General features: G+C 66.1%; 57 protein-coding genes (2 of these 57 cut by a window edge). 37 read left to right on the top strand and 20 right to left on the bottom strand.

Going from position 1 to position 56130, the window contains the following annotated elements:
• A protein-coding gene (locus H7J93_RS12200) for a TetR/AcrR family transcriptional regulator (RefSeq protein WP_267306543.1) crosses the window boundary here: on the bottom strand, window positions 1–572 show its 5' portion. It extends 76 nt beyond the left edge of the window; the window shows 572 of its 648 coding nt (coding positions 1–572); it begins with the start codon at window positions 570–572; the stop codon falls past the left edge of the window.
• A 122-nt stretch (window positions 573–694) separates the two neighbouring features.
• On the opposite strand from H7J93_RS12200, the gene H7J93_RS12195 reads away from it, so the two are divergent.
• From H7J93_RS12195 to H7J93_RS12185, 3 genes are read left to right on the top strand one after another with little or no spacing between them, the layout of a single operon-like run.
• The gene (locus H7J93_RS12195) at window positions 695–838 is read left to right on the top strand and encodes a hypothetical protein (protein WP_267306542.1); all 144 of its coding nucleotides are present in this window, start codon (window positions 695–697) and stop codon (window positions 836–838) included.
• Window positions 835–1620, top strand: a complete 786-nt coding sequence (locus tag H7J93_RS12190) for a spirocyclase AveC family protein (protein WP_267306541.1) — start codon at window positions 835–837, stop codon at window positions 1618–1620. The genes H7J93_RS12195 and H7J93_RS12190 overlap by 4 nt, the downstream gene beginning before the upstream one ends.
• Before the next feature lie 28 nt (window positions 1621–1648).
• Window positions 1649–2272 (top strand): TetR/AcrR family transcriptional regulator, encoded by a 624-nt coding sequence (locus H7J93_RS12185; RefSeq protein ID WP_267306540.1) that lies wholly within the window; start codon window positions 1649–1651, stop codon window positions 2270–2272.
• Window positions 2273–2278: 6 nt separating this feature from the next.
• Here the strand turns inward: H7J93_RS12185 and H7J93_RS12180 are convergent, their stop codons facing one another.
• Window positions 2279–2983: an SDR family NAD(P)-dependent oxidoreductase gene (locus H7J93_RS12180; protein WP_267306539.1), complete on the bottom strand. Its 705-nt coding sequence runs from the start codon at window positions 2981–2983 to the stop codon at window positions 2279–2281.
• A gap of 58 nt (window positions 2984–3041) precedes the next feature.
• Here H7J93_RS12180 and H7J93_RS12175 point away from each other — a divergent pair, with 58 nt between their 5' ends.
• From H7J93_RS12175 to H7J93_RS12160, 4 genes are read left to right on the top strand one after another with little or no spacing between them, the layout of a single operon-like run.
• Window positions 3042–4007, top strand: a complete 966-nt coding sequence (locus H7J93_RS12175; protein WP_267306538.1) for a TIGR03621 family F420-dependent LLM class oxidoreductase — start codon at window positions 3042–3044, stop codon at window positions 4005–4007.
• 24 nt (window positions 4008–4031) lie between these two features.
• Window positions 4032–5318 (top strand): aromatic ring-hydroxylating oxygenase subunit alpha, encoded by a 1287-nt coding sequence (locus H7J93_RS12170; protein ID WP_267306537.1) that lies wholly within the window; start codon window positions 4032–4034, stop codon window positions 5316–5318.
• Window positions 5315–5650 carry a hypothetical protein gene (locus H7J93_RS12165; protein ID WP_267306536.1) on the top strand — a complete coding sequence of 112 codons (336 nt, stop codon included), beginning with the start codon at window positions 5315–5317 and terminating at the stop codon, window positions 5648–5650. The genes H7J93_RS12170 and H7J93_RS12165 overlap by 4 nt, the downstream gene beginning before the upstream one ends.
• 40 nt (window positions 5651–5690) lie before the next feature.
• On the top strand, window positions 5691–5996 hold the full coding sequence (locus H7J93_RS12160) for an aldolase/citrate lyase/malate synthase family protein (RefSeq protein WP_308204914.1): 306 nt from the start codon (window positions 5691–5693) through the stop codon (window positions 5994–5996).
• 4 nt (window positions 5997–6000) lie between these two features.
• On the opposite strand, the gene H7J93_RS12155 is transcribed toward H7J93_RS12160, so the two are convergent.
• Genes H7J93_RS12155 through H7J93_RS12135 form a run of 5 tightly spaced genes read right to left on the bottom strand, consistent with a single transcriptional unit; the run spans window position 6001 to window position 11828 of the window.
• Entirely contained in the window at window positions 6001–7200 is a 1200-nt protein-coding gene (locus tag H7J93_RS12155) for a serine hydrolase domain-containing protein (protein WP_267306534.1), read from the bottom strand.
• Between the two features lie 21 nt (window positions 7201–7221).
• Window positions 7222–8877: a biotin carboxylase gene (locus H7J93_RS12150; protein WP_267306533.1), complete on the bottom strand. Its 1656-nt coding sequence runs from the start codon at window positions 8875–8877 to the stop codon at window positions 7222–7224.
• Window positions 8878–8937: 60 nt separating this feature from the next.
• A complete protein-coding gene (locus tag H7J93_RS12145) occupies window positions 8938–9939 on the bottom strand; it encodes a hypothetical protein (RefSeq protein WP_267306532.1) in 1002 nt (333 codons plus the stop codon).
• Window positions 9940–9949: 10 nt separating this feature from the next.
• On the bottom strand, window positions 9950–11269 hold the full coding sequence (locus H7J93_RS12140; RefSeq protein ID WP_267306531.1) for a Dyp-type peroxidase: 1320 nt from the start codon (window positions 11267–11269) through the stop codon (window positions 9950–9952).
• Between the two features lie 4 nt (window positions 11270–11273).
• On the bottom strand, window positions 11274–11828 hold the full coding sequence (locus tag H7J93_RS12135; RefSeq protein WP_267306530.1) for a hypothetical protein: 555 nt from the start codon (window positions 11826–11828) through the stop codon (window positions 11274–11276).
• Window positions 11829–12569: 741 nt separating this feature from the next.
• Between H7J93_RS12135 and H7J93_RS12125 the strand changes: the two genes are divergently transcribed.
• From H7J93_RS12125 to H7J93_RS12095, 7 genes are all read left to right on the top strand, one after another.
• Window positions 12570–12914: a heme-binding protein gene (locus tag H7J93_RS12125; protein ID WP_267306528.1), complete on the top strand. Its 345-nt coding sequence runs from the start codon at window positions 12570–12572 to the stop codon at window positions 12912–12914.
• A 46-nt stretch (window positions 12915–12960) separates the two neighbouring features.
• Entirely contained in the window at window positions 12961–13734 is a 774-nt protein-coding gene (locus H7J93_RS12120; RefSeq protein ID WP_267306527.1) for an HAD-IIA family hydrolase, read from the top strand.
• A complete protein-coding gene (locus H7J93_RS12115) occupies window positions 13731–14396 on the top strand; it encodes a hypothetical protein (protein WP_267306526.1) in 666 nt (221 codons plus the stop codon). Before H7J93_RS12120 ends, H7J93_RS12115 begins: the two co-directional genes overlap by 4 nt.
• Window positions 14397–14401: 5 nt before the next feature.
• Window positions 14402–15319 (top strand): arginase family protein, encoded by a 918-nt coding sequence (locus tag H7J93_RS12110; RefSeq protein ID WP_267306525.1) that lies wholly within the window; start codon window positions 14402–14404, stop codon window positions 15317–15319.
• Between the two features lie 12 nt (window positions 15320–15331).
• Window positions 15332–17500: a thiamine pyrophosphate-dependent enzyme gene (locus tag H7J93_RS12105; protein ID WP_372507862.1), complete on the top strand. Its 2169-nt coding sequence runs from the start codon at window positions 15332–15334 to the stop codon at window positions 17498–17500.
• 113 nt (window positions 17501–17613) lie between these two features.
• Entirely contained in the window at window positions 17614–18813 is a 1200-nt protein-coding gene (locus tag H7J93_RS12100; protein ID WP_267306524.1) for a CoA transferase, read from the top strand.
• Window positions 18810–19613, top strand: coding sequence for an acyl-CoA thioesterase (locus H7J93_RS12095; RefSeq protein WP_267306523.1), 804 nt, complete (start codon window positions 18810–18812; stop codon window positions 19611–19613). Before H7J93_RS12100 ends, H7J93_RS12095 begins: the two co-directional genes overlap by 4 nt.
• A gap of 16 nt (window positions 19614–19629) precedes the next feature.
• On the opposite strand, the gene H7J93_RS12090 is transcribed toward H7J93_RS12095, so the two are convergent.
• The 4 genes from H7J93_RS12090 to H7J93_RS12075 are packed head-to-tail and all read right to left on the bottom strand — an operon-like array spanning window position 19630 to window position 25756.
• A complete protein-coding gene (locus H7J93_RS12090) occupies window positions 19630–22125 on the bottom strand; it encodes an AMP-binding protein (protein WP_267306522.1) in 2496 nt (831 codons plus the stop codon).
• Window positions 22122–23165: an ABC transporter ATP-binding protein gene (locus H7J93_RS12085; RefSeq protein WP_267306521.1), complete on the bottom strand. Its 1044-nt coding sequence runs from the start codon at window positions 23163–23165 to the stop codon at window positions 22122–22124. Before H7J93_RS12085 ends, H7J93_RS12090 begins: the two co-directional genes overlap by 4 nt.
• Complete coding sequence (locus H7J93_RS12080; protein WP_267306520.1) at window positions 23162–24739, bottom strand: ABC transporter permease; 1578 nt, start codon at window positions 24737–24739, stop codon at window positions 23162–23164. Before H7J93_RS12080 ends, H7J93_RS12085 begins: the two co-directional genes overlap by 4 nt.
• A complete protein-coding gene (locus H7J93_RS12075) occupies window positions 24740–25756 on the bottom strand; it encodes an iron ABC transporter substrate-binding protein (protein ID WP_267306519.1) in 1017 nt (338 codons plus the stop codon). It lies immediately after the preceding gene.
• 213 nt (window positions 25757–25969) lie between these two features.
• On the opposite strand from H7J93_RS12075, the gene H7J93_RS12070 reads away from it, so the two are divergent.
• Window positions 25970–26320, top strand: a complete 351-nt coding sequence (locus H7J93_RS12070; RefSeq protein ID WP_267306518.1) for a heme-binding protein — start codon at window positions 25970–25972, stop codon at window positions 26318–26320.
• An 87-nt stretch (window positions 26321–26407) separates the two neighbouring features.
• Window positions 26408–27187 carry a DUF899 domain-containing protein gene (locus H7J93_RS12065; protein WP_267306517.1) on the top strand — a complete coding sequence of 260 codons (780 nt, stop codon included), beginning with the start codon at window positions 26408–26410 and terminating at the stop codon, window positions 27185–27187.
• Here H7J93_RS12065 and H7J93_RS12060 read toward each other — a convergent pair.
• Complete coding sequence (locus tag H7J93_RS12060) at window positions 27110–27928, bottom strand: DUF1206 domain-containing protein (RefSeq protein ID WP_267306516.1); 819 nt, start codon at window positions 27926–27928, stop codon at window positions 27110–27112. The two genes, H7J93_RS12065 and H7J93_RS12060, sit on opposite strands and share 78 nt — an antisense overlap.
• Window positions 27929–28059: 131 nt before the next feature.
• On the opposite strand from H7J93_RS12060, the gene H7J93_RS12055 reads away from it, so the two are divergent.
• The 6 genes from H7J93_RS12055 (at window position 28060) to H7J93_RS12030 (ending at window position 34167) form a co-directional block, all read left to right on the top strand.
• Window positions 28060–28482, top strand: a complete 423-nt coding sequence (locus H7J93_RS12055) for a YraN family protein (protein ID WP_267306515.1) — start codon at window positions 28060–28062, stop codon at window positions 28480–28482.
• Complete coding sequence (locus H7J93_RS12050) at window positions 28482–29993, top strand: YifB family Mg chelatase-like AAA ATPase (RefSeq protein WP_267306514.1); 1512 nt, start codon at window positions 28482–28484, stop codon at window positions 29991–29993. Before H7J93_RS12055 ends, H7J93_RS12050 begins: the two co-directional genes overlap by 1 nt.
• Window positions 29990–31129: a DNA-processing protein DprA gene (gene dprA / locus H7J93_RS12045; protein WP_267306513.1), complete on the top strand. Its 1140-nt coding sequence runs from the start codon at window positions 29990–29992 to the stop codon at window positions 31127–31129. Before H7J93_RS12050 ends, dprA begins: the two co-directional genes overlap by 4 nt.
• Before the next feature lie 66 nt (window positions 31130–31195).
• Window positions 31196–32047, top strand: coding sequence for a siderophore-interacting protein (locus H7J93_RS12040; RefSeq protein ID WP_267306512.1), 852 nt, complete (start codon window positions 31196–31198; stop codon window positions 32045–32047).
• Window positions 32048–32070: 23 nt separating this feature from the next.
• Entirely contained in the window at window positions 32071–33231 is a 1161-nt protein-coding gene (locus H7J93_RS12035; RefSeq protein ID WP_267306511.1) for a lactate 2-monooxygenase, read from the top strand.
• Window positions 33232–33264: 33 nt separating this feature from the next.
• Window positions 33265–34167, top strand: a complete 903-nt coding sequence (locus H7J93_RS12030; protein WP_267306510.1) for a tyrosine recombinase XerC — start codon at window positions 33265–33267, stop codon at window positions 34165–34167.
• Window positions 34168–34225: 58 nt separating this feature from the next.
• Here the strand turns inward: H7J93_RS12030 and H7J93_RS12025 are convergent, their stop codons facing one another.
• Window positions 34226–34714, bottom strand: coding sequence for a M23 family metallopeptidase (locus H7J93_RS12025; RefSeq protein ID WP_267306509.1), 489 nt, complete (start codon window positions 34712–34714; stop codon window positions 34226–34228).
• Between the two features lie 283 nt (window positions 34715–34997).
• On the opposite strand from H7J93_RS12025, the gene rpsB reads away from it, so the two are divergent.
• The 9 genes from rpsB to H7J93_RS11980 all read left to right on the top strand — a co-directional run bounded on the left by rpsB (window position 34998) and on the right by H7J93_RS11980 (window position 45025).
• Window positions 34998–35846, top strand: coding sequence for a 30S ribosomal protein S2 (gene rpsB / locus H7J93_RS12020; RefSeq protein WP_267306508.1), 849 nt, complete (start codon window positions 34998–35000; stop codon window positions 35844–35846).
• A gap of 12 nt (window positions 35847–35858) precedes the next feature.
• Entirely contained in the window at window positions 35859–36686 is an 828-nt protein-coding gene (tsf, locus tag H7J93_RS12015; RefSeq protein ID WP_267306507.1) for a translation elongation factor Ts, read from the top strand.
• Between the two features lie 90 nt (window positions 36687–36776).
• Window positions 36777–38183: an amidase gene (locus tag H7J93_RS12010; RefSeq protein ID WP_267306506.1), complete on the top strand. Its 1407-nt coding sequence runs from the start codon at window positions 36777–36779 to the stop codon at window positions 38181–38183.
• A complete protein-coding gene (locus H7J93_RS12005; protein WP_267306505.1) occupies window positions 38162–38986 on the top strand; it encodes a class I SAM-dependent methyltransferase in 825 nt (274 codons plus the stop codon). The genes H7J93_RS12010 and H7J93_RS12005 overlap by 22 nt, the downstream gene beginning before the upstream one ends.
• Window positions 38987–39048: 62 nt before the next feature.
• Window positions 39049–40212, top strand: coding sequence for an FtsX-like permease family protein (locus H7J93_RS12000; protein ID WP_267306504.1), 1164 nt, complete (start codon window positions 39049–39051; stop codon window positions 40210–40212).
• Window positions 40212–40778: an FtsX-like permease family protein gene (locus tag H7J93_RS11995; protein ID WP_267306503.1), complete on the top strand. Its 567-nt coding sequence runs from the start codon at window positions 40212–40214 to the stop codon at window positions 40776–40778. The genes H7J93_RS12000 and H7J93_RS11995 overlap by 1 nt, the downstream gene beginning before the upstream one ends.
• Window positions 40779–40782: 4 nt before the next feature.
• Window positions 40783–41505 carry an ABC transporter ATP-binding protein gene (locus tag H7J93_RS11990; RefSeq protein WP_267306502.1) on the top strand — a complete coding sequence of 241 codons (723 nt, stop codon included), beginning with the start codon at window positions 40783–40785 and terminating at the stop codon, window positions 41503–41505.
• Between the two features lie 23 nt (window positions 41506–41528).
• A complete protein-coding gene (locus H7J93_RS11985) occupies window positions 41529–43052 on the top strand; it encodes an APC family permease (RefSeq protein WP_267306501.1) in 1524 nt (507 codons plus the stop codon).
• Complete coding sequence (locus H7J93_RS11980; RefSeq protein WP_267306500.1) at window positions 43049–45025, top strand: primary-amine oxidase; 1977 nt, start codon at window positions 43049–43051, stop codon at window positions 45023–45025. Before H7J93_RS11985 ends, H7J93_RS11980 begins: the two co-directional genes overlap by 4 nt.
• Here the strand turns inward: H7J93_RS11980 and H7J93_RS11975 are convergent.
• From H7J93_RS11975 to H7J93_RS11965, 3 genes are all read right to left on the bottom strand, one after another.
• A complete protein-coding gene (locus tag H7J93_RS11975; RefSeq protein WP_267306499.1) occupies window positions 45022–46149 on the bottom strand; it encodes a glycerate kinase in 1128 nt (375 codons plus the stop codon). The genes H7J93_RS11980 and H7J93_RS11975 overlap by 4 nt on opposite strands.
• Before the next feature lie 72 nt (window positions 46150–46221).
• Window positions 46222–47199 carry an arginase family protein gene (locus H7J93_RS11970; RefSeq protein WP_267306498.1) on the bottom strand — a complete coding sequence of 326 codons (978 nt, stop codon included), beginning with the start codon at window positions 47197–47199 and terminating at the stop codon, window positions 46222–46224.
• Window positions 47200–47309: 110 nt separating this feature from the next.
• Window positions 47310–47744, bottom strand: coding sequence for a MarR family winged helix-turn-helix transcriptional regulator (locus tag H7J93_RS11965; RefSeq protein ID WP_267306497.1), 435 nt, complete (start codon window positions 47742–47744; stop codon window positions 47310–47312).
• A 36-nt stretch (window positions 47745–47780) separates the two neighbouring features.
• On the opposite strand from H7J93_RS11965, the gene H7J93_RS11960 reads away from it, so the two are divergent.
• From H7J93_RS11960 to H7J93_RS11940, 5 genes are all read left to right on the top strand, one after another.
• Window positions 47781–48458, top strand: coding sequence for a class I SAM-dependent methyltransferase (locus H7J93_RS11960; RefSeq protein WP_267306496.1), 678 nt, complete (start codon window positions 47781–47783; stop codon window positions 48456–48458).
• An 86-nt stretch (window positions 48459–48544) separates the two neighbouring features.
• Window positions 48545–49354 (top strand): UMP kinase, encoded by an 810-nt coding sequence (pyrH, locus tag H7J93_RS11955; protein ID WP_267306495.1) that lies wholly within the window; start codon window positions 48545–48547, stop codon window positions 49352–49354.
• A 41-nt stretch (window positions 49355–49395) separates the two neighbouring features.
• Entirely contained in the window at window positions 49396–49953 is a 558-nt protein-coding gene (gene frr, locus H7J93_RS11950) for a ribosome recycling factor (protein WP_267306494.1), read from the top strand.
• Entirely contained in the window at window positions 49953–50831 is an 879-nt protein-coding gene (locus H7J93_RS11945; RefSeq protein WP_267306493.1) for a phosphatidate cytidylyltransferase, read from the top strand. The genes frr and H7J93_RS11945 overlap by 1 nt, the downstream gene beginning before the upstream one ends.
• Window positions 50832–50888: 57 nt before the next feature.
• Entirely contained in the window at window positions 50889–51884 is a 996-nt protein-coding gene (locus H7J93_RS11940; RefSeq protein WP_267306492.1) for an LLM class flavin-dependent oxidoreductase, read from the top strand.
• Here H7J93_RS11940 and H7J93_RS11935 read toward each other — a convergent pair.
• The gene (locus H7J93_RS11935) at window positions 51809–52756 is read right to left on the bottom strand and encodes a DMT family transporter (RefSeq protein ID WP_372507860.1); all 948 of its coding nucleotides are present in this window, start codon (window positions 52754–52756) and stop codon (window positions 51809–51811) included. The genes H7J93_RS11940 and H7J93_RS11935 overlap by 76 nt on opposite strands.
• A 69-nt stretch (window positions 52757–52825) precedes the next feature.
• On the opposite strand from H7J93_RS11935, the gene rlmN reads away from it, so the two are divergent.
• Window positions 52826–53950 carry a dual-specificity RNA methyltransferase RlmN gene (rlmN, locus tag H7J93_RS11930; protein WP_267306491.1) on the top strand — a complete coding sequence of 375 codons (1125 nt, stop codon included), beginning with the start codon at window positions 52826–52828 and terminating at the stop codon, window positions 53948–53950.
• 140 nt (window positions 53951–54090) lie between these two features.
• Here rlmN and H7J93_RS11925 read toward each other — a convergent pair whose 3' ends face one another.
• The 3 genes in view from H7J93_RS11925 to H7J93_RS11915 are tightly spaced (at most 56 nt apart) and all read right to left on the bottom strand, a layout consistent with a single transcriptional unit that may run on beyond the window.
• A complete protein-coding gene (locus H7J93_RS11925) occupies window positions 54091–54501 on the bottom strand; it encodes a nuclear transport factor 2 family protein (RefSeq protein ID WP_267306490.1) in 411 nt (136 codons plus the stop codon).
• The gene (locus tag H7J93_RS11920) at window positions 54498–55982 is read right to left on the bottom strand and encodes an aldehyde dehydrogenase family protein (RefSeq protein ID WP_267306489.1); all 1485 of its coding nucleotides are present in this window, start codon (window positions 55980–55982) and stop codon (window positions 54498–54500) included. Before H7J93_RS11920 ends, H7J93_RS11925 begins: the two co-directional genes overlap by 4 nt.
• Window positions 55983–56038: 56 nt before the next feature.
• On the bottom strand, window positions 56039–56130 hold the 3' portion of the coding sequence (locus H7J93_RS11915) for a TetR/AcrR family transcriptional regulator (protein WP_267306488.1). 457 nt of this gene lie beyond the right edge of the window; the window shows 92 of its 549 coding nt (coding positions 458–549); its start codon lies beyond the right edge, outside the window; it ends in the stop codon at window positions 56039–56041.

Below are 56130 nucleotides of genomic sequence, written 5' to 3'. Positions count from 1 at the left end.
TTCCCGAAGAACGTCGAACGCAGTGCGACCATGCCGACGATCATCGCCACCGTGGAGTGTGCGGGCAGATCCGGTTGGCCCGAATGCAATCCGCGCAGTTGCATGCCCTCGGTGCTGATCTGCCCGAGCAGCGTGAGTGCACGCCGGATATCGGCGATGCCGGCGCTTTCGATCTCCTCGTCGCTGAGGCCATCCGATGCGACGAGGGTCAAGACCAGGCCGCGGTGCTCGACAAGGACGTCGTAGAGGCGGCCGACGAACTGCCGCGCGAGTTCCTCTTCGTCGGTCGCTTCGTGATCGACGGACTGCCAGGTCTTGCCGAAGTCGTCGATGAAGTTCGTGAACGGTAGGACGAGGGCTTCGCGGAACAAGCCGGCCTTCGAGCCGAAGTGGCGGAAGAGCAGATATTCGGTGACCCCGGCGGCCTCGGCGATCTCACGGGTGGTCGTGGCACGGTAGTCCTGGCGCGCGAAGAGTTCGCGTGCGGCGTCGAGGAGCAGCCTGCGCGCCTCCCCGCGCGGCCGACGCGTTGGCGCCGAGGTCTGCTTCCCCGGTGAACGTCGCTGCGGCACGGCTTTCCACTCCTTAGACCGCGCTGCGCGGCCGATGGCCGTCAACGATAGCGGTCCTTGACCTGACTATTTTAATAGTGTGCACTATTACCGATCGATCGACCGCTTGAAGGGACGCGTTCGTGGGCCAACTCATCATCCTCGGAACTCTGTTCGGGCTGATCATCCTGATATTCGGGCTGGTGATCTACTTCGACCCCGAGGCGCGCGGTAAGGCCCCGAGCGAGCCTGAGACACAGACGGCGAGCGACGAGGCCGGCCGATGAGCACCGAGATGACGCCGCTGTTGATTGCGTCCAACGCGTTCGGCTGGCTCAGTGGCATTCTGTTCGTCATCGCCGGGATCTACCTGAGTGTCCGACGTGGCCGCCTGCATCCACTGCTCCTGCTGTGCATCTCCGCGATCTCGTTCTCCTGGATCGAGGCGCCGTATGACTGGGCGATGTACGCCCAGTTCCCGCCGGCGCTGCCACGCATGCCGTCGTGGTGGCCGTTGAACATGACGTGGGGCGGCCTGCCCTCCTCGGTCCCGCTGGGATACATCGGCTACTTCTGTATTCCGGCCGTCACGGGCGCCGCGATCGGGCGTCGGCTGTCCGCGCGGTTCAACTGGCGCAGACCGCAGACATTGTTGATCGTCGGCCTCCTCGTGGGCTTCTGCTGGGCCTTGATGTTCAACGCGGGTCTGGGCGCCCGCCTTGGAGTCTTTTACTACGCCTACGTGATTCCCGGGCTGGGACTGTTCGAGGGGACCCTGCACCAGTACCCGATCTACGACGCCATCGCGATGGGCATTCAGATGATGGTCTTCACCTACCTGCTGGGGCGGACGGATTCACAGGGCCGCAATGTCATCGAAATGTGGTCGGACAAGCTGTCGAAGACCAAGGTGCAATCGGCGATCGTGTCCATCGTCACCGTGATCGTTGTCGGAAACGTGCTCTACGCATCCGTTTTCGCGCCGCATCTGGTGACCAAACAGATGGGGTACGTGACCTCCGGCCCGGATGTGCAGCTGTTCCCCGGCGTTCCGAACCAGCCGAGGTAGCGCGGGGGCAGGCAGTACAATTCGGCTGGTGGCGACTCGGCGCGGACGGCCCACTCAAGCGGAGGCGAAAAAACTCGACCTCGCGGTACGTGAGGCGGCCGTCGCGACCTTCCTCGAAATGGGTTATGCCGGAGCCAGTATGGAGGCCATCGCGAAGGCCGCCGGAATCACCAAACGCTCCCTCTACGCCCGCTACGCCGACAAGCGGGCGGTGTTCGCGGACGTGATTCCCTGGGCGCTGGCGCGCTACGTCGACGACGGTTCCATCGACGATATCGATGACGAGGATGTGGAGACGGCGCTTCTCGCGGTCGGACGGATCGCGCTGGCGCGCGCGACGCATCCGGAGAACGTGCGCCTGAAGCGCATCGCGTTCAACGAGGCGCCGCAGTTTCCCGAATTCAACATCTCGGCGGAATCGATGATGTGGGCGGGCCGTCTGCGTGCGGTCACCGAATTACTGCGCCGCCACGAGGAACTCGGCACCATCAAGGTCGGCGATCTGGAGCTCGCGGCCGAGACCTTCCTGGCGATGGTCGAGGCCGTCCCGGCGCGGATGGCGGACTTCGGCGTGTTCCGGTCGACAGAACAGCAGGAGAGGCACCTTCGGTACGCGGTACGGCTGTTCCTGCGCGGCGTGCTACCCCGCTGACACGAGCTAGGTGCAGCGGCCGCCGTTCACGCCGACGATCTGACCGGTGATGTAGCCGGCCTCCTCGGTGACCAAGAAGGCGCATGTCGCGGCGATGTCCGCGGGCGTGCCGATACGGCGGACGGGGATACGCGCGGCGATGTCCTCGACCGTTCCGCCGAGTAGACCCTTCTTCTCGGCATCGCGCAGCATGGGCGTGTCAATCGATCCCGGGGGAATCACATTGGCGGTGATACCGCGTGGGCCATATTCCAGCGCAAGGGTTTTCGTCAGCCCGTTGACGGCGGACTTCGCCGCGACGTACGCCGACTGGTAGGGCGACCCCGAGTGGGTGCTCGACGATGAGATGTTGACGATGCGGCCCCAGCCGGCCTCCAGCATGTCGGGCAACACGGCCTGGGTCACGTGGAAGACGCCGTTGAGGTTGACGTCGACGACCTTCGCCCACTCTTCAAAGGTCAGATTGGCGAATCGCCGGAACGACGTCATGCCGGCGGCATTCACGAGGATCGTGATAGGGCCGAGCGTCGCGCGAATGGCGTTGAGCGCGGTGTCGATCTGGCCGCGGTCGGTGACGTCGGCGACGTAGCTGAAGTCGGTATCCGACTCGGCGAGGTCGATGCTGGCGACGTGGTTGCCGTCGGCGCGCAGACGATCGGCGATGGCTCGACCGATCCCTGATGCCCCGCCGGTGACCAGGGCTGTCTTCACGAACCAAAATATACAAACCCGTATACTTAGATGTCAAAAGCGAGTAATCTCATCGAGCGTGGACAGGCAGCCTTTCCGCTTCGCGGTCCAGGCGACGAATGCTGCGAGCGCGCGGGAGTGGCGCGAATTCGTCCGCAGAGTCGAACAACTCGGCTACTCCACCCTTCACCTGGCCGACCATTACCTCGGCCCGGGTCCCGCGCAGCGCGAGGCGCGCACACCGCGACAGGACCTCGCGCCGATCGCCGCGATCGCCGCAGCGGCGGCACACACCTCGTCGCTGAAGGTCGGCTGCCGGGTCTTCTGTATCGACTACCACGTGCCCGCTGTGCTCGCGAAAGAAGTTGCGACGCTGGACCTGCTCTCCGACGGCCGCCTCGAAATCGGCATCGGTGCTGGCTGGAGCGGTGTCGAATACGAGGCGATGGGCGTCACCTTCGACGCACCCGGCCGACGCATCGACAAGCTGACCGAAGTGGTCGCTCTGATCAAGTCGCATTGTGCAGGCGAGGACGTCACCCGCAGCGGCGAATACGTCAACGTCCATGGCTATCAAGGCACCCCGGCATCGGTGCAACGCCCGCATCCGCCGATCATGATCGGCGGTGGCGGGAAGCGGGTGCTGTCCTACGCCGCGCGCGAAGCCGACATCGTCAGCATCAACACAGTCCCGTTTGTCGCGCGCAACGACGACGGCCTCACCCCGCAGGAGGAGGCCGCGCGCCGGTACGAGTACGTCCGGGCCGCCGCAGGCAGCCGCATCGGCGATCTGGACGTCGAGGGCTCGCCGTATTTCGTCGTGATCGACGACGACGCCACCCGCGCGTACGACCGCATCGCCGCCAAGACGGGGATGGCCACCGACCTCCTGCACGACCATCCGAACGTCCTGGCGGGACCGCAGGACGCCATTGTCGAGACTCTCCAGCGGCGCAGAGAAACGCACGGCATCAACTACGTCACCGTGCAGCAGTCGCAGGCCGAGCGATTCGCGCCCGTCGTGGCGCGTCTTACGGGAACGTGAGAGACACAGCCAAGGAGTGACCATATGACCGGAATCCAGCAGAAGCTCGCCACCGGACGTGGCAAGTTCACCCCCGAGTACCCCGAGTTGGGTACGGGCCCGGTGTCGTACGAGGACTGCATCTCCGAGGAGTTCTTCGCCGCCGAGCGCAAGGCCGTTTTCGAGCGTAGTTGGCTGTGCGTCGGCCGGATGGAACGGCTGCCGCGCAAGGGTTCCTACTTCACCAGGGAGCTGCCCGGCGGGTTGGCGTCGATCGTGATCACCCGCGATCTCGACGACAACGTGCATGCCTTCCACAACATCTGTGCCCATCGCGGCAACAAGGTCGTGTGGCAGGAGCACCCGGCTCAGGAGTCGTCGGGGGTCTGCCGCGCCTTCGCCTGCAAGTACCACGGCTGGCGATACGGATTGAACGGGGTGGTCAACCACATCACCAACGAGGACGAGTTCTTCGACCTCGACAAGAGCAAGCTGCGCATGCCACCCGTGCACTGCGAGGTGTGGGCGGGGTTCATCTTTGTCAATCTCTCCGAGGATCCGGTGCCGCTGCGGACCTTCCTCGGTGAGGGCTTGCTCGGCATGGAGAACTATCCGTTTCACCTCATGACGCAGCACTACGGGTTCTCCACACAGATCAAGGGCAACTGGAAGCTTGCCGTCGACTCCGTGTGCGAGTGGTACCACCCGCCCTATGTGCACGGTAGGTTCATCGATCCGGATGTCTCCAAGGCCGAGAAGATGGTCCCGCCGGTCGACGCATATCACTACGAGCTGTTCCGGCCGCACATGCTGACCTCGGTGCCGGGCCCGCCGATCCTGCCGCCCCGCGAGCCGGGCACGGCAGGGGAGGCGCGTCAGGACCAGCGATGGGTGTACAAGCTGTTCCGCGCAGGGCTTTTCGGGCCCGACGACGTCCCCGATATCGGTCCGCTGCCCGAGTTCCTCAACCGAGGCGAGATCGCCTCGTGGGGTAACGACCAGTTCTGGATATTTCCGAACATCTCGATCCAGATATGGGCGCGCAACTACTACATCACCTATACGTACTGGCCTGAAACTGTCGACACCCACATCTACGAGATCGACATGTACTTCGTCCCGCCCGCCAACGCGCACGAACGATTGGCCCAGGAAGTGGCGGTCGACAGCACGATCGAGTTCGCGATGCAGGACGTCAACACCATCGAGGCCACTTACTCGGCGCTGAAAACCCGGCGGCAGAACACCTTCCACCTGTCCGACCAGGAACTGCTCATCCGGCAGTTCCACACGGTGATCCGCGACACGGTCGCCGAGGAGCAACAGTCATGACAGAACCCCAACTGCCCGAAGGCTTCTCCGAACTCGAACAATGGGTCGACGACTGGGCACTGTCGACGCGCGCCGAGCGCTACGCCGCGCGCCTGGAGCGGCCCTACGACGAGCTTGTCGCGTTCTACGACGGAATCGCCCCGCACGCCGAGCGGGCCGTCGTCTACCTCGACGGGCTCGACATCAACAAGCTGAGTGCAGAGGCCAAACGGCTGATGAACCTGCTGTTCTCGATGATCCTGGTGTCGTATGCGGTGAATATCTTCAAGCAGAACCGCATTCCGGATTCGGGCGCGGCCTTCTTCGAGATGGTTGCCGAACCGGCCCTATGACGGCATCCGGAGCGCTGTCGGGTCTGCGGGTGCGGCGGGGGTGTACGCCATCGACGCGCCCTATCCCGGTTATCGCGACGAGGAGGGCTACCGCCGCGAAGCCGAGCGGGCCAGCCTGCTGGGTTACGACGGCAAGTGGGCGATCCATCCCTGTCAGGTGCCTGTCGCCAACGAGGTGTTCGCGCCGACGGACGACGAGATCGCCGAAGCCCGCGCCATCATCGCCGAGTATCGCAGCGCGGAGGCCGGCGGAACCGGGGCGATAGGCCGCGACCGGAAACTCGTCGACGCGGCGCTGATGCGTCACGCGGAGAACGTGTTACGCAGAGCATCCCGCCACGGGTGACGCATCAGGACAGCTGAGCGGCGATCTCGTCGAACGCGGCGATGGTCGGGAACACCTTGGTGGCGTCCTGGGGCAGCGGCCAACTCGAGAGCTTGGCCGCGACGAGACCCGCCGCACGGTTGACGTAGATCATCTGGCCGTGAATCCCCAAGCACAACAACACATTGTTGCCCGGATACGGGAACCAGCACTGGTTGCGGTACATGCCGCCCGGCATGCGGTTGTCGTCGGGGCTGGCGGCGAAGGCGTCCCGCGAATCGATGCCGCCCTCCAGCGTGTCGGCGATCCACGCCGGTGGCACGACCTGCTCGCCGGTCAATGACGTTCCCTCATTGAGGTACAGCGCGCCGAACCGGGCGAGGTCGCGAAGACAGGCGTTGATGCCGCCGTCGAACATGCCCGTGCCGACGCCGTCAACCGCGATCGTCGCGTCGTTGTCGGCACCGAGCTTGCTCCACAGCAGAACAGACATGAGCTCGGGCATTCGCAGTCCGCCCGCCACTTCACAGACCCAGCCGAGGACGTCGGTCTCGCACGAGCGGTAGGCGAACGGTCCGCCGTGTGGCGAGCCCTGTCGCAGGGTGAGCAGGTAGTCGTACATCGTCGTCGGCAGACCCGGCACCGTGCGGGGTGCCCAGCCGATGGCCTGTTCGAGCAGTCGCACTTCGGCCATCGGGTTCAGGTAGTCCTCCGAGAACGCGATGCCCGATCGCATGTCCAGGAGGTGCCGGACCGTCGCCCCCGCGTAGCCGGACGCCGCCAGGGCGGGCACGTAGTGCGTTAGCTCCGCCTCGACGTCCAGCGCGCCGCTGGCCACCAGCGCGCCCGCCACCATGCCGACCAACGACTTGCTCACCGACATCAACAGGTGCTGGGTGTCGGCGGTCATCCCGCCGTAGTACTGCTCGGTGAGCAGTCGGCCGTGATGGGTGACGATCCAACCGTCGGTCGCGGTCGCGGCCATGACATCACCGACCGTGGTCTGTCGGCCATTTGTGTTGTCGTACAGGGGGATCTCGGAGATCCTCGGCAATTCGTCGGGAGCGGGCGGCAACTCGGCGACTGGACCGGCGCCCCGCGAGATCACGGCCGTCGGCAGGAAGTCCGCGACATGCTGAAACGTCCAGTGCAGATGCGACGCGGACTGCCAGTTGTCCAGCGTGACATCCGAGGGCACGCGCCCGGTGTCGCCTCCCAGCACCATGGCGACGAGACTAGCTCAGCCCTACTTGACTCCGACGTTGCTCTTCGGGGCCGCCGGCTCGGAGAGCGGCGTACCTGCGTATTCGGCCCGGAGGGAATCGATGAGATGACGTGCGCGGATGGCCAGCGACGATGTGCCGGTACCCGAGTCGACCTGCAGCCGTCCCTTCGTCACCAACACGCCGAGGTCGGCGCCTTTCCAGCGATAGTCGCCGGGCCCGTAGATGCGCAGGAAGAAAGCCTCTGATTCGTTCTGCAACTGGTGCCAGTCCAGGGCTGCGCGACGGAACACCAGTGCGCCGCTGGCGTCCAGCGCGTACTGCCCGGTGCGCGGTGTCGCGGTCAACCGCTGCACGACGTCGTCGGTCTCCTTCATCACCATCTGGCTCCACACGTCGGCCGACGCCAGCTCCTCCCACCGCTCGTTGATCTCGTCGACGTCCAGATCGAAGTCGACGTTCATGAACTCGAGGATGTGGAACAGGAACAGCGGCACATCGGCATACGCACCGGCCGTCACATTGGTGATCGACGACGCCCCACTGATCCGGGGGTTGAGCTCGCCGAGGTAGATGTCGTTGGTGTCGGTGTCCACGAGGACGTCCACCTCGAAGAACCCGCGATAGCCCTCGTCGGCCAGACGATCGCCCAGCCGACGCACCAATTGTGTTGCGATGCGCCTACTTTCGCCGGTCAGCACCTCGGGGAACATCTCGTTGCCGCACCACCCACCACGGGCAGGAGTGAGTTCCGGGTAACCGATCAGTTCCGACATGAACGGCCCGACGATGGTGCCGCACCGTGTCAGGACCGCTTCGACGGCCACCGGCCGGTTGTTGATGCGGCGCATCACCTTGATCTCCTGGCCGACGATGTCGGCGCTGTGCTTGCGCCAGTCGGCTTCCGACGAGATGAAGAAGGTGGTCTTGCCCGAGTCGCCGTACGGTGTTTGAACGACGAGTTCGTCGCCGAGACCGGCCTTTTCGGCCTCAGCCCGCAGTCCGTCCCAGCCGTCGACCCGGGTCAGCACGTTCGGCACGCTGGGTGCACCCGCTTCGTTGCCGAGTTGGGTGGTGACGATCTTGGAATCCAGCCGCTCACGCAGGCTCGCCGCAGGCAGGATCAGGTCGTAGCCCAATTCCTCACAGATGCTCTCGGTCTCGGTGTCGAAGAACACCATGGCGACCTTGGGGCGCACACCGCGCGGGGTGGCCGCCTTGATGTGGGCCCTCACCTCGTGGTTGGTCAGCAGCCAGTTGTTGATCTCTTCGCCGCTTTCGAACTCCTGGTACGGCTTGTGGCTCGGGGTGAACACGCGCGGATGCGCGCCGTCCCATGCGTCGTAATACGTGATGTAACTGAAGTTGCGCACCCAGCGGTCGAGCCCCAACAAGTTGAACGGGGTCGCGCCGAAGAACAGGATCGGCACGTCGTTGGTGCGGAAGAAATGCCGCACCTCGGAGATATTGCGTAGCCGGCGGCGCGGCTGCCCGCCGCCAGGGGCGAAGGCCGCGTCGGTGCCCACACTGATCTCGCGGGGGTGCGCCGGCGCGGCGCTGCGTGTGGTCGCCCGCTTCGCGGGTGCCTTCTTGACAGTGGATGTCGTCGCTGCGCTTTTCTTGGCCGCTTTCTTGGCCGCGCTCGAAGGCCGTCTCGCTCGAACCGGGCGATCACTCATCGCGTTCACCTCGCTGTGTCGGATAGCCCGACACTAGGCCGCGACCGGCACGAATGGGTGCTATTTCATGGTGGCCAGGTTGTGCCACAGGTTGCGCAGGCTGTCCGTGCCACCGAACAGCGTGGTGAAATGCGTCGAGTCGATCAGCACGATATCGCCGGCCCGCTGACCCGTCGGCGGCATCCAGATCAACGCGTTGAACTCGGTGTGGCCCGCGGCGGTGTAGGGGTGCGGACGGACGGGGTCAACGCGCTGGCGCCCGAGCACCCGCAGGTCGTCGCTCTCGGGGGCGGTCAGTTCGTAGTGCGGCAGATGGGGGTGGAAGTTGAAGGTGGTGACGTTGTCGAGCAGGTGCGGGGCGTCGAGATCGCGGAATCCCGTCAATGGTGCGATCTCCTTCGTGCCCTCGACCACCGCGGGCCTCAGCCCCCACGTGTTGTGCACCGGCACCGAAAGCGCCCTCATCAGCGAGCGCGTGTACTGACCGAAGCGCTGCTGGCGCGGGACAAGACGGTCGCCGTGATGCTCATACTCGATCTGTCGCTGCGCGTAGTCGTCGGTGAAGCCGACGTCGTGATGGGGCGCAAGCAGTAGGCAGGTGCCCTCCCTCTCCAGCCACTCGGAAATCGCTGCGATCTCCTCGGGTGCAGCCTCCTGTTCCGACAGCAGGTGATCGAGACCGAACACCATCAACGTGTCGGTGTCGGCCAGGATCCGATCATCGATCGGCAACTTGTAGCCGGCCTGGTCGATGCGCTGGAAGACCGCGACGGGATGGCCGGTCACCTCTTCGGCGAGCGCCTGGAAGTCGAGGGTGGAGCGATGGAACAGTTCGAGTGTCCCGGCGATGCCCTGAAGGAAGTTCGCTGCGTCGTACTCCGGCGTTTCGTAGGCGGGCCACGCGACGTTGCGCACCTCGGTGATGGTGGAGAAGCGGTTCTCGATGATCGCCGGATCGCGTTGGGACTCCCACGGATAACTCCACGTCCAGTAGATGCTTATGCGGCGTCCGCCCGAGTGCGGCCGAGGAACGTGGTTCTGGTTGTACGTGCGGGCACGCATGATCGTCCTCCTAGTCGCCGAGCGAGGTCAGGTACCGCATGGCGTTCATTCCGGGAAGAAAGAAGTACGCGCCACCTCGGAGTGTGGTGAAGGCAGGAATGCCCTTGTGTACCTTGCGGATCGGACGCTTGGGCACGGTAAAGTCCATCGACCCGTCCTGGGTGCCGCAGATCGGATCGTGCTCGTTTCCGAGCTCGTGGAACGTCTTGTCATTGATCCAGACGTTCTGGGCGAATTCGAACTGCCGGATCAGGTCGGCGCAGATGATGAACGCGGCGATGCCGCGGTCGACGCCGTCGTCGGGTGCGCTTTCCGGCAGGGCCGGGCCGTAGGTGGCTCCGCGGCGGATCATGCGTCGGCGGTTCATATTGTGAGCGGTGTCGCGTGGATTCAGCCGTCGGGCATGAGAGCCGAGCGGACACGCGTATCCGAAGGGATCCATCTCCTTGTAGTTGAAGTCGTTGTTGCGCATCGGATCGGCCCCGAGTTCGGGGTCGTCGTTGTCCGGTGCCAACACCAGCGGCGCACCGCTGCGCCATCGGCCCATGAATTTCGCCGCCAGCAGTTCCCGGTCCTCGGGTGTCTCGGCGTGTTCGCGCAGATAGTCACGGAACAGCGCGACGTGTTCCTCGAGCCGGCGGTAGGCCATGTAGCTGCCGTTGCGTGAGAGTACCTGCGGCTCGGGGAGATTCGTCACCGGTCCGTTCTCGTCCGGGTAACCGAGTATGAATTCTCCCGGTTCCAGCGCGGCGCCGGAGCCGGGTGTCGGTTCTTCGCCGGAGCCCTTCATCACCGGCTGTGACAGTCGGTCGCGGAAACCGAAATGATCGTGGGCGTAGTTGAACGGAGGCGTCGCATTGAGGTCGAGATGGGAAAGGGACCTGACACCGTCGACGCGAGCCAGCAGCTTGTCGTGCTCTTCGATGGACCGTCGGCACTGTTCGTCGGTGCGCGAGAACAGAATGGCGATCGCATGCAGGTCATCGCCCGCGAGGCCGCCGAGCCAGTGTTCAGGTGCTGCGGTGCCGGTATCACCGAGGATGTCGGCTCGAGCGGCCATCCCTTCACGGAACTCATCGGGAAACGTCGATAGCGCGTCGTCCGGAACTCCGAGCGCACGAAGACCGTTCCAGGTGAAAGCCAATGTGACCCAACGATCTGACTCGTCCATCGTGGCGGCGGCCTCACTGGCCGACTGCGTCTTCGGTAGTAGCTCCGACAGCCAGGTCCGCCCGCCGGCCGGGGTGTCGAATGACAAGAACTCGTAGCGCCCGGTGATCGCCGGGGTGCGGGTCAGCAGGATGTGCTGGATGTCGTCGAGTTCGAGCACGCCACTACTGCATCTGGTCGAGCATGGTCGAAAAGGCGGCCTTCAGGCGCAGAGCCTTCTTGACCTCGTCAGCGGTGACGTAGGGGTACTCGCCGTACTCCAGGAAGCTTGGAACCTGATGTGCTCGCACGAACTTCACGAACGCCTCCGGGTTCTCCTTCCAATCCTCCGGGAAGCCTTCGAGGTTGGTGAACACGGTGGTGATACCGGTCGCGCTGAAGAGCGCGACCGCGTCCTCGGTGTACTTGTCGAAGTCGGTGTCGAAGATGCCCTGGTACTGGAAGTGCAGACCCGAACCGATATCGAACAGCTGCCAGCGTAGGTAATGGAGGCGCAGTGGTGCCAACGCGTCGGGACTCGCGGCGATCGTGTCTTCGATGGTCTTGCCGTACGCCCGCACCGCCTCCTCTCGGCCCTCCTTCACCTTCGCGATGATCGAGAAGCCATAGCACGCCGGTGTGCGTGGAAAAGTCGGTCCGTAGCGGCCCCGCTCCAGCTCGAAGTAACCCTCCTTCGGGATGGCCATCGCCGCCGGTTTGGCCCATTTCGGCTCGCTCATAACCGATCGCCCCCTCTGAAATCTGTGCCGAGTGAGCGGACAGTAGCACCGGCACGGTGCACGAGGATGGCGTTTGGGAAGCGCCCTCTACGAGGCGGATATACGAGAGAATGCGACGAATTCGCGATGCGCAGAGCAACCGTGAAAAGGCGAGGAAATCCTCATCTCTCCCTGCCTCGTTGTCTTGGCAAGCACTTGAAGAATTAGATGCCGGAACCAGCCGACGAGCGAAATGCACATCGCAGGACAGAATGGCAATTTCGCTGCTATTGCGCGATCAGGCGAAATAGGCTCCGAGGTACCCGGCGCGCTACTCGCACATTCCGGCGGCGAGCCACCCGGCCGATGGAGGGAGGCAGCCGTGAAATTGCTCCGCCAAACCGCTTTATGGGGAATCGCCTTAACACTGGCGTCGGTGGGGGTGGTCGTGTCCGACGCCCCGCCGGCCTTGGCTGACTGCACGAACGCCGGCGCCGCCACCGTCTGCGCACAGGGCACAGTGCGCGGCGGCGGCCCGACTGCTCCGCAGGCCGGTCCGGTCTATCCCGGGTATTGCGCCGACCCCTGGTACTGCAGTGACGACTGGGGTATCGACATCAGCCTTGGTCGGCCCGGGCGCCCGGGCGGACCCGGGGGCCCAGGTGGTCCTGGAGGTGGAGGAGGCATCGGCCCCCGCTGAGCATTGTCGTTGATTTGCACCGTCGTTACAGTCCGATTGTCCATTCAAGCAAGGAGCGTCAGATGTTGTCTCGCAGTGTGATAGGCGCCGGCATGATCGCCGGTGCGATGATCTTCGGCACCGCCGGTACGGCGGCCGCCGATCCACCGAACTGCACGGCCGCCGATCTGGCCGGCGTCATGGCCGGCGTCTCCGCCGGTACGTCGTCATACCTGTTCACCCACCCGGATGTGAACGCGTTCTTCACGGGTCTGAAGGGCAAGAGCCGGGACGAGATGAGCACCGAGATCCAGACATATTTGGACGCGCATCCACAGGTCCGCGACGAGCTGCGCGCCGTGCGGCAGGCGGCTGCTGACTTCCGCGATCGCTGCAACGCGCCGCTGCCCGACATGCCGATGGGGTAGCGGCCGGAATCACGACGGACGGACCTCGGCCTGACAGACTGGACGGGTGCGCGCCTCCCCGCAGTGCTGGCTCACCGACATGGACGGCGTACTCGTCCGTGAGGAACACGCCCTACCCGGCGCCGCCGAGTTCCTTCAGCGGCTGGTCGACAAGAAGCGTCCATTCCTGGTCCTGACGAACAACTCGATCTATACGCCGCGGGATCTGTCGGCGCGGCTGCTGCGCTCCGGTCTGACCGTGCCCGAGTCCTCTATCTGGACGTCCGCGCTGGCCACTGCGACATTTCTGTCCGATCAGCTGCCGGGCGGGTCGGCGTACGTCATCGGCGAGGCCGGCCTCACCACGGCGCTGCACGCCGTCGGATACACGCTGACCGACATCGAGCCCGACTTCGTCGTCCTCGGTGAGACCCGGACGTATTCGTTCACGGCCATCACCACAGCGATCCGGCTCATCCTCGGCGGCGCGCGGTTCATCGCCACCAACCCCGACGTCACCGGACCGTCGGCCGAGGGGCCACTGCCCGCGACTGGTTCAGTGGCGGCGATGATCACCAAGGCCACCGGGCGGGAGCCGTACTTCGTCGGCAAACCGAACCCGATGATGTTCCGCAGCGCGCTGAATCGGATCGAGGCGCACTCGGAGAACACCGTCATGGTCGGCGACCGGATGGACACCGACGTCGTCGCCGGTATCGAGGCCGGGCTGGAGACCATCCTGGTGCTGACGGGTTCGACCACGGTCGAGGACATCGAACGGTATCCGTTCCGGCCGAGTCGCGTACTGCCGTCCATCGCCGAGGCGATCGACCTCGTGTGATCCCCGTCGAACTGTCCTCGCAGGTCGTCGCATCGCTGCGGCAGATGCGGGACCGTGGCGAGCAACCGGCGCGCTGCCACGACGGCGTCATCCGCAGCGCGATCGCCGGAGCAGTGCGCCGACTGGTCGAGGGTGGGCTGAGCGACGGCGTACGCCCGTGGGATCTCCTGGAATTGCAGCGCCGGGCCGCAGGCCTGGGCGACGTCTCCGCGGCGACGGCGGTGCGCGTCGACGCGGACGTGTTGCTCGCCGAACTCGCTCCCGGCGGTGAGCGGATCGTGTTGCGCGGAGTCGATGACGCTTGGCGGCTGGTGCGGTTCACCGACGGCGACGATGCCAGCCTGCGGCCGGAAACGACGCGCAGTGTCTCACTGCACGGCTCGGGACCGGACGCGGTACTGGCGGCGCTGGGTATCGCCAAGCCCGACGGCATCGAGCTCGAGTATTCGTCTGAGGACCTGGGGCAGGGCGAAACGGAGTATCGGCACGGCTATCGGTGGACCGACGACGTCGGTCGCTCGGTCGTCGCGGAAGAGATCAAGAATGAGATCTTCGACGGCGCCACACCGTATTCCACGTATCTTCGGGGTGTGGTCATCGACGGCGACCGCGGAGTCCTGTTGACCGGCCGCGACGGCAGTGCGTTGATCATCGAGGGGTGAGGGGAATGCCCGATATCGAACTGGTCGGGGTGCCATTCGACGGCTACGGCCGTGCCGGCAACCAGGCCAGGGCCGCACTCGTGCTGCATGATGCCGGGCTCGCCGACGCGTTCGACCATCACCACGTCGTCGACCACCACCTCGAACTGCCCGAGCCGGATCCCCGGCGCGGTGCATCGACCACCCTGATCAACGAACCCGCGCTGCTCGCGATGACCGATGCGCTGAACGTCCGGGTCGGAGAGGCGGTCGCGGCGGGGCGGTTCCCGTTCGTCTACGGGGGCGACTGTTCGTCGCTGTTCGGGATCGTGACCGGCCTTCGTGATCACGTCGGCGACGTCGGGTTGGTCTTCATCGACGGACACGAGGACACCATGCCGCTCGACGTGTCCGAGGACGGTGAGGCGGCCAACACCGAGATCGGCCTGCTGCTCGGCTTGACCGGGCGGCTGCTGACCGGGGGCCTGGGCGATCGGCTGCCCGCGCTGCAGCCCGACCATCTGTTCGTGCTCGGTCCCCGGGACGACGCCTGGAGACGGCGGTTCAACGTCGGCACCCTCGCCGACAGTGGCGTGTGGGTGGCACCGCTCGCGGAGGTGGCCGACGATCCTGTGGCCGCAGGCCGCGAAGCGATCACCGAACTCGCCGGTGTTGTCGACCGATGGTGGTTGCACATCGATCTCGATGTGCTCGATCCGGTCGAGTTTCCGTCCCAGGGGCTGCCCGACGTCGACGACGAGCCCGGTGGACTGACGTGGGACCAGCTGACCGATCTCGTCGTATCGCTGTTCGGTTCGCCTGCGCATTGCGTGGGAGCAAGCTTGGCCATCTACGACCCGGATCAAGACGACGACTACGCCGATGCGGCGAAGATCGTCAATTTCGTCCGTAATGCATTGGCCCGCAAGACAATAAGCCCTTAGCGCAGGAGACACGTGGCCGAACCCATCGACGAATATTTCACCGCGACGATCTCGGGGATGAGCGAGTCGGCGCACGAGCGGCCGGGAGATGAGCTACCCGTCCGGGACGGGTCGTCGCTGACGGTGCGCGCAAGCCTGGCGCTGTTCGACGCCGCGCTGGGCAGTCGTCATCTCGATCTCGCCGCACGATACCTGCGAGCGCAGGGCAAGGGCTACTACACCATCGGATCGTCCGGCCACGAAGGCAATTCCGCGGTGGCGGCGGCGTTACGGCCAACCGATCCCGCGCTGCTGCACTATCGGTCCGGAGCATTCTTTCTGGCGCGCGCCGGTCTCGACGGGCTGAGGGATGTGCTGCTCGGATTGGTCGCGGCGACCGATGAACCGATCGCGGGTGGACGCCACAAAGTGTTCGGACGCCATGACCTGCACGTCATTCCGCAGACGTCGACCATCGCGTCGCACCTTCCGAGGGCGCTCGGTGTCGCGTTCTCCATAGCCCGCGCCAAGAAGCTCGGGGTGACATGCGCATGGCCGGAGGACGCGATCACGGTGTGCAGCTTCGGCGACGCGTCGGCGAACCATTCCACCGCTGTCGGCGCGGTCAACGCCGCACTGCACGCCGCGTATCAGGGCGTGCCGATGCCGCTGCTGTTCGTCTGTGAGGACAACGGGATAGGCATCAGTGTGCCCACACCCCGTGGCTGGATCGAGCAGATGTTCGGCAGCCGTGACGGTTTGGCGTATTTCTCGGCCGACGGATCGGACGTCGCTGCGAGCTTCGATGCGGCGACCGCGGCTGCCGAGTGGGTAAGGACCCGTCGGCGTCCTGCGTTCCTACATCTGCGGACGGTACGGCTGATGGGCCACGCCGGATCGGACTACGAGCCGGCGTATCGCAGTGCCGAGGAGATCGCCGCGTCCTACGGCCGCGATCCGGTGGTGTGCACCGCGCAACTGTTGATCGAGCGCGGTGTGTTGACACCTGGGGCAGCTCTGGAGCGCTATGAAGCGATGCGCGCCAAGGTCATCGAGATGGCCGATGAGGTCAGCGGACTGCCTCAATTGGACAGCGCCCAAGCGGTGATGGAGCCGCTGCGAACCGCGCACGATGAAGTGGTGGCGGCCGCTCCCGTATCACTGGTCGCCTCTGTCAGGGCCGGCGACGCGGATGCGCCGATCACCCTCGCGGCCGCGATCAACCGTGCGCTGCACGACATTCTGGACCGGTATCCAGAGGCGATGATCTTCGGAGAGGACGTCGCCCGCAAGGGTGGCGTGTACGGCGTGACGCGTGGACTGCAGGCGGCGACCAGTTCGGCGCGGGTGTTCGACACGTTGCTCGATGAACAGTCGATCCTGGGGTTGGCACTCGGGGCCGGCGTGTCGGGACTGCTGCCGATTCCTGAAATCCAGTATCTCGCTTACTTCCACAACGCGGCCGACCAGATCCGCGGCGAGGCGGCGACACTGCAGTTCTTCTCCAACCGGCAGTACCGCAACCCGATGGTCGTCCGGGTGGCCGCCTACGGGTACCAGAAGGGCTTCGGCGGCCACTTTCACAACGACAACTCCATCGCGGCGATGCGCGACATCCCCGGCGTCGTCATCGCATCGCCCGCGCGTCCGGATGACGCCGCTGGAATGCTGCACACGTGCGTTGCCGCGGCGCGAGACGCGGGCGCGGTGTGCATCTTCCTGGAGCCGATCGCGCTCTACCACACGCGGGATCTGCACGACGACAACGACGGCGGTTGGCTCGCACCGTACCCAGAGTCGGGCATCGCGGTGGGGCGGGCGCGGACGTACGGCGAGGGCACCGATCTGACGATCCTGACGTTCGGCAACGGCCTTCGAATGAGCCTGCGGGTCGCGCGCAGGCTGGCGTCGCTTCACATCGATGTGCGCGTCGTCGACCTGAGGTGGTTGGCGCCGCTGCCGGTCGAGGACATGCTGCGGGAGGCCGAGGTCAGCGGGCGGGTGCTCATCGTCGACGAGACGCGCGAGACCGGCGGCGTGGGCGAGGGTGTGCTGGCCACGCTGGTGAAGCACGGTTTTGCGGGGCGGCTCGATCGCGTCGCGAGCAAGGACAGCTTCATCCCGCTCGGCGACGCAGCACTGCAGGTCCTGCTGTCGGAGGAGACGGTCGAGGCGGCCGCGATAAAACTGGTGCGCTCCTGATGGGTCTCTCCCCCCAGCTGCGCCGAGACTGCAGCCAGATCGCGATTCGACGTCAAATCGCGATCTGGGAACAGTCTCGCGGGGTGTGCGTCGGCCCTTGATAACTTGACCGGGTGAATTCGGACCCGACCCGGCCGCTGGCCGGAGTGCGCATCGTCGAGATCTCCAGTTTCGTCGCGGTGCCGCTGGCCGGGATGACGCTGGCCCAGCTCGGCGCTGAGGTGATTCGTGTCGATCCGATCGGCGGAGCGGCGGACTACCACCGCTGGCCGCTGACCGCCGACGGCGAGAGCATCTACTGGGCGGGGCTCAACAAGGGCAAACGCTCGGTCGCCGCCGATATGCGCTCGCCCGAGGGTCAGGAGCTGGTGCAGCGACTGATCGCGGACAGCGGCGTGCTGATCACCAATGTCGCAGGGCGGCAATGGCACTCCTACGAGACCCTCACGCAGCGGCGCCCGGACCTGATCCACGTCGAGGTGTCCGGCCGAGCGGACGGCGGCACGGGCGTCGACTACACGGTCAACGCGTCGATCGGCTTTCCGTTGGTGACCGGTCCGCCGGAACTCGCCACCCCGGTCAATCACGTACTGCCCGCATGGGATGTCACCTGTGGGATCTACACGGCGCTGGCCGTCACAACCGCGCTGCGGCACCGCGATGCGACGGGGCAGGGGCAGCGGATCAGCATTCCGCTCGAGAACGTCGCGCTCGCGACGGCAGGCAATCTCAGCTTCTTCACCGAGGCGATGATCAACGGCACCGAACGTCAACGCATCGGCAACTCGGTGTACGGCCAGTACGGGCAGGACTTCACCAGCAGCGACGGCGCCGCCTTTATGATCGTCGCACTCACGGGCAGGCATTTCCGCGATCTGACCGAGATCACTGGGACGGCCAAAGCCGTTGCCGCGCTTGCAGAGACGCTCGGTGCAGACTTCACCGACGAGGGACATCGATACGAGCATCGCGATGCGTTGTTCGGGCTCTTCAACGAGTGGTTCTCGCAGCACACCGCGGAGGAGATCACCGACGCCTTATCGGCGAGCTCCGTCCTGTGGGAGCGGTACCGTACATTCGCCGAGGCGGCGCGCGGCGAGCGGGTGACAGCCAATGCTTTGTTCACCCCGCTCGACCAGCCGCGCATCGGTGAGTACCTGGCACCGGGACTGCCCATGGCGATCGGCGGCGTCTATCCGCCTGCCGTGGCCGCACCGGCACTGGGTGACGACACCGTGGCGGTGCTCGAGGAGTGGCTCGGGTTGAGCCAGGCCGACATTGCACACCTGACCGACGCGGGCACCGTGAAATGAGCACGCTGCTGGCGCTGCTCGACCTGCAGCCCGGCGACGCCGAGGACACCTGGATCGGCGCGGCGAGTGGCCCGGAGGGAAAGCGTTCGTACGGTGGTCAGTTCACCGCGCAGAGCCTGGCCGCGGCGTGCCGGACCGTCGACGCCGACCGCATGCCCACCAACATGCACCTGCAGTTCCTGCGCGGCGGCGAAGCCGGCGATCCCGTCGAGTACACGGTGACAAAGGTTTTCGACGGCCGGACCGCAGCAGCACGCCGGGTCGACGCCAGGCAGGGCGATCGGCTGTTGACCACGGCGACGGTGTCGTTCGCCGTCGAGCTGCCGGGCCCTGAGCACGGCTCACGCTCGGTGATGCCGCATGACCCTGACGGCCTTGCGCGGACCGGCCCGGCGGGTCCGGCGCCGTCGATGCCGCTGGACGAACTGGACATCAGGATCGCCGATGAAGAGACAGGGCAGGACTTCGTCCGCCGATTCTGGTGGCGGACAACGGCTGCGCTTCCTGACGACCCGCTGATGCACACCCTGGTCGCGACGTACGTCACCGACGTGTACATGATCGATCCTGCGCTGCAGGTGCACGGCCACTCGATGAGAGCGCGTACGCACCGCAGTGGCACCACGGACTCGTCGATCTGGTTTCACCGTCCTGTGCGCGCCGACGAGTGGAACCTGCTGGAGACAACCTCACCGGCCGCCGCGCGAGGACGTGGCGTCGTCACAGGCAGCCTGATCCGTGCCGACGGAGTCATCGCTGCGACACTGGCGCAGGAAGGTCTCATCGCCGAACGCGACTGAGCGGCACCAGGAGGTGTCAGGTCTGGCTGACTGCCGTGCCGCGGCGCGACGCATCGGAGCTGAGCGAACCGAACCGTCCGCGAAGCCGTCGGCGCAGCACCGTCACCAAATACGTCAGCAGCACACCCACGGCCAGGGATGCGAGTACGCCGAGCGCGGGATGGCCGTCGAACAACGCATAGACCTGATAGTGGACCAGATACGTGTACAGCGACGCCTCCGCCAGCACGCCGGTCGCGACCGTCAACACCGATGGGCACCGGATCGTCGGCAACCAGATGACCAGCAGCAGACCGCCCATCACCATCAGCTCGCGCAGGGTGTTGCCGAAATAGCCGTGCAGGCTGACGATCAGCACGACCGACACCGCGACCCGCTGCAGTGTCGTCGTCGCCTTCGACGCTGCCCACCCGATTGCGAAGAACCAGAACGCCAGCATGGTGAACCACGCATCGCGCCCCAGGTCCAGGCCGAGGATGTCGTACCGCAGCGCCAGACCGATGACGAGGAACACGACAGCGACGGTGAAGGGGAGGCGGCGTTCGAGCCGATCCATCATCGGCAGCCAGAACACCAGGGTCAGCAGGATCAGCGTCCACACCAGTACCTCGACGAACCACAGTCGGCCCGCGGTCATACTGTCGTGTGGACCGAGGAACTTGTTGGCCAGCAACAGATTTGTCCACGTGTAGTGGTCGGTCAGCAGCAGCGCGATCATGACCCACAACACCGACGGCGCCGCGATCCACGCGATGGTGTTGCCCAGATGGCGCACGCGGTCGTTGCGCGGCGCGGGCGTGAGGCAGAAGCGGCCGAAGTTGTATCCGGCGATTCCCAGCAGCAGATGCGCGCCACCCCACAGTTCGAACAGCTCGGCGTGGGTCCCGACGATGAGCACGATCGCCGCCGCGCGAAGCGCGACACTGGTCTCCAGGGTCGCTAGCCAGCCGCGGCGCGGCGGCTTGGAGATGGTCTCGAGTTCCCGGATGGGCATGCGCTGCCACTCGGGCGGCAGCTGACCGATCGCTCGCTCCAGCCGCACCGTCATCATGACGTACGACAGAGAGTTACCGCCGAGGTCGATGAAGCTCGCATCGGGATCGATTGCGACGGGCTCGATCTGCAGCACGTCTGCGAACAACCCGCGCAGATCCGTGGCCTGGAGCTGCTCGGTCCTCCGCGTGAGCCGGCGCACGGTCTCGTAGTCCGGTTTGCCTGAGGGCAACAGTGGCAGTTCGTCGACGGCGACGGCGCGCACGGCGCCCGCCGGCACCCCCGCGGCCTCGGCCGCAGTCCGCTGGATTTCGCGGTCGTCATGCCGTCCTGCGGCGGCGACCAGGATCAGGTCGTCATCGTTGGTGCAGAAGGCGGGCATGCCGTCGGCGCGCAACGCGGCCTCGACCTGTCCCAGATCGATACGCAGGCCGTACATTTTGACGAACCGGTTGTTGCGGCCCACGATCTCGTACAGTCCGTCGGGGCCGCGTCGTGCGATGTCGCCGGTGCGCAGCGTCTCCACCGTCTTTCCGAGTTTCAGGTCGTCTGGTCCGTGTGCGTAGCCCATCATCACGTTGGGGCCGCGGTAGACGAGCTCGCCGGTGTCGTCGTCGGCCCAATCGTCCACTGGTTCGATCGTGAATGATCCGTCCCGGATCGGGCGGCCGATCGAATTCGGTCGGGACAGCGCGAGTTCAGGTGGCAGATAGGACATTCGGGCGGTCGCCTCGGTAGCGCCATACATCACGAACAGCTCGAAATCCGCGTCGCGCGCGAGTTCGGCGAATCTGCGCACCCGCTCGGGCGGCATTCTGCCTCCGGCCTGTGTCACGTACCGAAGGTGGGGCAGGTCAGCAGCGTCGAAACCGACGCTCTCCAGCAGCTCGAAGGTGTAGGGCACGCCCGCGAACGAGGTCCCGCGGTGTCGGCGGAAAAGCTCCCAGAACTCCTCGTCGACCACAGATCGGTCGGTGAGGATCAGACTCGCGCCGACGAGCAGGTGGCTGTGAATCACCGACAGGCCGTAGCAGTACGACATCGGCAGCGTCGTTGCCGCCCTGTCGGTTTCGCGGATACCGAGGTATTCGGCGATGACGGTGGCGTTGGCGACGAGATTCTGCTTCGACAGCCGCACCAACTTCGGTGAGCCCGTAGTGCCCGAGGTGGACAGCAGCAGCGCGAGATCGTCGTGCAGTGGACGCTGGTCATGATTGCGGTGATGGATACCGTGGTCGTCGATGACGATGTCGGGAGAGTACGTCGCGTCGATGGCGGCGTGATCACGACGCGCATCGACCGGTAACACGACATGGCCGGCCGCCAGCGCGCCCAGATAATGCACCAACGTCGGTATGTCATTGCGGGTTTCGAGAAGTACGAGGCGACGCGCACCGCGGAGCACACCGGCCGCCTCCGCAACGCGCTCTGCGAGCTGAAGGTACGTCAGTTGCGCGGTGTCGGTGAGCACCGCGATGCGTTCACCGTGGCCGCGCAGGTGGTCGACGAGCGTGCTCATGTGAAGACGACTCCGGTGCCCACCACCTCGATACGCACCTTCGCGTCGATACGCGGGGGATCAAGGCTGGCCTGGCGCACGACAATCGGTTCGACGTCGCCCGCGGGATCGATGGTCAACAGGACGTCGTGGCCGAGGAATTCGACGGCCATGACCCTGCCGACGCCGTCGAGCTGCTCGCTGTCCGAAACAGCCTTCGCCACAAGTTGTTCGGGTCGCAACAGCAGCGTGCCCGGACCGTCTTCGGCACGCACCGCCACCCGTCCGATCGCGCACTCGGCCATTCCGGACTCGACGACGCACGGCAGCGTGATGCTGTCGCCGAGGAACTCGGCGGTGAAGCGGTCGTTCGGCTGCCGGTACACCAGCTGCGGTGAGCCGACCTGAGTGAACCGGCCGTCACGCATCACCGCCACCTGGTCGGCGATCGACAGCGCCTCCTCCTGGTCGTGGGTCACCAGCAGTGAGGTGACGCCGGCTTCGGCGAGCAACCCGGCGACCACCTTTCTGGTGGACGCGCGTAGACCGGTGTCCAGCGCACTGAACGGCTCGTCGAGCAGCATCAGCACCGGCTGTCGGGCCAGCGCACGGGCGAGGGCGACGCGCTGTTGCTGGCCGCCCGAGAGCTGGTGCGGCCGGCGTGCGGCGAATGATCGATCGAGAGAGACGGTTTCGAGCAGTTCGTCGACGCGGCGGCGCACCTTGTCGCGACTTTCGCCGCGAATGCCGTAGGCGATGTTCTGCCCGACGGTCAGATGCGGGAACAACGCGCCGTCCTGTGCGACGTAGCCGACGCTGCGCAGGTGCGGTGCCACGGCGCGTCCCGCACCGGCGACCTGCCTGCCGTCGATGGTGACGGTTCCTTCGTCGGGGGTCTCGAAGCCCGCGATCAGACGCAGCAGCGTGGTCTTTCCGCAACCCGACGCACCGACGACCGCGGTCGTGGTGCCCCGTTCCAGTCGCAGGTCGATGTGATCCAGCACGACATGGCCGTTGAACGACTTCGCGAGTCCTCGGACGTCGACCATTGGTTCGGTCACAGAGCGGCCACCTTCATCGACTGGCGGAACAGCAGAACGGTCACGGGTATGGCCAACAGCACCAGCACCAGTGCGTACGGCGCGGCTGCGGCGTAGTCGAGTTCGCTGCTCCACGACCAGAACATCATCGACAACGTTCGGGTACCGGTCGGTGCGAGCAGCAGGGTTGCGGTCAATTCGGTTGCCACGGCGACGAATACCAGGGAGGCCCCCGCCGCGGCGGCGGGTGCGGTGAGGCGCAGCGTCACACGGAGGAACGTCTCTGTCGGCGACGCGCCCAGCGACCGGGAGGCTTCCTCCAGGCTCGGCGGCACCTGGGCCAAACCGGCTCGCACGTTGACCAACGCACGCGGCATGAACAACAGGACGTAGGCGAACACGATCAGCGGAACACTTTGGTAGAGCGGTCGCGCGTAGTGGATGGCGACCGTCACCAGCGCGAGCGCGGTGACGATGCCCGGCAGAGAGCTGGTGACGTAGTTGGCGCCCTCGACGGCGCGGGCCAGCACGCCGCTGGATCGCACCGCGACCCATGCGACAGGGAAGGCCAGCACAGTCGTGATGACTGCGGCCGCGCTCGCCAACCCGATCGTCTGGGCGAGCGAGTTGCCGAGTGCGGAGAAGTCCCACACGTCGACCCCGCCGATCCACAGCCAGCGCAGCAGCGTCCACACCGGAACGCCGAGCGCCAGGACCGCGAGGGAGGTCAGCGCGGTCAGCGCGGGGATTGTGCTGCGGCCCAGGTGGTTCGGCGTCGCAGTGCGTGGCGCGCCCGAGCCGATTCTGGCGAACCGGATCTTGCCGCGGGCGGTCGCTTCGACGGTGAGCAGCACCAGACACAGCAGAACCAGCACGCCGGCGAGCATGCTCCCCGCCGCACCGTCGAACGTGACCTGGAACTGCTGGAAGATGGCGACGGTGAAGGTGTCGAAGCGGATCATCGCGAACGCCCCGAATTCCGCGAGCAGATGCAGCGAGACCAGCAGTGCGCCGCCCAGGATTGCCAGCCGCAGCTGTGGCAGGACCACGCGGAAGAACACACCCACCGAATCCGAACCGAGCGCACGCGCGGATTCCTCGACGGCGGGATCGAGCCGGCGCAGGGTGGCCGCCACGGGTAGATACATGAACGGGAAGTACGACAAGGTGGTGATCAGGACTCCCGCCCACAGTCCGTGGATCGACGGGATCACACCGACCCACGCGTAGCTGTTGACGAACGCTGGGACCGCCAGTGGCGCAACGAACAACGGACGCCAGAACCCTCGACCCGGGAGGTCGGTTCGTTCGGTCAGCCAGGCGACACCGACACCGATCAGTACGCACAGCGGCACCGTGACGAAGACGAGCGCGACGGTGTTGATCAGCAGTTCGCCGACTCGCGGCCGGACGACCAACTCGTAGGCGCGCGTCCACCCGACAGACACCGTGCCCCACACCACGTAACCGAGTGGAATGCAGGTGGCGGCAACGAGAATCGCAACCGTCGCCGAAACCAGTGGACCCGGCCTCGCGGTCGCTTCCGACCGCGAGGTTTCAACCGCGGGCGCCGGGACGGGGGGAGCAGCAGTCACCTACAGCAAGCCCGCCTTCGTCATCAGATCCGTCACCAGCTGAGAGTTCAGCATCGACGGGTCGACCGCGGGTGCCTGCAGCGAGTCCAACGGCGGCAGCGCGGGATTGGCGGGCACCCCGCTGGCGACGGGGTATTCGAACGACGTGCCCTTCTCCAGCACCTCCTGGCCCTTCTTGCCGGTGATGAACCGGATGAACTGCTGGGCCTGATCCTTCTTCTTGCTCGACTCGAGCACGCCGCCGCCGGACAGGCTGACGAATGCGCCCGGATCCTCGTTCTTGAAGTAGTGCAGCGCCGTATTCGCGCTCATCTCTTTGGTTTTCGACTGATCGCGGAACCAGTAGTAGTGGTAGATCACCCCGCCGTCGACCTCGCCCGCGTTGACGGCCTTCAGCGTGGCGATGTTGTCGCTGTAGAGCGTCGCGCCGGACTTCATCGCCGCGAGCCATTTCGAGGTTTCGGCTTCACCCTTGAGCTGCAGCAGCGCCGCGACGATGGCCTGGAAGTCGGCCTTCGTCGGTGGGGCGCCCCAGCGGCCCTTCCACTCCGGCAGCTGCAGGTCCAGCAGCGACTTCGGCAGTTGGTCAGGCTGCAGCTTGGAGGTGTTGTAAACGAAGACGGTGCTACGCGCCGCGACGCCGGTCCACTTGCCGGTGGCCGGGCGGTACTGCGCAGGAACCTGATCGAGGGTGGCGGAATCGAGATCGGCGAACAGCCCCGCCTTCTCGACGGCGGCCATGGCAGGGGAGTTCTCGGTCAAGAAGACATCGGCGGGAGACTCGGCGCCCTCGGCGACCAGCTGGTTGCCCAGTTCGGTGTCGCCACCTTGGCGGTACGTGACCTTGATGCCCGTCTCTTCGGTGAACGCCTCGATCCACTCTTTGGTCAGCGACTCGTGCTGGGCGTTGTAGATCAGTAGCTCATCGCTCTCGTTGGAACTCGAGCAAGACGTCGCGGCGAGGACCACGGCAGCAGTTGACAAGAGTGCAGCGAACCGGCTCCAACGAGGGCGCATCCAGGTGGTCCTTCCCGCGCCGGCCCGGCGCTATTAGCTGAGGGTTACCTAATGAACATACCCTGTGACCACGCGGTTCCGGTCGGGTCCCGACGTGATTGCTGTGCTGAAACGCTGCGGCGTGTCCGCCCGCGATGGGGCGGGTACGTTAGCCCTCATCCGTCGACCAGAGGACACCCAATGATGAAGTCAGCCCACCCCAGACGTCGAGTCATGACCACGATCGCCGTCGCGGCGCTCGGGGCGTCCGCGGTCATCGCCGCGCCTAATGCCAGCGCAGCCGACTGCACCGCCAGCGGGCTCGCCAGCGTGGCCGGCGGCGTGCTCGCGGAGGCCGGTGGCTACCTCAGCGGGCACCCCGGCGCCAACGACGTGTTGACCGCGGCGGCCACGCAGCCGCCGGACGTGGCGCGCAACAACGTGCGAGGCTACTTCACGGCCAACCCCGGCGAGTTCCTGGACCTCAGGAGGATCGCGGGACCGCTTCAGGACCTGCGTAACCAGTGCGGCATCGCGATCACACCGGGCCAATTCGCGACGCTTTTCGAGGCGATGCAGGTCTGACGCCGCGCCGTCGTTCGGTGGCCGATGAGTTTCGGTGGCGGCGCGAGTCGATCCATTGAGAACATCCGGTACATCGAAGGGACAGGCATGACTACTCAGGCGGCGACTACTCAGGCGACGACAGCGGGTAAACCGCCGGTGGTCGACATTCATACGTGGCGCGCTGAGCTCGCCGAGCTGAGGAAGAGGGAGAAGGCGGCGACCCGGGAACTCGACGCGATCGCGGCGGCGCGCAGGCGGCTGCCGATGGTGAAGATGGACGACTACACGCTGACCGGTGCGAACGGTCCGATCCGGCTCGTCGACATCTTCGACGGTCGATCCCAGCTCATCGTCTACCACCACATGTGGGAGAACGGTGCGGAGTGGCAGTGCGGTGGCTGCACTGGTTTCACCTCGCAGTTCACCCGGCTCGAGTTCCTCGCCAGCTACGACGCCCGGTTCGTGATCGTCACAAACGGTCCCATCGATGAGGCGCTGGCCTATCGCTCGAAGGTGGGCAATCAGATGGAGTGGTATTCCTCTGCCGACAGTTCGTTCGGCGCCGACGTCGACGCCGGGCCCAACGAGGGCTTCGGGATCAACGTCTTCCTGCGCGACGGGGACGCGGTCTACCGGACATGGCATACGAACGGCCGGGGGAGCGAACAACTCGGGTACACGTTCGGGTTGATCGACATCCTGCCGTGGGGGCGTCAGGAGGAGTGGCAGGACTCACCCGAGGGCTGGCCGGCCGGGCCGACGTACGCGGGCTGGCTCGACAGCCCAGATATCGCGCGTGCCTATGGCTCACATGCGTCCGAAGCGGGCGCGAACAAAGCTGTAGGCGCCGAACGCGGCGATACCCAGAGCCGCGAGGATCAGTAGAAACTTGCCGAATGGAGCCTGGCCGAGGGTCTTTACCGCGGCGTCGAGTCCGGCCGCCTTCGATGGATCGGCCTGCAGGGTTGCGACGATCACCAGTAGGCCCGCGCCGGCGAGCACCAGCCCCTTGGCCGCGTAGCCACTGATGCCGACGGCGGTGATGCCGGCGCCGCCGTCGACGCGGAGATCCTTGATGAACTTCTTGGACACGCCCTTATAGACGTGGTAGCCGCCCACGCCGATCAGGCCGAGTCCCACCGCGACCAAGAGGGACTTTCCCCAGCCGGATTGCATCAATTGCGCGCTGAGACCGGCGTTCTGCTGGCTGCTCTGCTGACCGCTTCCCATGGCGAAGCGGGCGGCGGACAAGGCGATGGCGAAGTTGACGATCGCCAGCCCGAGCGACTTGGCACGCTTCCATGCAGGTGTGTCGTCCCGGTTGGGCCCTGAGCCCTCGCCGGGCTTGGATCCGACGATCGCCTCGGCGACTCGCCAGAGGCCAAGCGCGACAAGGCCGATCGCGGCCACCCACAGGATCACCGCGCCTCCGGTCTGACCGGCCAAGGTCGCCAAGGCGCCGGACTGGTCGGCGTTACCGCCGGACCCGAAGGCAATGCGGAGGACGATGTATCCGACCAGCAGGTGCAGCACTCCGCTGACGGCGAAGCCTGCGCGAGCGGTGTATTCGAACGCATCGCTGTCGGTCGCACGGTCCGCTACGCCGTGCAGAGTCTTGTCGGCCATGCCGTCGTGTACCCCATGGTTGACGGTGGCGAAACTTTGCGGCTGTGGATGAGTTGGCGGTTGGGGATAGGTCGGGGATGCGCGGGCCCTGACTGCCGCGGGTTGTCGGGGCTGCCTCGCACGGTGTGCTCATGACATCTGGGAAGACATCCGCGACGACCTCCGGGACCACGGCCGGGGGACCCCGCGCCTCATGGACCCGCGCCGAAATCGGCGCACTCGGCGAACGATTGGCTGTTGAGCATCTGCAGTCGTTGGGGCTGCGGGTGCTGACGCGGAACTGGCGCTGCCGCTATGGCGAACTCGACATCATCGCGGCCGACGACGCTGCCCGCATCGCGGTGTTCGTCGAGGTGAAGACCCGCACCAGCGACCGGTTCGGAGGAGTCGAACAGGCCGTCACCCCGGAGAAGGTGCGCCGGCTGCGACGGCTGGCCGGGCTGTGGTTGGCCAGGCAGGACGCCAAATGGTCCGCGGTGCGCATCGACGTCGTCGGCGTGCGGATCGGACGGCGGCCCATCCCCGAGATCACCCATCTGCGAGGTGTCGGCTGATGGCGCTGGGGCGAGCGTTCTCGGTGGCCGTTCACGGCCTCGACGGGCACATCGTGGAGATCGAGGCCGATATCACTTCGGGGTTGCCCGGCGTGTATCTGGTGGGGTTGCCCGACGCCGCGCTGCAAGAGTCGCGGAACCGAGTGCGCGCAGCGATCACCAACTGCTGCAACGACTGGCCTCAGGCGCGGCTGACGTTGGCATTGTCACCGGCCACGTTGCCGAAGATGGGTTCGGTATTCGACATTGCCCTGGCGCTCGCCGTGATGGTCGCGCAGAGCAAGGCGGAATGGCCGCGGCTGGAGAAGACGGTTCTGCTCGGTGAGTTGGCGCTCGACGGCCGGGTGCGGCCGGTCAAAGGGGTGTTGCCTGCCGTGCTCGCGGCCAAGCGCGCGGGATGGCCGACCGTCGTAGTCCCCGTAGACAATCTCGCCGAAGCCGCCCTGGTGGACGGCGTTGACGTCAGAGGCGTGCGGACGCTGCGCCAACTTCGGGACTGGATCACGGGGAAGGCGCAACTCGAGGAGTCGGTCGCCACGTCGTCCCCTGCCCCGTCTCCTTCGGCGGACCTGGCCGACGTGGTTGGTCAGACGCAGGCCCGATACGCGGTCGAGGTCGCAGCCGCAGGTGCGCACCATTTGATGCTGACAGGTCCGCCAGGTGTCGGTAAAACGATGCTGGCGCAGCGGCTTCCGGGATTGTTGCCTGCACTCAGCGAGAGTGAGGCGCTCGAGGTTACGGCCATCCATTCGGTGGCGGGCCTGCTGTCGAGCAGTACGCCGTTGATCACGCGGCCACCGTTCGTGGCGCCGCACCACACCTCCAGCGTTGCGGCGATCGTGGGCGGCGGCAGCGGGATGGCCCGGCCAGGAGCGGTCAGCCGTGCCCATCGCGGGGTGCTGTTCCTCGACGAATGCGCGGAGATCGGCGTCAGCGTCATGGAGGCGTTGCGAACTCCGTTGGAAGACGGTGAGATTCGGCTGGCTCGCCGCGATGGCGTCGCGCGCTATCCGGCACGGTTTCAGTTGGTGCTGGCCGCCAACCCCTGTCCGTGCGCGCCTGCCGACCCGCGAGACTGCATCTGTCCGGGACACGTGAAGCGGCGGTATCTGGGCAAGTTGTCGGGTCCGCTGCTGGATCGGGTGGACCTTGTCGTCGAGATGCACGCGGAGCGCGCCGGTGCGTTCAACCTGCAGGAGGGCGAATCCACCGCGGTGGTGTGTGCCCGCGTGGCCGAGGCCCGCGCGGCTGCGGCGGAGCGTTGGCGGCCATACGGTATCCGCACGAATGCCGAGGTGCGCGGACCATTGTTACGCAAGGAGTTCCGGCTGCCCGCGAAGGTGATGCAACCGCTCAGCAGTGCGCTGGACCGGCGGCAGATCAGCATGCGTGGTGCGGACCGCTGTTTGAGGGTCGCGTGGACTCTGAGTGACCTGGCTGGCCGAACGTCGCCGGTGCTGGGGGACGTCAACACCGCACTGAGCTTCCGGCAGAACGGCGGTGCGCGATGAGTGATGAGATCTCACGGGCGTGGGCGTACCTGTCACGGGTCGCCGAGCCGCCTTGTCCGGAGTTGCTCGCACTGGTGCGGCGGGTCGGCCCCGTCGAGGCGGCCGATCGTGTCCGCACCGGGAAGGCCGAAGATGACGCTTTGGCTCGAAGGGTCGACGCGCGGCGCCAGATCGACTGTGCAGCAGACGATTTAGATGTGTTGAATCGTATGGGGGGACGGCTGATCACCGCCGACGACGCCGAATGGCCGTTGTTGGCGTTCACCGCATTCCGCGGGGCGGACGACCGGCTGCGCGCCCAGGCGCACGAACCGATGGTGCTGTGGGCTGTCGGGCCTGCGCGCCTCGACGAGGTGTCCTACCGCGCCGCCGCGATCGTCGGTACCCGCGCCGCGACCGCCTACGGCGACTACGTCGCGGCCGATTTCGCCGCGGGTCTGGCCGCTCGGGATGCCGCGGTCGTATCGGGCGGAGCCTTCGGAATCGACGGCGCCGCACACCGTGCCGCACTGGCGGCCGACGGAGTGACGGTCGCGGTACTCGCAGGCGGTGTCGACGTGCCGTATCCATCCGGGCATGCCGCGATGTTGCGACGGATCCGCGAGCAGGGCCTGGTGGTCAGCGAGTATCCACCTGGCGTGCGGCCGGCGCGGCACCGCTTTCTGACCCGCAACCGGTTGGTCGCCGGCCTCGCGGGCGCCACCGTCGTCGTCGAGGCCGGCGCGCGCAGCGGCGCGGCCAACACCGCGGCCTGGGCCCGTGCGCTCGGCCGCGCGGTGTGTGCGGTGCCCGGCCCGGTGACGTCGTCGGTGTCGGTGGGATGCCATGCCCTGCTGCGCGCCAACGCACACCTGGTCACCCGCGTCGAAGACATCGTCGAACTGATCGGGCGCGTCGGCGAACTCGCCCCCGACGAGGAGCGCCCGACATCCGCGCTGGACGGACTGGACGATACGGAGAAGCGTGTCTACGACGCGTTCCCGGCCCGCGCCGCTCGCACGGTCGACGAGATCGCGGTGGCCGCCGGTGTGCCCGCGACGCAGGTGCTCGGTCCGCTGGCGGTACTCGAGCTCGGCGGTTTGGTTGTCCGCCGTGATGGGAAATGGAAGCTGGCTCGACCGGTTGAGCCGGTATGAGGTAGCCGACCTCCACTGTGGGGGCCCTCGTATCCTCGACAAGGTGAATTGACGACGGGAGGAACCGTGGCAGGACGGCCGGTGCACACGTTCGAAGTGGTGCGTACCGAGCAGCTGACCCCGCATCTCACGCGGGTGGTGCTCGGTGGTGACGGCTTTGACACGTTCACCCCCAACGATTACACCGACGCATACGTCAAGATCGTGTTCGTGCCCGACGGGGTCGACGTTGCCGCGCTGCCACAACCGCTGACGTTGGACAGCTTCAAGACGCTGCCCCCTGAACAACAACCTCCCGTGCGCACGTACACGGTTCGGCGGGTGGACGCCGAGCGCCGCGAGATCGCCATCGACTTCGTCGTGCACGGCGAGCACGGGGTCGCCGGGCCGTGGGCCACCTCCGCCGTCCCTGGCCAACCGGCCTATCTGATGGGGCCGAGCGGAGCGTATGCCCCTGACCCGGCGGCCGACTGGCATCTGCTGGCCGGCGACGAGGCAGCTATCCCGGCGATCGGTAAGGCGTTGGAAGCGTTGCCGGACAACGCGATCGGCCAGGTGTTCATCGAGGTGGCCGGCCCGGAGGACGAAGTCGAACTGACCGCGCCGCCGGGAGTCGACATCAAGTGGATCTACCGGGGCGGTCGTGCCGACCTGGTGCCCGAGCAGCAGGCCGGTGATCACGCGCCGCTGATCGATGCGGTCAAGGGCGCGCCGTGGCTGCCCGGTCAAGTACAGGTGTTCGTCCACGGGGAGGCGCAGGCCGTGATGCACAATCTGCGGCCCTACATCCGCAAGGAGCGCGGCGTGGACGCCAAGTGGGCGTCGTCGATCTCCGGGTACTGGCGGCGCGGTCGCACCGAGGAAACCTTCCGGCAGTGGAAGGCCGAACTCGCGAAGGCAGAACAGGCCACCGCGTAACCCCGGACTGGCACGCTAGCCGGATGGCGTACAGCGATTACGAGTTCGAGATCTACCTCCAGGGTCTGTCCGGCGTCCTGCCGACGCTTCCGATGTCGTTCGCGGAGTTGGAGGCCAAGGCGCAGGCCGCGATGTCGCCCGGGATGTGGTCCTATGTCGCGGGTGGTGCGGGTGATGAGCGGACTCAGCGCGTCAACGTCACCGCCTTCGAGAACTGGGGTTTGATGCCCCGGATGTTCGTCGGCGCCGCCGAACGCGATCTCTCGGTCGAGTTTCTCGGGCTCAGCCTGGCGTCGCCGGTGATGCTGGCGCCCGTCGGGGTCATCGCCCTGTGCGCGCAGGACGGGCACGGTGACCTGGCCACCGCGCGTGCCGCCGCGAAAACCGGCGTCCCGATGATCGCGTCGACCATGACCGCCGATCCGATGGAGGACGTGGCCGCCGCGCTGGGCGACACTCCGGGGTTCTTCCAGCTCTACACACCGAAGGACCGCGACGTCGCTGCCAGCTTCGTGCACCGCGCCGAGGCCGCCGGGTTCAAGGGCATCGTCGTCACCCTGGACACCTGGATCCCCGGGTGGCGGCCACGCGACCTGGCTACGTCAAACTTTCCCTTCCTGCGTGGCCACTGCCTGGCGAACTACACCACCGATCCGGTGTTTCGCGACAGTCTCGACCAGCCGCCCGAAGAAAATCTGCAGGCGGCGATCATGAAGTGGATTTCGGTCTTCGGGAATCCGCTGACGTGGGACGACCTGCCATGGCTGCGCTCCCTGACCACGCTGCCGATCCTCCTCAAGGGCATCTGCCATCCCGATGACGTGCTGCGCGCGAAAGACGAAGGCGCCGATGCGATCTACTGCTCCAATCACGGCGGCCGGCAGGCCAACGGAGGGATACCCCCCATCGACTGCCTGCCCGATGTGGTGGAGGCCGCCGACGGGATGCCCGTGTTGTTCGATTCGGGCATCCGCAGCGGCGTCGACATCGTCAAGGCGATCGCGTTGGGCGCCTCGACGGTGGCGATCGGCAGGCCCTACGCATACGGCCTCGCCCTTGGCGGGGAGGACGGCATCGTCCATGTCCTGCGGTCACTGCTCGCCGAGGCCGACTTGACCATGGCGGTCGACGGGTACCGGTCGCTGAAGGAACTGACTCCCGACACGTTGCGGCGCGTCACCTGAATCGCAGCCCCGTCGTCTGCCACGGTTGACGGCGTGGACGCGATCCTCGAGGAGTTCGACGAGTACCTCGCGCTGGAGCGCGGGCGCTCCGACCACACCCGTCGCGCGTATCTCGGCGACCTGCACTCGCTGTTCGACTTCGTCGCCGAGCGCTCGCCGGACGCCGGCATCGGTGCGTTGACCCTGCCTGTGCTGCGTTCTTGGCTCGCGGCCCTGGCCGCGACGGGCGCCGCGAGGACGACGCTGGCCCGGCGCACCTCCGCGGTCAAGACGTTCACCGCATGGGCGACGCGGCGGGGGCTGATCGCCAGCGACCCGGCCGCACGCCTGCAGGTACCCAAGTCCCGTCGAACACTGCCCGCCGTGCTCCGTCAGGACCAGGCGCTCGATGCCATGGCGGCGGCAAAATCCGGTGCGCAGCAAGGGGATCCGCTTGCCCTGCGGGACCAGCTGATCGTCGAACTGTTGTATGCCAGCGGCATCCGCGTCAGCGAGCTCTGCGGCCTCGACATCGACGACGTCGACACGTCTCGGCGGTTGCTGCGGGTGCTGGGCAAGGGCAACAAGCAACGCACGGTGCCGTTCGGGGCGCCCGCGGCCGCGGCACTCGACGCGTGGCTGTCCGAGGGGCGTCCGGCGTTGGCCACCGCGGATTCTGGGCCGGCGCTGCTGTTGGGCGCGCGGGGGAGACGGCTCGACCCCCGGCAGGCCCGCACCGTCGTGCACCAGACGATGGCCGCCGTCGACGGGGCACCCGATATCGGCCCGCACGGGCTGCGGCACAGCGCGGCCACTCACCTGCTCGAGGGCGGCGCCGATCTGCGCGTCGTCCAGGAACTGCTCGGACATTCCACTCTCGCGACGACGCAGCTCTACACCCATGTGACCGTCGCACGCCTGCGCGCGGTGCACGACCAGGCCCACCCCCGCGCCTGACCCCCGGCGTTTTGTGTGCGTTTAGGAGCGGTGAGCGCTCGCGAACGCACACAAAACGCTAGCGCGGGACGGGCTTGAGGCGGATCGGCGTCGTCGCGACGAGGCCAAGCGGATCGACATAGTCGGCCCGCGACGCCGGACCCCACATCGCGCCCCAGTGCAGACAGGCGGCCACCGCACAGCCGGCGTGGCCGGGCTCCAGTCGCCCCACCATCGCGCCCGCATCGACGTGGCGGCCCACCCGCACCGATGCCCGGACGGGTTCGTAGCTGGTCCGCAACCCGCCGGGATGCGCGATCGACACCACCGGCCGGCCCGCCAGCTCACCGGCGAACACCACCGTCCCCTCCGCGGCGGCGTATACCGGCTGACCTGGTACTCCGGCGAGATCGACGCCGCGATGGCCCGGTCGCCAGTTGGGTGACGGCACGTCGAACTCCCGCATAACCGCAGGTCGAGGTCGCAGCGGCCAATCCAGTCGCGCACTCTCGGCCGCGGCGGGGGCAGCGAGGGCAACCGCAACCACCAAGACCACGATCCACCGCATAAGTCCAGCTCAGCGCGACGGCCGACGATTCCGCCAGCCCTGAGCCGTAATCTGTGGACCGTCAGCGCGCTGTGGAAAAAGCACCCCCGAACAGCGTGTAAACTCCTATCCGCAGCTCGCTCACGCGGGCTGACTTCGCGTGTCTCACCATGACCCGGTTCCACAGGTCATATCCGGATGCCAGCGGTCCCGTCTCGCGACGGGTTGGCACTCCCAGCAGGCACCAGGGTTCGGCATCAACCGACGCCGGACGACAACCGACACAAAGGAAAATGGCCCCATCATGGCTGTTGTAACCATGAAGCAGCTGCTCGACAGCGGCACCCACTTCGGGCACCAGACCCGTCGCTGGAATCCCAAGATGAAGCGGTTCATCTTCACCGACCGCAATGGCATCTACATCATCGATCTGCAGCAGACGCTGACGTACATCGATAAGGCCTACGAGTTCGTGAAAGAGACTGTCGCCCACGGTGGCAGCATCATGTTCGTCGGCACCAAGAAGCAGGCCCAGGAGTCGATCGCCGCAGAGGCGACCCGCGTCGGCATGCCCTACGTGAACCAGCGTTGGCTCGGCGGCATGCTCACCAACTTCTCCACCGTGCACAAGCGGCTGCAGCGCCTCAAGGAACTCGAGGCGATGGAGCAGACCGGTGGCTTCGAGGGTCGCACCAAGAAGGAAATCCTGATGCTGACCCGCGAGAAGAACAAGCTCGAGCGGTCGCTCGGCGGTATCCGCGACATGCAGAAGGTGCCGTCGGCGATCTGGGTCGTCGACACCAACAAGGAGCACCTCGCGGTTGCGGAGGCTCGCAAGCTGAACATCCCGATCATCGCGATCCTCGACACCAACTGCGATCCTGATCTCGTCGACTACCCGATTCCGGGCAACGACGACGCGATCCGCTCGGCCGCGCTGCTGACCAAGGTGGTGGCCTCCGCGGTCGCCGAGGGTCTGCAGGCCCGTGCCGGCGCAGGCAAGGGTGATGGAGAGGCCCAGGCCGGCCAAGATGGGCTGGCTGCCGAGCCGCTCGCCGAGTGGGAGCAGGAGCTGCTCGCAGGCGCGACCGCATCGACGGATGCCGGCGCCGCCGAGGCGGCCCCCACCACCGACACCCCGCAAGACTCGTAGGGAAAGGCTGAAATGGCGAACTACACCGCTGCCGATGTGAAGCGACTTCGGGAGCTCACCGGTGCCGGCATGCTCGACTCCAAGAACGCACTGGTCGAGTCCGACGGCGATTTCGACAAGGCCGTCGAACTGCTCCGCATCAAGGGCGCCAAGGACGTCGGCAAGCGCGCCGAGCGTGCGACCGCAGAAGGCTTGGTCGCCGCGAAGGACGGCGCGCTGATCGAGCTCAACTCGGAAACCGACTTCGTCGCGAAGAACGCCGAGTTCCAGGCTGTTGCCGATCAGATCGTCGCCGCTGCCGCGGCGGCGAAGGCAACCGACGTCGACGCGCTCAAGGCCTCTCCTATTGGCGAAGGATCGGCGACTACCACCGTCGAGCAGGCCATCGCCGACCTGTCGGCGAAGATCGGCGAGAAGCTCGAACTGCGCCGCGTCGCCTGCTTCGACGGCACCGTCGAGACGTACCTGCACAAGCGTGCCGCCGACCTGCCGCCCGCGGTGGGTGTGCTGGTCGAGTACACCGGGTCCGACAAAGAGGCCGCACACGCCGTGGCGCTGCAGATCGCGGCGCTGAAGGCCAAGTACCTCACGCGTGAGGACGTTCCCGAGGACATCGTCGCCAACGAGCGGCGCATCGCCGAGGAGACCGCGCGCAACGAGGGTAAGCCCGAGCAGGCCCTGCCCAAGATCGTCGAGGGCCGGGTCACCGGTTTCTACAAGGACGTCGTGCTGCTGGATCAGCCGTCGGTGTCCGACAACAAGAAGACGGTGAAGGCGCTGCTCGACGAGGCGGGGGTGACCGTCACACGGTTCGTCCGCTTCGAGGTCGGCCAGGCGTAACAACGCGCTCTTGCGAAGGCCCCCGGGGTTCCTGGGGGCCTTTTGCATTGGTGGACCCGAACGGCCGGTACGACTTGGTACCGTCGCTACATGGTTCGTATTCATGCCTTCGGCGACGACGCCCTCGGCGACCTTGACGCCGTCGGCCTTGTCGAAGCCCTTCGTGCCGGCAGGGTGTCGGCAACCGAACTGATCGAAGCGGCGATCGCCCGCACCGAGGCCGTCAACCCGGCGCTGAACGGCCTGGCTCACGAGGCCTATGACCGCGCGCGGACACGCGCGGGAGCGACTTGCGAGTTCGGCGGCTACTTCGATGGCGTGCCGACCTTCATCAAGGACAACGTCGCCGTTCGCGGCTGGCCGACGATGCAGGGCACCGACGCCTGGGACCCGCACCCGATGCCCGCCGACGGAGCGTTCGCGCGGGTGTTTCTCGGAACGGGTCTCGTGCCCCTGGGTAAGACGCAGATGTCGGAGTTCGGGTTCAGCGGTTCGGCCGAGCATCCGCGGATCGGCCCCGTGCGAAACCCGTGGAACACGGACTACACCGCGGGTGCATCGTCGTCCGGCTCGGCCGCGTTCGTCGCTGCCGGGGCCGTGCCGATGGCACATGCCAACGACGGCGGCGGTTCGATCCGAATCCCCGCCTCCTGCAACGGATTAGTCGGTTTGAAGCCGACACGTGGGCGGCTGCCGCTGGACAAGGAGACGGCGCAGATGCCGCTCCACCTCGTCGTCAACGGTGTGGTGTCACGGTCGGTTCGCGATACCGCCGCATTCATGCGTGAAGCGGAGCGTGTGTACCGCAATCCGAGGCTGGCGCCCATCGGCGATGTGACGCAGCCGAGCAAGCAGCGACTGCGCATCGGAGTGTGCACGCACTCCATCTCCCGCGACGCCAGCCCGGAGGTCCGTGAGTTGACGCTGAAGACCGCGGCGCTGCTCGAGGAACTGGGTCACCGCGTCACCGAGATCGACAATCCGGTGCCCGCACGGTTCAAGGACGACTTCCTGGTCTACTGGTCGTTCCTCGCGTTCGCGGTGGTTCGCGGCGGACGTCGCATGTTCGGGCCGAGCTTCGACCGCACGCGTCTGGACAACATCACGCTCGGACTCGAACGCAAGGCCGCCCGCAACCTTCACAAACTGCCGCTGGCCATCCGCAGGCTGTCCGCGTCGCACCGCATCACCGCTCGGCAGGGCGCAGAATTCGACGCCCTGCTGATGCCCACGCTTGCCGAGGTCACCCCGCCGATCGGCCACCTGGACCCGACGCAGGACTTCGACACCGTGATGGAACGACTCGTCGACTGGGCGGCCTTCACCCCGCTGCAGAATGCGACCGGCGATCCCGCGATCTCGCTGCCGCTGGCCGAATCGGCCACCGGACTTCCCGTCGGCATGATGCTGTCGAGCACGCGCGGCCGCGAAGCCCGGCTGCTGGAACTGGCTTACGAATTGGAGGAGGCGCGCCCGTGGGCGCGAATCCAGGGATGACTCGCGACTACGTCTTCGATCAGGGTTTCGCGCAGGAGCGCGAAAGGTTGTCGGGCATGGAGGCGTTGTGGGATCCGGGAAGTCGGGTGCTCCTCGACGACCTCGGCATCGGCCCGGGTTGGAAGTGCCTCGAGGTAGGCGCGGGCGGTGGAGCGCTCGTCGAGTGGATGGCGGGCCGTGGTGCTCACGTCACTGCCGTCGACATCGACACCCGGTTCGTCGAACACCTGGTCTCCGACTCGATCACAGTGCACCGCATGGATATTCGCGACGCTGACCTGCCGCAGGCCGAGTTCGACCTGGTCCATTCGCGTCTCGTCCTCGAACACCTCGCGGACCGGCGACAGATCCTCGACCGGTTGGCGAGTGCCCTGCGTCCCGGCGGCTGGATCGTCATCGAGGACTACGACTGGAGCGCCTTCCGTTTCGGCGACGAGGACGAACAGCTCGGCAGGGTCACCGATTCCATTCTGGAGTTCATGGCCCGAGCGGGCTTCGAGCGGAACTACGGTGGGCGCGTCGTCGGCGACCTCGTCGATGCGGGCTTCGAAGAGGTCCGTGGCGAGGGCAGGGTGCGCATCATCGACTCCGACTCACCGGGTTTCGACTTCTTCCGGTTGACCTTCGAGAGCATTCGCGGTGCCATCGTGGATGCTGGACTGGTCACACCCGAGGCCGCCGAGGCGGTGTCAGCCCGGTTCAAGCAAGACCTTCGGGTGTGCACGCCGCTGATGATGGCCGGGATAGGCCGCCGCCGCTCTCGTGCCGCCGCGACACAGCGCCGTAACCGGAACCCCTTCTAGTTAACGACGGAGACACTCCGCGCTGCGGTGGGTGAAACTTTCCGGGCCCACCATTCCTACTTGTGGAGACGATTGCGTCCACATCTTCTCGATCACCGGCGATCGCCACCTCAAAAGGAAACACCTTCGGGTGTCTGGTCCGGTTCGCGCTGGCCAACATCCGCCGACGCCCCGAACGGTTCGTACTGTCCGTGCTCGGGATCGCGCTGGCCATCGCATGTGTCACGGTCGTGCGCACCGTCTCGGCCAGTTTTGCGATCACGGGTGCTGATTCGGTCGGCGACGTGCTCGGTGGCGCGCAGCTGTGGGTGGTACCTGCCGCCGGCGTGCACTACGACAGCGACGCGCAGGCGTTGGTCGCCGACGGCCCCGCCCCGGACATCACCGTACCGCCGGGGTGGACTGCGACCCGGGTGCTGTCGGGGCTGACACAGATCGGTGGCCATTCGGTGTCGCTGCGCGGAAGTGACGAAATGCCAAGCGGTATAGCAATTTTAGGAGCTGCCATCGCGGAGAGGTTGGCCGTCCAGTCGGGGGGTTGGATCGACATCGGCGGGCAGCACTTGGTCGTGCGTGTGGAAGGAACCGGCCAGTCGATCACGGTCGCGACGCCGCTTGCCCGTTCGGTTGTCGGTGAGAACGGCTGGTGGACCGTCTTCGCACCGCCCGGTGACCAGAAGCGTCGCGACCTGGCACAGATATTCGGCGCCGCAGTCGATCTCGACTCGACCGCAGATCCCTCCGTCACGCCCGATCCGAACGGCCACGGCCTGATCTACGACACGGTCGGCGGCACCGGTCCACTCGGCTTCGAGCAGAAGTTCTCGGCCTTGTTCTCCGGCCAGATCACCAGTTCCACGCTCGGCCTCATCTCGACCATCGGCCTCGGTCTCGGGTTCGTGATCGCGGTATCATCTTTTCTCGCAGCCGTGCAGGAGCGGCGTCGCGAATTCGGCATCATGTCGAGCATCGGCCTCGCCGACGAGGTGCTGTACTTCTTCCTCGTCGAGTCGATGGTGGTCTTCGTCGTCGCCTATCTGGTGGGTGTGCTCGGTGCGGGGGTGGCTGTCGCCCTGGTGATTCCCTCCATCGCGACGCCGACGGCGTGGCTGCAGGCCGCAGGGATGGTCGCCGCTTTCCTGCCCGCGATGGCGATCGTCTGCGCCCTGATCCCGGTGCACCGCCTGCTGCAGCAACGACCGGTCTCGCTGCTGGGGGACCGCTGATGCTGCGAATGGGGGTGTCCTACGGGTGGTTGGCGACGCGTCGGCGCGTCCGGGAGATGTGGCTCCCGGCGATCACGACGGCGACTGGAGCCTTCCTGGTGGTGATCGTGTTCGGCATGGCCGAGGGAATCCGCGCGCAGTCCGCGTCGCTGGGGCATGCCGACGAGATCGGGCGGGCGGTGGTACTCATCGCGGTCACCGTGCTGCTGGTCGGCGTCGTCGAAGTGGCGGTGGCCACCACGCGTACGGTCGGCCATCGGACCCGGGAACTGGGAGTGCTCAGCGCCAGCGGTGTCCCGCGCAAACCCGTGGTGGCGGCGTTGCTGGTGGAGCCGGTCATTGCCGCCGTGGCGGGCGCGCTCCTCGGGGTGGGCTTGGCCGTTGCGATCGGAATCGTCTGCGGTGCAGCCGGCTTCTTCGAAACGGGAGTGTCGGGGGCGGGGCTGGCCGTGGGCGCGGCGCTCGCGATCGGTGTCAGCGTAGTCGCCGCGCTTGCCACGAGCATCGTCCCGACGTGGAACGCAGCGTCTCGCCCGCCGATCCGATCACTGACGTCAGGAGGTTGACCGAATGACCGCGACGGAAGACAGGGCGGACGTTCCCAGCGGCGTGGCGGACCCGCCGCTGGTCATCGAGGTCAGCGATGTGTGGAAGCTGCACAAACTCGGCGACGAGATCGTCAAGGCGCTGGTGGCGGCCGAGCTACAGGTGACGCTGGGGGAGTTCGTCTGTCTGATGGGGCCCAGCGGCAGCGGAAAGTCGACGCTGCTGAACATCATCGGCGGTTTGGACCGGCCGACCAAGGGCACCGTGAAGGTGGCCGGACGCGACACGGCGACGCTGACCGAAAGCCAGTTCGCGGCGCTGCGGCACGACACGATCGGCTATATCTTCCAGAGCTACAACCTGATCCCGTTCCTGTCCGCGGTTGAGAACGTCGAGTTACCCCTGATGTTCGAACCCTACGATCGAAAAGCATTGCGTGCCAGAGCATTAGAGTTGCTCGACCTCGTAGGGCTCAGTCACCGCGTGCATCATCAGCCGACGAAGATGTCCGGTGGTGAACAGCAACGCACCGCCATCGCACGCTCACTGATCAGCAGCCCGACGCTCGTACTCGCCGACGAGCCGACGGCCAATCTCGACCATCGCACCGGCGAGACGGTCGTGCGGATGCTGCGCGACCTGTGTTCGACCCTGGGCGTCACCGTCGTCGCCAGCACTCACGATCCCACGGTGGCCGACGAAGCGAGCCGTGTTGTCCGCATGAAAGACGGACAGATCATCAACTGATCCAACGAGGTTGGGAGTCCATGATGACTCAGGAACTCGAAGCGGCCCGCCCGTCGGACCCCGGCAAGCTCTTGAACGCCGAGCTCATCCCGGAGCAGGTGCTGCCAAAGGTACTCAGTACCTTCGGACTGACGGCGATCTACGTCTTCATCATCTGCTGGATCACCGGCTCGTCGGTCATGGCTGCCGGCGGCTGGACAGCGATCCCGATGTGGGCGCTCGGCATTGCGCTGTTCCTGGTGCCCGCCGGTATGGCCTGCGTCGAACTCGGCAACCTGTGGCCCGGCCAGGGCGGTGTCTACATCTGGGCAACCCGCACGATGGGAGAGACCTGGGGGTATATCGGCGGCTATCTGTCATGGATTCCGGTGATCCTCAACGGCGCTGGGTCGCCGGCCATCGTGCTGCAGTTTCTGCTTCTGGCGTTCCACGCAGAGCTGGGGCTGACGACGACGATCATCCTTCAGCTCGTGGTCCTGTGGTCGGTGATCGGGCTTGCGCTGGCGAAACTGGCTGCCAACCAACGGATCATGAGCTCGGTTTTCGTGGTCTACTGGGTGCTGGCCCTGACGGTCTTCATCTGCGGTCTCATCTACGCGCTGCGGCACGGCTCCGCCACGCCGTTCAGTCTGCACGACTCGCTGGTCCCCGACTTCACAGGCGCGGGCTTCCTGTTCGGCACCGTGGTGCTGTACCTGCTCGGCGTCGAGACCCCGTACAACATGGGTGCGGAGTTCCTCTCGGTGCGGAAGAGCGGCGCCAAGATGATCGTCTGGGGCTCGGCGGCCCTGATCGCCATCTACCTGCTCACCACGCTCGGCACGATGATGGTGCTCTCTGGCGACGAAATCGATCCCGTCGTCGGTGTCGTCGAAAACCTCGACAAGTCAGGCTTCCCCGGCCTGATGGAGGTCGCCGCGGTGGTGCTGGCCGTCATCGTGTTCATCGCGCTGACGACCTACCAGGTCGCCTACTCCCGGCTGATCTTCGTCTCCGGACTGGAGCGTCATCTGCCCCGCCTCTTCACGCATCTGAACCCGCGCACCCGCAACCCCGTCACCGCGGTGCTCATCCAAGGCGTGCTGTCGTCGATCATCCTGGTGACCCTGTACTCGCAGAGCAGCATGGCCAACGTCACGATCTACATCCAGGGCGGTCTCAGCGTCGTCTGGCTGATCTCCGGGTTCTTCTTCCTGTTCCCGGTGATCATCGCGCGCAGAAAGTACGCCGACCGCTATGCCACCGAACAGTTCTGGCGTATCCCCGGCGGTATGACCGGGGTGTGGGCGACCGTGATCGTCGGCACGATCGGCACGCTCGGCGGCATCTATTACTCGTTCGTCACCCCGTGGATCGACGTGCCTGCGGCCACTTGGATGACGTGGACGGGCGGCATCGGGCTCATGATGGTCGCCCTCGGCGTCATCGTGTACATCTTCGGGCGCCGCTCGGCGCACAAGGTCAGTGAAGAGGATGCGCTCGCGCACCTGGCGGTCCTCGATCTGACGAAATCGGAAACCGCCACAACGGAGGGTGAGTCGAAATGACAATGGACAGCACTGCACTGCGCGCAGACCCCACGAGCGGCGACGTCGCGTATCCGCTCGATCCCCTGACGGGAGAGGAGATCGAGGCCGCGGCCGAGATCATCACCGATACCGAATACGCCACTCCCACCTTGCGATTCGTCATGATTCAACTCGCCGAGCCGGCCAAGCGACCCGAGCTGACATTCGAGGGTGTGACCGACATACCGCGGCAGGCGTTCGTCACGGCCTACGACCCCGCCGCCAAGGCGCTGTACGAAGCAGTCGTGGACCTGCAGGCGCGCCTGATCACGTCCTGGAAGCCGATTGCGGGCCGCTTTCCGTCCTATCTCGTTGAATGGATGACCGGAGTCGAGGAGAAGGTCAGAGAGGACCCCCGCTGGCAGGAGGCGATGCGCAAACGCGGCGTCACCGATTTCGACCTGGCGATGATCGACCCTTGGCCCGCAGGCTATTACGGTCCTCAGGACAGCTACGACAACTCGCCGCTCGTCTGCCGACCGCTGACTTTTATGCGGGCTGCGCCGTCCGAGCATGGCTACGCCCGGCCCATCGAAGGCCTGATCGTGACGTTCGACCTGGGCAAGATGGAGGTCATCGACGTCGAGGACCACGGTGTGGTGCCGTTGCCGTCGAAGGCGGGAAACTACACCGAGAAGTTCATGTTCGACGAGGACAACCGGCCGGCGTTCACGGAGTTTCGTTCCGACGTGAAGCCGATCGAGATCACCCAGCCCGACGGCCCCAGCTTCACCGTCGACGGGTGGAAGGTGCAGTGGCAGAAATGGTCGATGCGGGTGGGGTTCAACCCACGTGAAGGCATCGTGCTGCATGAGATCACGTACACCGACCGCGGCGAGGTCCGGCCGATCATCTACCGTGCATCGCTTTCGGAAATGGTCGTCCCGTACGGCGACTCGTCGCCGACGCACTGGAACAAGAACGTCTTCGACATGGGCGAAGTCGGCATGGGCTTCTCCGCCAACCCGCTGACGCTGGGGTGCGACTGCCTCGGCGAGATCTACTACTTCGACGCCACGGTCAACGACTCGTCAGGCAAGGCGGTGACCATCCCCAACGCCATCTGCATGCACGAGGAGGACTACGGGATCTCCTGGAAGCACACCGATTTCCGTACCGAGGAGGTCGAGGTCCGGCGTGCCCGACGCCTGGTGATCTCGATGATCTGCACCGTGGGGAACTACGAGTACGGGTTCTTCTGGTACTTCTACAACGATGCGTCGATGGAGGTGGAGGTCAAGCTTTCCGGCGTGCTCACCACCGGCGCGGTTCCCGACGGGGAAACGCCGCGATGGGGAAAGCTCGTCGCGCCCAACATCTACGGCCCCAATCACCAGCACTTCTTCAGCTTCCGCCTCGACATGAGCATCGACGGGGCGGGAAACAGTGTCTACGAGGTCGATTCGATACCCGAGCCCGACCCCGCGCTCAACCCTCACCGCAATGCGTGGATCACCCGCGACACTCTGGTGGCGTCGGAGGAGATGGGCGCCAGGGACTGGGACTGGAAAACCGGCCGCTACTGGAAGATCGCCAACCCGAACAAGCTCAACGAACTCGGCAGCCCTGTGGCCTACAAGCTCACGCCACGGGAGATCGTGCCGGTGATGGTTCAGGAGGGCTCGTACATCTACGACCGCGCGCGATTCGTGCAGCACAACCTATGGGTGACGAAATACGATCCCGCGGAGAGGTTCGCGGCAGGTGACTACATGTATCAGTCGGCCGACATGCAGGGCCTGCCGTGCTACATCGCCGACGATGCGCCGCTGGAGAACTCCGACGTCGTGCTGTGGTACACCGTGGGCGCTCATCACGTGGTGCGGCCCGAAGACTGGCCGGTGATGCCGTGTGCCTATAACGGCTTCCATCTCAAGCCCGTCGGTTTCTTCGACGGGAATCCGGCGCTGGACATACCGCCGTCGCCACCGGCGGCATGCCACCATCACTAGCCGGCGATATCGCGACAGATTTCGGTCGCGGCGCGCCGTAGCGATTCGGCGCCCTCGCGCAACGCCTGTTCAATGGGCGTGCCTTCGGCGGTGATCGCCACGAGACGCTCCACGCCGTGCTCCAGCAGCACCGAGGCGTCGGGCGCTACGCGCCCGGCGAAGATCACCACCCGCGCGCCTGCCCGCACGGCGGCCTGAGCGACGCCGAATGGCGTTTTACCCATGACGGTTTGGGCGTCGACGCTGCCTTCGCCGGTGAACACCCAGTCGGCGCCGCGGAGTGCATTCTCGAGGCCGACGGTCGCGGCGACCTCGTCGACGCCGGGTTTGCTTTCCGCGCCGAGGAATTCGACGACCGCGAAGCCGAGGCCGCCTGCGGCGCCCGCCCCCCGGCGTTGTGGGTTCGCCTTTCCCAGCGTCGCCGTCGTGACGGTGGCCAGCTGGGTCAGTGCCTCTTCCAGAAGCTCCACATCGGCAGGTGTGGCTCCCTTCTGCGGCCCGAAGACGGCGGTGGCTCCCGTGGGTCCGAGCAGGGGTGCGGTGACGTCGGAGGCCACCCGGATGCGGATGTCGCGCACCCGCGGATCCAGGCCGGAGAGGTCGATGCGGTCGAGATGACGCAGCGCGGCGCCGCCCGGTTCGAGCGGGTTGCCATCGGCGTCGAGGAACGCCGCGCCGAGCGCGGTGAGCATTCCGGTACCGCCGTCGTTGGTGGCCGATCCGCCCAGCCCGATCAGCGTGTCCTCGGCTCCGCGATCCAGCGCGGACCGGATCAGCTGTCCGACGCCGAAGGTGCTGGCGCGCAGTACGTCTCGCTCGTCGGGCGGAATCAGCTCCAGGCCGGATGCAGCCGCCATCTCGATCACCGCCAGCTGGCGAAGCGGAATGTAGCCGTAGCGCGCGGTGACCGTCCGGCCCAGCGGATCGAAGACCTCGACCTCGACGTGCAGGCCGTGCAGCGCGTCGACGACGGCATCGACGGTGCCCTCGCCACCGTCGGCCATCGGAACGCCAACGCATTCGGCATCGGGGAACACCGATGCCACGCCGGCGCGCATCGCGGCGACCGCTTCTGTCGCGGACATCGACTCTTTGAACGAGTCAGGCGCTAGGACAATTTTCATCGCAAGGGAATTCGGCCGACATGTCGCCACAGTTGACCACACCGTCGGCGCCGCCGCCAATGGGAACCGGCGTTACCTCGTCTTCGCGACACCCTCAGCCATGACCGTGACGATCTCGTGCATGATCGCGCTGATGTGCAGTGCGGTGATCTGCGACGGATCGAGATGGGGGACGAAGCACACGATGTCACCGCCGACCACGTCCATGCCGCGGAAGCTGCGCAGAATCTTCTGCATCTCCCGCATGGTCAGGCCGCCCGCCTCCGGGTCGGCGACGGCGGGCGCGTCGCTGAGTGTCAGCACGTCCAGGTCCACCGTCACGTATACCGGTCCGTCGCCGATCACTTTGCGAATCTCTTCGATCGCGGCGGGGATGCCGATGTCCTCGATCTCGTCGAGCGTGAGCAGTCGATACCCGGCGTCCTTGGAGTAGTCGTCCATGTTCGGGTGCACCATCGGGCCGTTGAGGCCGACGTGCACGTAGCGCGACGCGTCGATCAAGCCTTCTTCATTGCCGACTCGGAAGCCGTTACCGGCATGGCAGTGCACGCCCGCTGAATCACCGTAAGTGTCTGTGTGCGAGTCGAAATGGATGATCCCGATCGGCCCTTTGCGCCGCGAGTTCGGCCCTGCGATGGCCCGCAGCACCGGCAGTGTGCAGGCGTGGTCGCCGCCGATCGTGAACGGCAGCGCCCCGGCGGCGTCCATCCGTGCGTAGAACTTCTCGATGTCTAGAACCGCTTGATCGGCGATCGTCGGGGTGGGGATCGGTACATCCCCGAAGTCACGGATCCGGGCCAGCTCGAAGGGGTTGATCCCGAACTCGCGGTGGCCGCGGTGGTACGCCTGCGATCGGTGCCGGACAGCGCGCGGTCCCAGATACTGCGTCCGTTCGACCGGGTTGATCGCCAGCGGCAGTCCCACCAGCGCGATGTCCGCCTTCGTGAAATCCGTCTCGATCTCACATCCCAGCAACCTCGGGAAGCCGCTCCAGTAGAAGTATCCTTCGAGCAGTTCGATGGCCTCATCAGCGCTAGGGGTAAAGCTCATAGGCGTTAAGCTCTCTCATCGAGTCGGTTAGCAAAGCCGCGGAGGGTCGCCGCGCACCCCTTTATAGCAAAAATTATCGCCCACGTTAGTTAATTCGAAGCGAGTGTGGCTCAGTCGGATCCGAGTGCCACCAGAATGCGCTTGAACTCCCGGCGCTGCTCCGCGGTCAACCCCGCCATGAGCTTCCGTTCCGCGGCGCGTACGCCGGCGTCGGTGCGCTTCAGCAGCTCTTCGCCTTCGCGGGTCAACGTGGCCGGCAGCGACCGCCCCGACGCGACGCTCGTCGGTCGGGTGACGAGCCCGCGGCTTTCGAGTCGGCGCAGCACCATGTTCATCGCCTGCGGGGTGACGTTCGTATCGCGGGCGAGGTCCGCGTTCGAGCGGCCTGGGTACTTCGCCAGGAATCGCATGCAGATGTATTGCGGGAAGGCGATTCCCAGCGGCTCGAGGACGGTCGCCGTCAACTCCGCGCGCAGCGCATTTCCCACGCGGGTCAGGAGATAGCCCAGCGGCTGATCCTCGAGCAGCTCTTCCATATCAATCATCTTGACACATATCAACCACGTTGATATACCGGAGCCATGACTCGACCCACGAATGAGATGTTCGAATCCGCGTACCGCGGAGACGCACCCGAGATGGCCGGCGCGAAGCCGCCGTGGAGCATCGGTGAACCGCAGCCGGAACTCGCCGCGCTGATCGAACAGGGCAAGTTCACCGGTGACGTCCTCGACGCCGGTTGCGGTGAGGCCGCCATCTCGCTGCATCTGGCGGAACGGGGGTTCACCACGGTCGGGCTGGATCAGTCGCCCACCGCGATCAGCCTGGCCAGGGCCGAAGCCGCCAAGCGCGGCCTGGACAACGCCACCTTCGAGGTCGCCGACATCAGTGACTTCGGCGGCTATGACGGCCGGTTCTCGACGATCGTCGACTCGACGTTGTTCCATTCGATGCCCGTCGAACTGCGCGAGGGCTATCAGCGGTCGATCGTGCGGGCCGCGGCACCGGGCGCGTCGTACTTCGTGTTGGTCTTCGACAAGGCCGGTATGCCAGACGGCCCGGCCAACCCCGTCACCGAGGACGAACTGCGGGACGTCGTCTCCAAGTACTGGATCATCGACGAGATCAGGCCCGCGCGAATCCACGGCGTCTTCCCTGAGGGGTTCGAGGAATTCTTCCCCGTGACCGACGTACGGGAGGAGCCGAATGGGCGCAGGTCGATGCCTGCCTTCAGGCTGAGCGCACACTTGCCGGGCTGATCCGCCACGCGCGACCCCGGATGCCGGTCTCGAGGCCGCCATGAGGCAGGATTAGGGGAGTCTCAGCGAGGACCCGAAGGAGTCGGATGGCGGAATCAAATGTCGCCGGCCCGGCGGTTCCGGAGCCGACCAGCTCCAACGGTGCCGCCCCCGCTTCCTCATCCGATCCGCACGCCGATACAGCGCTTCGGCCGGTGTACTCCCGCGTGCTCCTCAAGCTCGGCGGGGAGATGTTCGGCGGTGGGGAAGTGGGCCTGGACCCTGACGTCGTTCACCAGGTGGCCCAACAGATCGCCGAAGTCGTTCGCAGCGGTGTGCAGGTGGCCGTCGTCATCGGTGGCGGCAACTTCTTCCGCGGTGCCCAACTGCAGCAGCGGGGCATGGAGCGAACCCGCAGCGACTACATGGGCATGCTCGGCACGGTGATGAACAGCCTTGCGCTGCAAGACTTCCTGGAGAAGGAAGGTATTCAGACCCGCGTTCAGACCGCGATCACGATGGGCCAGGTCGCCGAACCGTACATCCCCCTTCGCGCCCGTCGACATCTCGAAAAGGGCCGGGTGGTCATCTTCGGCGCAGGCATGGGCCTGCCGTACTTCTCGACCGACACCACGGCCGCGCAGCGGGCGCTCGAGATCGGCGCCGAGGTGGTGCTGATGGCCAAGGCCGTCGACGGCGTCTTCACCGCCGATCCGAGGGTGGATCCCAACGCCGAACTGTTGACCGCGATCAGCCACCGTGAGGTGATCGACCGCGGTCTGAAGGTCGCCGATGCGACCGCGTTCAGCCTGTGCATGGACAATGGCATGCCGATCTTGGTGTTCAACCTGCTCACCGATGGCAATATCGCGCGTGCGGTCGCAGGTGAGAAGATCGGAACACTGGTCACCACGTAATACGGACGCGCCCGCGAGGAGCCCGTCATGAGGAGAGCAACGTGATCGACGAAACCCTCTTCGATGCCGAAGAGAAGATGGAGAAGGCGGTGGCAGTGGCGCGCGACGACCTGTCGTCGATCCGTACCGGCCGCGCCAACCCGGGCATGTTCGCCCGCGTGAACATGGACTACTACGGTTCGCCCACGCCGATCACGCAGCTGTCGAGCATCAACGTTCCCGAGCCGCGGCTGGTCGTCATCAAGCCGTACGAGGCCAACCAACTGCGCAACATCGAAGAAGCGATCCGCAACTCCGACCTCGGTGTGAACCCGACGAACGATGGGAACGTCATTCGGGTGTCCATTCCGCAGCTGACCGAGGAACGCCGTCGTGACCTGGTGAAGCAGGCCAAGGCCAAGGGCGAGGACGCCCGGGTGTCGGTACGCAACATCCGCCGCAAGGCGATGGAGGAGTTGCACCGCATCAAGAAGGACGGCGAGGCGGGCGAGGACGAGGTGAGCAGGGCCGAGAAGGATCTCGACAAGATCACCCACACCTACACCAATCAGATCGACGAACTGGTCAAGCACAAAGAAGGCGAGTTGCTGGAGGTCTAGTGACCGATCAGCACAGGACTCCCGTGGCAGATACGCCGGTCGAAGGGCCGCCCAAGAAGAAGTCCCGGGCCGGTCGCGACCTGCCCGCCGCGATCGGCGTCGGCGTTCTGCTCGGCGCGATCGCGATCGGCGTCCTGATCTTCTGGCCCATCGGGTGGATACCGGTGCTCGCGATCGCGATCCCGATCGGTATGTACGAGGTCATCAGCCGGCTTCGTGAGGCCGGCTACGCCCTTCCCGCGATACCACTGCTGCTCGGCGGCCAGGCGATGATCTGGTTGACGTGGCCCTTCGGCCCCGCCGGTCTGCTGGGTGCCTACGCCGGAACGATCGTGGTGTGCATGGTGTGGCGCCTGGTCGGGCAGGGGCTTCGCGAGCAGCCGGTGAACTATCTGCGCGACCTCTCGGCCTCGGTGCTGCTCGCGACGTGGGTCCCGCTGTTCGCGAGTTTCAGTGCGCTGCTGATCTTCCAGGACGAGGGCGGGCGCCGCGTGTTCGCGGTGATCGCGACGGCGGTGTTCGCCGACATCGGCGGCTACGTGGCGGGCGTGTTGTTCGGCAAGCATCTGATGGTGCCCGCGATCAGCCCGAAGAAATCGTGGGAAGGCCTGGGCGGCTCACTGCTGTTCGGGATCGGCGCGGCGGTGTTCTCGGTGGTGTTCCTTCTGCACAACCAGTGGTGGGTCGGGATCCCGCTGGGTCTGCTGTTGGTCATCACGGGCGTGCTGGGCGACCTCGTCGAGTCGCAGATCAAGCGCGACCTCGGGATCAAGGACATGGGCAAGCTGCTGCCCGGCCACGGGGGCATGATGGACAGGATCGACGCGATGCTGCCCGCAGCCGTTGCGGGCTGGATCGTCCTCACTCTGCTTGCGTGACAGCGCCTTTCGCCTTCTGGCCCAGCATTATTCGCAGTTGAGGTAGCGTTTGCGCGCATGAAATTGTCGTGCGCACTGGTGACCAACGTCGACTCACCGGACCTCATCGCGGAGGCGGAACGCCTTGGTTATCACCGGGCGTGGCTGTATGACTCCCCGGCCATCACGTCGGACGTGTGGATGGCGTTGGCGCTCGCCGCCGAGCGCACGTCGAGGATCGGACTCGGTCCCGGCGTCCTCGTACCGAGCCTGCGGCACCCGATGATCAACGCGGCGGCGATCGCCAATCTCACCGCGCTGGCGCCCGGTCGTGTGGCGGTGGCCGTCGGTTCCGGGTTCACCGGTCGATACACGCTCGGGAAACGACCCCTGCGCTGGGCGGTGGTCGAGGAGTACGTGACGACGCTGCGGGCGCTGCTGCGCGGCGAGACCGTCGAGTGGGACGGTGCCGCGATCCGCATGATGCATGCGGACGGCTTCCTACCGGACCGGCCCGTCGACGTCGAGGTGTTCATCGGCGCCGACGGACCCAAGGGCACCGCCGTCGCCGAACGCGTCGGCGACGTCGTGTTCGCGGCGGGAGTGCCCAATCCGGCGGCGGCCGGCCGGCCCTATGCGCTTCTCCAGTTCGGAACGGTCCTCGAGGATGGCGAAGACCTGCGCAGCCAGGCGCTGTTGGATCGAGCCGGGCACGGCCTCGCAGTGGTGTTCCACGCCATGTACGAGCGGATGGGCGCCGATGCGATGCTCGAACTTCCGGGCGGACCCGAGTGGGTGGCTGCCATCAACGCGATTCCACCGCCCGAGCGGCACCTCGTCACGCACGAAGGCCACCTGGTGCGGTTGACGGCAGTCGACCAGGAAGCGGTGCGGATCGCCGCCGACCTACTGCCGCAGTTCACCTTCACCGGAACCGCCGCGCAGCTGCGGGACCGGGTCGCCGAATACGAGGCGGGCGGCGTGACGGAACTCGTCTATCAGCCGGCGGGTCCGGACGTCGCAGGCGAGTTGGCCCGCATGATGGAGGCCGTCGGCTCCGCCACCGAACGCTGAGCTTTGCTCCTGGCGTTGAGCCAACACGCGGCTGCACCGATGATGAGGCCGGCGGCGATCCCAATGTCGGGGCGCTGACCCAGCATCACCCACGACAGCACACCCGCCACCGCGGGGATTACGGCGAACAGCATCGCCACGGCTGCGGCGCCGTATTCGTTGATGCCGCGGACGTACAGGGTCATCGACAGCACCGCGTTCAGCAGGACGACGGCCGCGACGGCACCGACCGCCTTCCACGGGTCAGTCACCGTCCACGGCATCACCGCGGCCAACGCGGCCACCGGCAGGATGCATGCGCCGTTCTGCAACGCCGCCGTCGCCCGGAAGTCGACGCCGGAGCAGAACCGCTGCTGGTACACGCCGCCTGCGGCGACGCTGAACAACGAGACGAGGATCAGCAGGACGGCCGGGTCGATGCCGCCGACGGCGATCAGCCGTGCCGCGCAGGACGCGAGAACGGCCAGCACACCCAGCACGAGTGCCCCGATCCGCGTCCAGGTGAGGCCCTCGTTGAGGAACATCGCCGCGAGGACCGCCGTGACGACGGGATTCATCGAGATGATCACGGCCCCGAGCACCGCAGGAGCACCGTGCATGAGCGCCACATACAAACAGGTGAACAGCAGGCCCTGGGCGAGGAGTCCGCTGATCAGGACATGCACCAGCGCGCGGCCTGTGGGCCAGCTCACCTTCGCCAATTTGGCCCACGCGGCCAGGATCGCGGCGGCCAGACCGAACCGAAATACCAGGACCGCCATCGGCGACATCGCCGAAACAGCAAGCGCGCCAACGGGATAACCCAGCGCATAGAAGAACGTCAAGGTCGACGCTGCTCCCAGCGGCATGGTCCTGGTGGGCATGCGGTCCATAGTTGCGGCCAACGCCGAAGTTCGCGAATTAATTTCGGGCGCTCGGCAATGAGATACTGGCAACAGCTCATGGCCACCTCTCTGCCCCTCGTCTTCGACCCGCCGCGACGCGCAATGCCGCCGCGTCACCTCGCCGACCTCGATGAAGACGCGCGCACCGCCGCCGTCGCGGAGCTCGGGCTGCCCGCTTTTCGGGGTAAACAGCTGGCCAACCAGTACTACGGACGACTGATCGCCGACCCGCACGAGATGACCGATCTGCCCGCGGCGCTGCGCGATCAGATCGCGGATGCGCTGTTCCCGAAGCTGCTGGACCCGGTGCGGGAGATCGAATGCGACTCGGGGGAAACCCGCAAGATGCTGTGGCGCGCGGTCGACGGCACAACGTTCGAGTCGGTGCTGATGCGCTATCCGCAGCGCAATACGGTGTGTATCTCGTCGCAGGCCGGCTGTGGAATGGCGTGCCCGTTCTGCGCGACGGGCCAGGGCGGGTTGCAGCGCAACCTGTCGACGGCGGAGATTCTCGAGCAGGTGCGGGCCGCAGCCGTCGAATTGCGCGATCGCGACGGTGACGGGATCGCGCCGCCCGCGCGCGGCGGCAGGCTGTCGAACATCGTCTTCATGGGGATGGGCGAGCCGCTGGCCAACTACAACCGGGTGCTCGCTGCGGTGCGTCGCATCACCGCGGCGCCGCCGAACGGATTCGGGATCTCGGCGCGATCGGTGACGGTGTCGACGGTCGGGCTGGCGCCGGCGATCCGCAAGCTGGCCGACGAACGCCTCGGTGTGACGCTCGCGCTGTCACTGCATGCGCCCGACGACGAACTGCGCGACACGCTGGTCCCGGTGAACAGTCGCTGGAAGGTGTCCGAAGCGCTCGATGCGGCAAGGTATTACGCGGATGTGACGGGACGGCGGGTGTCGATCGAATACGCGCTCATCCGTGATGTCAACGATCAGCCGTGGCGGGCGGACCTGTTGGGTAAGCGGTTGCACGGAGCGCTGGGACCCCTCGCGCACGTCAACGTCATTCCGCTGAATCCGACGCCGGGCAGTGAGTGGGACGCCAGTCCGAAGGCCGCCGAGCGGGAATTCGTCAGGCGGGTCCGGGAACGCGGGGTGTCATGCACCGTGCGCGACACGCGTGGCCGCGAAATCGCCGCCGCCTGTGGTCAATTGGCCGCCGAAGGCTGAGTTGATCCCGTCGAGACTGCGCACAGATCGCGGTTCGGCGTAAAACCGCGATCTGTGAGCAGTCTCGACGCCGGGGCCGGGGCCGCGACGCTAACCACCAAATGCAGGGGTTTACTCGAACTTCTTCTGCAGAACGTGGTTCACGATGCGCCGGCCTGGTTGACGAACCACATGTTCTCCTCGACCAGTCGGCGGCTGCGCCAACCATCGGAGGTGTGTACCAGTTCGTGGTGGTAGTAGCCGCCGCACGAACTCATCTCAGCCATGCCGGGCAACTGCATCGGGTTGTAGAACATCGCGCGAACCGCCGCGGTGTCGCCGGAGATCTCACTTTCGATGTTCGTGATGTAGTGCATGCTCCACGGGATCACGCCGAAATTCGCCGCGAACCAGTCGACGACCTCATCGCGACTGCCCACGATGGCGCCCGCCGACGAATAGTCGATGTGCGCGTCGTCGGTGAACACCGACCGATACAGCTCCCAGTCCTTGGTGTCGACGGCGCGGGCGTATCGATATAGCAGTCGGGCGATTTCGGTCTCGTCGCTCATTCGGGCATGCCGATGGTCTTGGCCTCCAGGTACTCCTTGTAACCCTCTTCGCCGTTGCGGTAGCCCAGCCCGCTCTGCTTGGTGCCACCGAACGGGCTGGTGATGCCGAAGTGGCTCTTGCCGTTGATGGTGACGTTGCCGGTCCGCATCCGCGTGGCCACCTCGAACGCCCGGTCCAGGTCGCCGCCGCTGACCTCGCCGGAGAGACCGTAGATCGAATTGTTGGCGATCGCGACCGCTTCGTCGTCGGTGTCGTACGGCGTCACCGTCAGCACCGGGCCGAAGATCTCCTCCTGCGCCACCTGCGAATTCGGATCCACATCGGCCAGCAGCGTGGCCTGCGTGTAGTAGCCCTTCGGCAGGTTCTCCGGGATTCCGCCACCGGTCACCAACCGTGCACCCGAGTCGATGCCGCTCTTGATCAGGCCGAGCACCTTCTGGCGCTGGGTCTCGCTGATCTGCGGACCCTGCATGTTGCCCGGCGTCCACGGGTCACCGACGGGGAAGCTCTCCATCATGTTCTTGAGGATCTCGATGCCTTCGTCATACCGGCTGCGCGGCAACAGGATCCGGCTCGGCAGGATGCACGACTGACCGCTCATCACACACGCCATCATCGCCGCCATCGACAGCGCCGAGTTGAAATCGGCGTCGTCGAGCACGATGTGCGCGGACTTGCCGCCCAGCTCCAGCAGCGTCTTCTTCACCGTCGGCGCACCCGCGGCAAGGATCGCGCGGCCGGTCGCCGTCGAGCCCGTGAAGGTGATCATGTCGACCCGCGGATCGGCCGACAACGCCGCGCCCACCTCGTTGGCATTGGAGACCACGACGTTGAACACCCCGGCGGGGATGTCGGTCTCCTCGGCGATGATGCGGCCGAGTTCACTGCCCGACCACGGCGTCAACTGCGCGGGTTTCAGCACGACCGTGTTGCCCGCCATCAACGCAGGCACCGTCTCCGCGATGTTGAGGTAGAACGGCACGTTCCACGGCGTGATCGCGCCGACCACCCCGACGGGCTCGTAGTGGATCTTGCGCCGTGCCGGGCCGAGCTGGGTGGGATGCACGCCGGTGTCGACCAGGTAGTCGAAGTTCTTGCCGTGCTCGGCCCAGTGCTTGACCTCGTCGATCGGACTCTCGATCTGACTGCCTGACACCGTGACGGGACAGCCGACCTCGGTGATGAGGATGCGACGCAACCGCTCCTTCTCCTTCTCCAGCGCGGTGTGCAGCTGCGTGAGGCAGTGATAACGGAAGTCGAGGTCGCGCGACCATTCGCCAGCATCGAACGCGCGCCGCGCGGCAGCGACCGCGCGCTCCATGTCCTCGACCGTTCCGTCGGTCGCCTGGCCGGCGACTTCCTCGCTGGCCGGGTGGATCACGTCGAATTTCGCACCGCTACCGGTGAATTGCAGTTCGCCGTCGATGAGCATCCGCTCTTCGCCGGCCAACACTCCTGTTTCGTCCTGCACGCTGGTCATGTGCTCAGCATTACAAACTTTGACGGAAGTGTCACTACTTCGGCGCAGACGGGGGCTCAGCCTGGTTGTTTGATGCCCGCCGCGTGTCGGAGTTGCGCCAAGAACTGGTCGTCGTCATCGCTGCGCACGATGTAGTGCGATATCGCGA

This window comes from Mycobacterium barrassiae (assembly GCF_025822765.1).
In the GTDB taxonomy this organism is placed as follows: domain Bacteria; phylum Actinomycetota; class Actinomycetes; order Mycobacteriales; family Mycobacteriaceae; genus Mycobacterium; species Mycobacterium barrassiae.
Note: the sequence above shows the minus strand (reverse complement) of the source record. Positions and strands in the feature narration are given on the sequence as shown.

What these genes read in the sequence shown, in the direction of transcription:
- H7J93_RS12190 (WP_267306541.1), top strand. Translation starts at nt 835, where the DNA reads ATGAGCACCGAGATGACGCCGCTGTTGATTGCGTCCAACGCGTTCGGC.
- H7J93_RS12170 (WP_267306537.1), top strand. Translation starts at nt 4,032, where the DNA reads ATGACCGGAATCCAGCAGAAGCTCGCCACCGGACGTGGCAAGTTCACC.
- H7J93_RS12165 (WP_267306536.1), top strand. Translation starts at nt 5,315, where the DNA reads ATGACAGAACCCCAACTGCCCGAAGGCTTCTCCGAACTCGAACAATGG.
- H7J93_RS12155 (WP_267306534.1), bottom strand. Translation starts at nt 7,200, where the DNA reads ATGGTGCTGGGAGGCGACACCGGGCGCGTGCCCTCGGATGTCACGCTG.
- H7J93_RS12150 (WP_267306533.1), bottom strand. Translation starts at nt 8,877, where the DNA reads ATGAGTGATCGCCCGGTTCGAGCGAGACGGCCTTCGAGCGCGGCCAAG.
- H7J93_RS12145 (WP_267306532.1), bottom strand. Translation starts at nt 9,939, where the DNA reads ATGCGTGCCCGCACGTACAACCAGAACCACGTTCCTCGGCCGCACTCG.
- H7J93_RS12135 (WP_267306530.1), bottom strand. Translation starts at nt 11,828, where the DNA reads ATGAGCGAGCCGAAATGGGCCAAACCGGCGGCGATGGCCATCCCGAAG.
- H7J93_RS12125 (WP_267306528.1), top strand. Translation starts at nt 12,570, where the DNA reads ATGTTGTCTCGCAGTGTGATAGGCGCCGGCATGATCGCCGGTGCGATG.
- H7J93_RS12110 (WP_267306525.1), top strand. Translation starts at nt 14,402, where the DNA reads ATGCCCGATATCGAACTGGTCGGGGTGCCATTCGACGGCTACGGCCGT.
- H7J93_RS12095 (WP_267306523.1), top strand. Translation starts at nt 18,810, where the DNA reads ATGAGCACGCTGCTGGCGCTGCTCGACCTGCAGCCCGGCGACGCCGAG.
- H7J93_RS12090 (WP_267306522.1), bottom strand. Translation starts at nt 22,125, where the DNA reads ATGAGCACGCTCGTCGACCACCTGCGCGGCCACGGTGAACGCATCGCG.
- H7J93_RS12075 (WP_267306519.1), bottom strand. Translation starts at nt 25,756, where the DNA reads ATGCGCCCTCGTTGGAGCCGGTTCGCTGCACTCTTGTCAACTGCTGCC.
- H7J93_RS12070 (WP_267306518.1), top strand. Translation starts at nt 25,970, where the DNA reads ATGACCACGATCGCCGTCGCGGCGCTCGGGGCGTCCGCGGTCATCGCC.
- H7J93_RS12065 (WP_267306517.1), top strand. Translation starts at nt 26,408, where the DNA reads ATGACTACTCAGGCGGCGACTACTCAGGCGACGACAGCGGGTAAACCG.
- H7J93_RS12060 (WP_267306516.1), bottom strand. Translation starts at nt 27,928, where the DNA reads ATGGCCGACAAGACTCTGCACGGCGTAGCGGACCGTGCGACCGACAGC.
- H7J93_RS12055 (WP_267306515.1), top strand. Translation starts at nt 28,060, where the DNA reads ATGACATCTGGGAAGACATCCGCGACGACCTCCGGGACCACGGCCGGG.
- H7J93_RS12050 (WP_267306514.1), top strand. Translation starts at nt 28,482, where the DNA reads ATGGCGCTGGGGCGAGCGTTCTCGGTGGCCGTTCACGGCCTCGACGGG.
- dprA (WP_267306513.1), top strand. Translation starts at nt 29,990, where the DNA reads ATGAGTGATGAGATCTCACGGGCGTGGGCGTACCTGTCACGGGTCGCC.
- H7J93_RS12035 (WP_267306511.1), top strand. Translation starts at nt 32,071, where the DNA reads ATGGCGTACAGCGATTACGAGTTCGAGATCTACCTCCAGGGTCTGTCC.
- H7J93_RS12025 (WP_267306509.1), bottom strand. Translation starts at nt 34,714, where the DNA reads ATGCGGTGGATCGTGGTCTTGGTGGTTGCGGTTGCCCTCGCTGCCCCC.
- rpsB (WP_267306508.1), top strand. Translation starts at nt 34,998, where the DNA reads ATGGCTGTTGTAACCATGAAGCAGCTGCTCGACAGCGGCACCCACTTC.
- tsf (WP_267306507.1), top strand. Translation starts at nt 35,859, where the DNA reads ATGGCGAACTACACCGCTGCCGATGTGAAGCGACTTCGGGAGCTCACC.
- H7J93_RS12010 (WP_267306506.1), top strand. Translation starts at nt 36,777, where the DNA reads ATGGTTCGTATTCATGCCTTCGGCGACGACGCCCTCGGCGACCTTGAC.
- H7J93_RS11995 (WP_267306503.1), top strand. Translation starts at nt 40,212, where the DNA reads ATGCTGCGAATGGGGGTGTCCTACGGGTGGTTGGCGACGCGTCGGCGC.
- H7J93_RS11990 (WP_267306502.1), top strand. Translation starts at nt 40,783, where the DNA reads ATGACCGCGACGGAAGACAGGGCGGACGTTCCCAGCGGCGTGGCGGAC.
- H7J93_RS11985 (WP_267306501.1), top strand. Translation starts at nt 41,529, where the DNA reads ATGACTCAGGAACTCGAAGCGGCCCGCCCGTCGGACCCCGGCAAGCTC.
- H7J93_RS11980 (WP_267306500.1), top strand. Translation starts at nt 43,049, where the DNA reads ATGACAATGGACAGCACTGCACTGCGCGCAGACCCCACGAGCGGCGAC.
- H7J93_RS11975 (WP_267306499.1), bottom strand. Translation starts at nt 46,149, where the DNA reads ATGAAAATTGTCCTAGCGCCTGACTCGTTCAAAGAGTCGATGTCCGCG.
- H7J93_RS11970 (WP_267306498.1), bottom strand. Translation starts at nt 47,199, where the DNA reads ATGAGCTTTACCCCTAGCGCTGATGAGGCCATCGAACTGCTCGAAGGA.
- H7J93_RS11965 (WP_267306497.1), bottom strand. Translation starts at nt 47,744, where the DNA reads ATGATTGATATGGAAGAGCTGCTCGAGGATCAGCCGCTGGGCTATCTC.
- H7J93_RS11960 (WP_267306496.1), top strand. Translation starts at nt 47,781, where the DNA reads ATGACTCGACCCACGAATGAGATGTTCGAATCCGCGTACCGCGGAGAC.
- pyrH (WP_267306495.1), top strand. Translation starts at nt 48,545, where the DNA reads ATGGCGGAATCAAATGTCGCCGGCCCGGCGGTTCCGGAGCCGACCAGC.
- H7J93_RS11940 (WP_267306492.1), top strand. Translation starts at nt 50,889, where the DNA reads ATGAAATTGTCGTGCGCACTGGTGACCAACGTCGACTCACCGGACCTC.
- H7J93_RS11935 (WP_372507860.1), bottom strand. Translation starts at nt 52,756, where the DNA reads ATGGACCGCATGCCCACCAGGACCATGCCGCTGGGAGCAGCGTCGACC.
- rlmN (WP_267306491.1), top strand. Translation starts at nt 52,826, where the DNA reads ATGGCCACCTCTCTGCCCCTCGTCTTCGACCCGCCGCGACGCGCAATG.
- H7J93_RS11925 (WP_267306490.1), bottom strand. Translation starts at nt 54,501, where the DNA reads ATGAGCGACGAGACCGAAATCGCCCGACTGCTATATCGATACGCCCGC.
- H7J93_RS11920 (WP_267306489.1), bottom strand. Translation starts at nt 55,982, where the DNA reads ATGACCAGCGTGCAGGACGAAACAGGAGTGTTGGCCGGCGAAGAGCGG.